The organism is Proteus penneri, from assembly GCF_003144535.1.
Classification (GTDB): domain Bacteria; phylum Pseudomonadota; class Gammaproteobacteria; order Enterobacterales; family Enterobacteriaceae; genus Proteus; species Proteus penneri.
The window spans coordinates 115,343-173,013 of the sequence record NZ_PHFJ01000009.1 but is presented as its reverse complement, the minus strand read 5'-3'; the positions used below and the strand labels follow the sequence as shown (position 1 = coordinate 173,013).

Annotated in this window: 43 protein-coding genes, 3 tRNA genes and 1 riboswitch (2 of these 47 running past the window's edge); of the genes, 21 read left to right on the top strand and 25 right to left on the bottom strand. The window is 38.7% G+C overall.

Annotated features, from left to right (window positions below):
- Both ppnN and xni read left to right on the top strand, forming a co-directional pair.
- A protein-coding gene (gene ppnN, locus CUB63_RS11920) for a nucleotide 5'-monophosphate nucleosidase PpnN (RefSeq protein ID WP_072064271.1) crosses the window boundary here: on the top strand, window positions 1-15 show its final stretch. 1,353 nt of this gene lie to the left of the window's left edge; the window shows 15 of its 1,368 coding nt (coding positions 1,354-1,368); its start codon lies off the left edge, out of view; it ends in the stop codon at window positions 13-15.
- Between the two features lie 6 nt (window positions 16-21).
- A complete protein-coding gene (xni, locus tag CUB63_RS11915) occupies window positions 22-771 on the top strand; it encodes a flap endonuclease Xni (protein ID WP_006535925.1) in 750 nt (249 codons plus the stop codon).
- A gap of 132 nt (window positions 772-903) precedes the next feature.
- Here xni and rlmM read toward each other — a convergent pair whose 3' ends face one another.
- From rlmM to CUB63_RS11900, 3 genes are read right to left on the bottom strand one after another with little or no spacing between them, the layout of a single operon-like run.
- Entirely contained in the window at window positions 904-2,001 is a 1,098-nt protein-coding gene (rlmM, locus tag CUB63_RS11910; RefSeq protein WP_109848112.1) for a 23S rRNA (cytidine(2498)-2'-O)-methyltransferase RlmM, read from the bottom strand.
- Window positions 1,994-2,389, bottom strand: coding sequence for a DUF423 domain-containing protein (locus tag CUB63_RS11905; RefSeq protein ID WP_036913817.1), 396 nt, complete (start codon window positions 2,387-2,389; stop codon window positions 1,994-1,996). The genes rlmM and CUB63_RS11905 overlap by 8 nt, the downstream gene beginning before the upstream one ends.
- A 43-nt stretch (window positions 2,390-2,432) precedes the next feature.
- Window positions 2,433-3,353 (bottom strand): transcriptional regulator GcvA, encoded by a 921-nt coding sequence (locus CUB63_RS11900; protein WP_109848111.1) that lies wholly within the window; start codon window positions 3,351-3,353, stop codon window positions 2,433-2,435.
- Window positions 3,354-4,014: 661 nt separating this feature from the next.
- Here CUB63_RS11900 and csdA point away from each other — a divergent pair.
- A complete protein-coding gene (gene csdA, locus CUB63_RS11895) occupies window positions 4,015-5,226 on the top strand; it encodes a cysteine desulfurase CsdA (RefSeq protein WP_109848110.1) in 1,212 nt (403 codons plus the stop codon).
- A gap of 5 nt (window positions 5,227-5,231) precedes the next feature.
- The gene (csdE, locus tag CUB63_RS11890; protein ID WP_109848109.1) at window positions 5,232-5,684 is read left to right on the top strand and encodes a cysteine desulfurase sulfur acceptor subunit CsdE; all 453 of its coding nucleotides are present in this window, start codon (window positions 5,232-5,234) and stop codon (window positions 5,682-5,684) included.
- Between the two features lie 109 nt (window positions 5,685-5,793).
- Here the strand turns inward: csdE and tcdA are convergent, their stop codons facing one another.
- Both tcdA and mltA read right to left on the bottom strand, forming a co-directional pair.
- On the bottom strand, window positions 5,794-6,606 hold the full coding sequence (gene tcdA / locus CUB63_RS11885; RefSeq protein ID WP_006535932.1) for a tRNA cyclic N6-threonylcarbamoyladenosine(37) synthase TcdA: 813 nt from the start codon (window positions 6,604-6,606) through the stop codon (window positions 5,794-5,796).
- 109 nt (window positions 6,607-6,715) lie between these two features.
- Window positions 6,716-7,810, bottom strand: coding sequence for a murein transglycosylase A (mltA, locus tag CUB63_RS11880; protein ID WP_006535933.1), 1,095 nt, complete (start codon window positions 7,808-7,810; stop codon window positions 6,716-6,718).
- A gap of 293 nt (window positions 7,811-8,103) precedes the next feature.
- Here mltA and CUB63_RS11875 point away from each other — a divergent pair.
- From CUB63_RS11875 to CUB63_RS11865, 3 genes are all read left to right on the top strand, one after another.
- Window positions 8,104-8,180, top strand: a tRNA-Met gene (locus CUB63_RS11875).
- A gap of 30 nt (window positions 8,181-8,210) precedes the next feature.
- A tRNA-Met gene (locus CUB63_RS11870) sits at window positions 8,211-8,287 on the top strand.
- Between the two features lie 22 nt (window positions 8,288-8,309).
- A tRNA-Met gene (locus tag CUB63_RS11865) sits at window positions 8,310-8,386 on the top strand.
- Window positions 8,387-8,599: 213 nt separating this feature from the next.
- Here the strand turns inward: CUB63_RS11865 and amiC are convergent.
- Window positions 8,600-9,862: an N-acetylmuramoyl-L-alanine amidase AmiC gene (amiC, locus tag CUB63_RS11860; protein ID WP_072064277.1), complete on the bottom strand. Its 1,263-nt coding sequence runs from the start codon at window positions 9,860-9,862 to the stop codon at window positions 8,600-8,602.
- Window positions 9,863-10,102: 240 nt separating this feature from the next.
- Here amiC and argA point away from each other — a divergent pair, with 240 nt between their 5' ends.
- Complete coding sequence (argA, locus tag CUB63_RS11855; RefSeq protein ID WP_109848108.1) at window positions 10,103-11,437, top strand: amino-acid N-acetyltransferase; 1,335 nt, start codon at window positions 10,103-10,105, stop codon at window positions 11,435-11,437.
- 69 nt (window positions 11,438-11,506) lie between these two features.
- On the opposite strand, the gene recD is transcribed toward argA, so the two are convergent.
- The 12 genes from recD to rppH all read right to left on the bottom strand — a co-directional run bounded on the left by recD (window position 11,507) and on the right by rppH (window position 30,150).
- A complete protein-coding gene (gene recD, locus CUB63_RS11850) occupies window positions 11,507-13,417 on the bottom strand; it encodes an exodeoxyribonuclease V subunit alpha (RefSeq protein WP_109848107.1) in 1,911 nt (636 codons plus the stop codon).
- A gap of 2 nt (window positions 13,418-13,419) precedes the next feature.
- Entirely contained in the window at window positions 13,420-17,031 is a 3,612-nt protein-coding gene (gene recB, locus CUB63_RS11845; protein ID WP_109848106.1) for an exodeoxyribonuclease V subunit beta, read from the bottom strand.
- Window positions 17,028-19,916: a pitrilysin gene (gene ptrA, locus CUB63_RS11840; RefSeq protein WP_109848105.1), complete on the bottom strand. Its 2,889-nt coding sequence runs from the start codon at window positions 19,914-19,916 to the stop codon at window positions 17,028-17,030. Before ptrA ends, recB begins: the two co-directional genes overlap by 4 nt.
- Window positions 19,917-19,931: 15 nt before the next feature.
- Window positions 19,932-23,315 (bottom strand): exodeoxyribonuclease V subunit gamma, encoded by a 3,384-nt coding sequence (gene recC, locus CUB63_RS11835; RefSeq protein ID WP_109848104.1) that lies wholly within the window; start codon window positions 23,313-23,315, stop codon window positions 19,932-19,934.
- A gap of 15 nt (window positions 23,316-23,330) precedes the next feature.
- Complete coding sequence (locus CUB63_RS11830; protein WP_232240015.1) at window positions 23,331-23,672, bottom strand: hypothetical protein; 342 nt, start codon at window positions 23,670-23,672, stop codon at window positions 23,331-23,333.
- Entirely contained in the window at window positions 23,660-24,121 is a 462-nt protein-coding gene (locus tag CUB63_RS11825; protein ID WP_109848103.1) for a DUF2509 family protein, read from the bottom strand. Before CUB63_RS11825 ends, CUB63_RS11830 begins: the two co-directional genes overlap by 13 nt.
- Window positions 24,118-24,762, bottom strand: coding sequence for a prepilin peptidase-dependent protein (locus tag CUB63_RS11820; protein ID WP_072064283.1), 645 nt, complete (start codon window positions 24,760-24,762; stop codon window positions 24,118-24,120). Before CUB63_RS11820 ends, CUB63_RS11825 begins: the two co-directional genes overlap by 4 nt.
- Window positions 24,756-25,265, bottom strand: coding sequence for a potassium:proton antiporter (locus CUB63_RS11815; protein ID WP_229096573.1), 510 nt, complete (start codon window positions 25,263-25,265; stop codon window positions 24,756-24,758). Before CUB63_RS11815 ends, CUB63_RS11820 begins: the two co-directional genes overlap by 7 nt.
- Before the next feature lie 232 nt (window positions 25,266-25,497).
- Entirely contained in the window at window positions 25,498-26,349 is an 852-nt protein-coding gene (locus CUB63_RS11810) for a thymidylate synthase (protein ID WP_006535953.1), read from the bottom strand.
- 45 nt (window positions 26,350-26,394) lie between these two features.
- On the bottom strand, window positions 26,395-27,285 hold the full coding sequence (gene lgt, locus CUB63_RS11805) for a prolipoprotein diacylglyceryl transferase (RefSeq protein ID WP_006535954.1): 891 nt from the start codon (window positions 27,283-27,285) through the stop codon (window positions 26,395-26,397).
- 79 nt (window positions 27,286-27,364) lie between these two features.
- Window positions 27,365-29,611, bottom strand: coding sequence for a phosphoenolpyruvate--protein phosphotransferase (gene ptsP, locus CUB63_RS11800; protein WP_072064285.1), 2,247 nt, complete (start codon window positions 29,609-29,611; stop codon window positions 27,365-27,367).
- A gap of 8 nt (window positions 29,612-29,619) precedes the next feature.
- Window positions 29,620-30,150: an RNA pyrophosphohydrolase gene (gene rppH / locus CUB63_RS11795; RefSeq protein ID WP_036934096.1), complete on the bottom strand. Its 531-nt coding sequence runs from the start codon at window positions 30,148-30,150 to the stop codon at window positions 29,620-29,622.
- A gap of 112 nt (window positions 30,151-30,262) precedes the next feature.
- A riboswitch (TPP riboswitch) is annotated at window positions 30,263-30,354 on the top strand.
- Window positions 30,355-30,418: 64 nt separating this feature from the next.
- On the opposite strand from rppH, the gene thiB reads away from it, so the two are divergent.
- From thiB to rluA, 6 genes are all read left to right on the top strand, one after another.
- Window positions 30,419-31,432: a thiamine ABC transporter substrate binding subunit gene (gene thiB, locus CUB63_RS11790; RefSeq protein WP_232240014.1), complete on the top strand. Its 1,014-nt coding sequence runs from the start codon at window positions 30,419-30,421 to the stop codon at window positions 31,430-31,432.
- Window positions 31,432-33,012 (top strand): thiamine/thiamine pyrophosphate ABC transporter permease ThiP, encoded by a 1,581-nt coding sequence (gene thiP / locus CUB63_RS11785; RefSeq protein WP_415752982.1) that lies wholly within the window; start codon window positions 31,432-31,434, stop codon window positions 33,010-33,012. Before thiB ends, thiP begins: the two co-directional genes overlap by 1 nt.
- Complete coding sequence (gene thiQ, locus CUB63_RS11780; RefSeq protein WP_006535962.1) at window positions 33,005-33,706, top strand: thiamine ABC transporter ATP-binding protein ThiQ; 702 nt, start codon at window positions 33,005-33,007, stop codon at window positions 33,704-33,706. The genes thiP and thiQ overlap by 8 nt, the downstream gene beginning before the upstream one ends.
- 88 nt (window positions 33,707-33,794) lie before the next feature.
- Entirely contained in the window at window positions 33,795-36,149 is a 2,355-nt protein-coding gene (locus CUB63_RS11775) for a DNA polymerase II (protein WP_109848101.1), read from the top strand.
- 183 nt (window positions 36,150-36,332) lie between these two features.
- On the top strand, window positions 36,333-39,236 hold the full coding sequence (gene rapA, locus CUB63_RS11770) for an RNA polymerase-associated protein RapA (RefSeq protein WP_006535966.1): 2,904 nt from the start codon (window positions 36,333-36,335) through the stop codon (window positions 39,234-39,236).
- Window positions 39,237-39,291: 55 nt separating this feature from the next.
- Complete coding sequence (rluA, locus tag CUB63_RS11765) at window positions 39,292-39,945, top strand: bifunctional tRNA pseudouridine(32) synthase/23S rRNA pseudouridine(746) synthase RluA (RefSeq protein WP_006535967.1); 654 nt, start codon at window positions 39,292-39,294, stop codon at window positions 39,943-39,945.
- Between the two features lie 243 nt (window positions 39,946-40,188).
- Here rluA and djlA read toward each other — a convergent pair whose 3' ends face one another.
- Window positions 40,189-40,989, bottom strand: a complete 801-nt coding sequence (gene djlA / locus CUB63_RS11760) for a co-chaperone DjlA (protein ID WP_072064291.1) — start codon at window positions 40,987-40,989, stop codon at window positions 40,189-40,191.
- Between the two features lie 430 nt (window positions 40,990-41,419).
- Here djlA and lptD point away from each other — a divergent pair, with 430 nt between their 5' ends.
- The 6 genes from lptD to apaH are packed head-to-tail and all read left to right on the top strand — an operon-like array spanning window position 41,420 to window position 48,203.
- Complete coding sequence (lptD, locus tag CUB63_RS11755; protein WP_109848100.1) at window positions 41,420-43,789, top strand: LPS assembly protein LptD; 2,370 nt, start codon at window positions 41,420-41,422, stop codon at window positions 43,787-43,789.
- A gap of 50 nt (window positions 43,790-43,839) precedes the next feature.
- Window positions 43,840-45,177 carry a peptidylprolyl isomerase SurA gene (gene surA, locus CUB63_RS11750; protein ID WP_072064292.1) on the top strand — a complete coding sequence of 446 codons (1,338 nt, stop codon included), beginning with the start codon at window positions 43,840-43,842 and terminating at the stop codon, window positions 45,175-45,177.
- Window positions 45,167-46,165 carry a 4-hydroxythreonine-4-phosphate dehydrogenase PdxA gene (gene pdxA / locus CUB63_RS11745; protein ID WP_006535976.1) on the top strand — a complete coding sequence of 333 codons (999 nt, stop codon included), beginning with the start codon at window positions 45,167-45,169 and terminating at the stop codon, window positions 46,163-46,165. The genes surA and pdxA overlap by 11 nt, the downstream gene beginning before the upstream one ends.
- On the top strand, window positions 46,158-46,976 hold the full coding sequence (gene rsmA / locus CUB63_RS11740; protein WP_109848099.1) for a 16S rRNA (adenine(1518)-N(6)/adenine(1519)-N(6))-dimethyltransferase RsmA: 819 nt from the start codon (window positions 46,158-46,160) through the stop codon (window positions 46,974-46,976). The genes pdxA and rsmA overlap by 8 nt, the downstream gene beginning before the upstream one ends.
- Window positions 46,977-47,001: 25 nt before the next feature.
- On the top strand, window positions 47,002-47,379 hold the full coding sequence (apaG, locus tag CUB63_RS11735) for a Co2+/Mg2+ efflux protein ApaG (protein WP_006535978.1): 378 nt from the start codon (window positions 47,002-47,004) through the stop codon (window positions 47,377-47,379).
- A 2-nt stretch (window positions 47,380-47,381) separates the two neighbouring features.
- Window positions 47,382-48,203, top strand: coding sequence for a bis(5'-nucleosyl)-tetraphosphatase (symmetrical) ApaH (gene apaH / locus CUB63_RS11730; RefSeq protein WP_006535979.1), 822 nt, complete (start codon window positions 47,382-47,384; stop codon window positions 48,201-48,203).
- Window positions 48,204-48,640: 437 nt separating this feature from the next.
- Here the strand turns inward: apaH and folA are convergent, their stop codons facing one another.
- Entirely contained in the window at window positions 48,641-49,126 is a 486-nt protein-coding gene (folA, locus tag CUB63_RS11725; RefSeq protein WP_006535980.1) for a type 3 dihydrofolate reductase, read from the bottom strand.
- 174 nt (window positions 49,127-49,300) lie between these two features.
- Here folA and CUB63_RS11720 point away from each other — a divergent pair, with 174 nt between their 5' ends.
- A complete protein-coding gene (locus CUB63_RS11720; RefSeq protein ID WP_006535981.1) occupies window positions 49,301-49,915 on the top strand; it encodes a LysE family translocator in 615 nt (204 codons plus the stop codon).
- 44 nt (window positions 49,916-49,959) lie between these two features.
- On the opposite strand, the gene CUB63_RS11715 is transcribed toward CUB63_RS11720, so the two are convergent.
- The 5 genes from CUB63_RS11715 to CUB63_RS17990 form a co-directional block, all read right to left on the bottom strand.
- On the bottom strand, window positions 49,960-51,102 hold the full coding sequence (locus CUB63_RS11715; RefSeq protein ID WP_109848098.1) for a hypothetical protein: 1,143 nt from the start codon (window positions 51,100-51,102) through the stop codon (window positions 49,960-49,962).
- A gap of 107 nt (window positions 51,103-51,209) precedes the next feature.
- A complete protein-coding gene (pta, locus tag CUB63_RS11710) occupies window positions 51,210-54,431 on the bottom strand; it encodes an autotransporter Pta (RefSeq protein WP_109848097.1) in 3,222 nt (1,073 codons plus the stop codon).
- A gap of 454 nt (window positions 54,432-54,885) precedes the next feature.
- Complete coding sequence (gene ftsP, locus CUB63_RS11705; RefSeq protein WP_109848096.1) at window positions 54,886-56,304, bottom strand: cell division protein FtsP; 1,419 nt, start codon at window positions 56,302-56,304, stop codon at window positions 54,886-54,888.
- A 329-nt stretch (window positions 56,305-56,633) separates the two neighbouring features.
- Window positions 56,634-57,383, bottom strand: coding sequence for a 1-acylglycerol-3-phosphate O-acyltransferase (locus CUB63_RS11700; protein WP_072064298.1), 750 nt, complete (start codon window positions 57,381-57,383; stop codon window positions 56,634-56,636).
- A 64-nt stretch (window positions 57,384-57,447) separates the two neighbouring features.
- On the bottom strand, window positions 57,448-57,671 hold the end of the coding sequence (locus CUB63_RS17990) for a DNA gyrase C-terminal beta-propeller domain-containing protein (protein ID WP_228766790.1). The gene runs 226 nt beyond the window's last position; only the last 224 of its 450 coding nucleotides appear in the window; its start codon lies off the right edge, out of view; its stop codon occupies window positions 57,448-57,450.

The following is a 57,671-nucleotide window of genomic DNA, read 5'->3' as shown; positions in this document are numbered from 1 at the left end:
GAAATTATCAGCTAATTTATTATGATACATTTGCTGATTATTGATGCTTTAAACCTGATCCGCCGCATTCATGCGGCATCAGGTTCTTCTTGCCAAACTGTGTGTGAACAGAGTGTCAATCAGCTGCTTGGTCACACACAACCTACCCATGCTGTAGCGGTCTTTGATGAAGATGATCGAGAGGGTAGTTGGCGACATCAACTCTTACCCGATTATAAAGCAGGCCGCACACCCATGCCTGATGACTTGCGACAACAATTACCTGAAATTAAAGCAATGTTACTTAATTTAGGAATACAAAGCTGGCACTCAGGTGGTGATGAAGCAGATGACGTTGCAGCAACACTGGCAACCAAAGTGGCAAGTGCAGGTTTTCGAGTCACGATCATTTCAACGGATAAAGGTTATTGCCAATTACTTTCTCCCTCTATTCGTATACGCGATTATTTTCAACGACGCTGGTTAGATTTAGAATTTATTAGATCTGAATTTGGTGTCGAACCATCTCAACTTACCGATTATTGGGGATTAACGGGCGTCAGTAGCAGTAAGGTTGTAGGAGTTCCTGGTATTGGCCCTAAAAGTGCTACCGAGCTTTTACAAGCTTATCCAGATCTAGAATCGCTCTATCAACATATTGATGATGTTCCTACTAAATGGCAAAACAAACTTACTACTCATAAAGAGTCTGCATTTATCAGTCGGAAAATCGCAACATTACGTACTGATATTCAATTAAACGGTAATCTACAACAGTTGCGTTTAAAATAGCCAAGTTCCCAGTCATTAAAAATACAACCAGCGAATATCTTTAAATAACTCGCTCTCATTAAAAAAGCTAAGCTTCCATTTATAAGCTTAGCCTTTTATCGTTATCAATAAATCGATGTAATTTGAACGTTTTTAGAATTCACGGTCGGGTCGATAAGCGGCCCAAATATTTTGTATATGAACTGTTATCTCTTCTCTATCATGATAAAGATGCTTAGCTTGGATCTTAACGTTAATCCCTTTTTCCGCTAATTCTGACTTTATTTTGTCAAGGATATGAGAGACTTCTTCATAACGCTTTTTCATTGGCAATTTTAAGTTAAAGATAGCTTCACGACACCATTCATTAGCAATCCAAGTTGTCATTAATGCAGCAACTTTAGCTGGTTTTTCAACCATATCGCAAACAAGCCATGTGATATTTTTAGAGGTAGGTTCAAATTTAAAACCATCAACTTGGTGATGACGAACTTGCCCTGTATCCATTAAAGATTGTGCCATTGGCCCATTATCAACAGCATGCACCATCATACTGCGTTTTACTAATTGATATGTCCAACCACCGGGGCATGCACCTAAATCGACCGCTTTCATTCCACTTGCTAAACGCTCTTCCCACTCCTCATAAGGAATGAAAATATGAAATGCTTCTTCAAGTTTTAATGTCGAACGACTTGGCGCATCTGATGGGAATTTTAATCGAGGAATACCCATATAAAATGGGGAATTATTAAAACTATAGGAATAGCCAACATAACAACATCCCGGCGCAATAAAAAACACATGAACAACAGGACGGCTAAAGTTCTCTACTTTCAACAATATTTTCTCATTACGTAAATGATTACGTAATGGCACCGTAAATTTACGGCAGAATTTTAATAATTCTTTGCTTTCGTTAGTGTCTGCAACTTCAACTCGAAGTTCACCTGCTTTTTCAACAGCACCTTTTAGCATTCCAACAATCGGTGTAATTCTATCTTCTGGTGGTAAATCTTTAAGTAATTCACCTGTCACAAACATCTGACGAGCAAAAATTAATTCACGGAAACTCACATCACGCGCAATCTTATCTGCATCACCTTCTTGGTAACATTCAAAGATCACATAACCACTTCCTTCTTTAACACGAGGAAAGCCATAAACGCCGATTTGACCTGCTTTATCCGTAATCTCAGCCGCGCACTCTTTTTCAAAACCTTGGCGACAATATAATGCAACTTTATTCATGGCGAGACGCCGGTGCCCTTAGACGCAAAGCGCCAATAAAAATTAATGCCCAACCAATAAGAAAACTAAATCCACCAATTGGCGTAAAATAAGATAACAATCTAACTTGTGTTAGCGCCATACAATAAAGGCTACCACTGAAAAGTAGAATACCAACACCAAAGAAAATACCCGCCCAATAAAACCATAAAATGGTTTTACGCATTAACATTGCCGCAATTCCGACAAGTAATAAGGTATGGACGATTTGGTAGCGCATCGCTAACTGAATGTATTCCCAATGTTGTGGCGATAAATGAGGTGCAAGCTTATGAGTTGCAAATGCACCAAAAGCAACATAAAAGAAGCCACTAATCGCGGAAAACATAAGCAATGTACGACTATTCACTGTTTATTCCTTCCTCTCTAGAAGATATTTGCCAATCGCAATATTAAGATGATGTTAGTAAACCCAGCTTTTCTTGCTCATTCGCTGCTTGAGATAAAATCCATTGGCGGAAAGCCGCAATCTTACCCAATTCAGCCTGACTATCTTGGCAAACTAAATAAAATGCATTTTTACTAACAAGGACATCTGGAAAAGGTCTTACTAATCGACCTGATTCTATTTCACTACGTGCCATGACATTATTAACCAATGCAACACCTTGTCCATGTACAGCAGCCTGTATCACCATTGAACTATGGCTAAAAATAGGGCCTTGCTGCACATTTATCTGATTTTGTATCTCTAATTGGCGTACATAAGATTGCCAATCTCGACGAGATGTATCATGTAGCAGTGTATGATAAATCAGATCGGATGGGGTTTTTAGTGGTTTTTCACCTGTAAGTAAAGATGGTGCACAAACAGGAATTAAATATTCTGCATAAAGGCGGTCTGTACGCAACCCAGTCCAATTACCTCGACCATAAAAAATGGCGACATCAACATCATCAGCCAATTTATCTTCTTCTCTATCAACAGCTTGAATTCGCACATCAATTCCCGGATAAGCTTGGTTAAAACCAGATAACCGAGGTACTAACCATTGAATCGCAAAACTTGGAGAAAGGCTAACGGTAAGTGCGCCTTTCGCGCTTCTAGCTAATAATTTGCGAGTTGCCTCGTTAATTGATGAAAAAATTTCCTTAATATCGAGGTAATAACTCTGCCCTTCTTCCGTTAATAAAAGAGAACGGTTACGCCTTCTAAATAATTTTAGCCCAAGGAATTCTTCTAATGTTTTAATTTGGTGGCTCACTGCTGCTTGTGTCACAAATAATTCTTCAGCGGCTTTAGTAAAACTTAAATGACGTGCCGCTGAATCAAAAACCCTAAGCGCATTTAATGGCGGTAAACGTTTAGACATATTCGGTTCTTAAACCCCTATTTTGGCTATTAGTAGACCCTAACTTTCATCATTAGTTTTTTTTATGCGAAGCATTATAAATTGTCCCTTGATGATTAGCCAGTAAATACCTATAGTAAGCGCACTTCCTAAGCCGGAACGAAAAGTTGTGTAGTAGTAATACTGCAAAACTTTTGGCTTTGTGGTTGTGATGTTGTGTTTGCAAGTTGTCTGGAAATTCCAGACTTAGTAGCTGATGCTACTGTTTTTTTTCACTTCCTGTACATTTACCCTGTCTGTCCATAGTGATTTTATAGTGCACCGCCAAGGCGGTGCTTTTTTTATTCCCTATTTTTATCTAACTTTTCATCTTCTACACACTCACTTTTGATGTTTTCATCTTTTCTTCACAATAAATTTATTGTCAATGTTCTGAAAAATGCATCATATTCTCTTTAACATGATTAAATTAAAGAAAAAACATATGATAAATCTACTATCTGTGATTTTTTATTGAGCGAATTTTCGCCATCTTTATCGTGTTATTATGGGCGCACTATCATGCTATAAACGGATGTTCTTAGTTTTTCATTATAAATAAATATAATTAACCGTATAATCTATACGCCCTATTTTTACTACAAATGACGAAACGTTATTCATCTACCAACACAGCATAATTATGAACGTATTTTCCCCTGAATTATTTCGACAACAATTTCCTGCTCTTGAAGCAAACACAGTGTATCTTGATAGCGCAGCTACGGCATTAAAGCCTCTTGCGATGATAGAAGCCTCCGATAATTTTTATCGCCACAATTTTGCAACGGTACACCGTAGCCAATATCAGCATGCTAGGGAAACAACGCAACAATATGAGGGGACGCGTCAACAAGTTGCCAAATTAATCAATAGTGCTGATAGTGATACGATTATTTGGACAAAAGGCACCACAGAATCACTCAACCTGATTGCTCAAGGCTATTTTCGTCCACGCTTACAAGCTGGTGATGAAATAATTGTTAGTGAGCAAGAACATCATGCAAACCTTATTCCTTGGTTGATACTGGCCGAACAAACGGGCGCACGAGTGATCCGCTGGGCAATTGAGGATCATTTTTTACCTTCAATTAATAGCTTAAATGCTTTAATCAATAAGCGGACACGAATTGTTGCTGTTAGCCAAATGTCGAATGTAACAGGTGCTCAAATTGCATTAGATAAGGTGTCTCAATGCGTTCATCAACATGATAATTGCTTATTGGTTGTCGATGGTGCGCAAGGTATTGCGCATCACCCAACGGATGTCACAGCACTTGATATCGATTTCTATGTTTTTTCCGCTCATAAACTCTATGGCCCTAATGGATTAGGTGTTTGTTATGGCAAACGAAAATATTTAGAAGATATGGCTCCTTGGCATGGTGGTGGAAAGATGCTAGCTCACGTCACATTTGATGGGTTTACTCCAGCCGCTATTCCTCAACGCTTTGAAGCGGGAACACCTAATGTTGCAGGTGTTATTGCATTTTCAGCCACATTAGCATGGTTAGAAAAACAAAATATGCATCAGGCTAATCAATATGCTCTTGAGCTTGCAAAAGAAGCAGAAAAACGTCTCAGTGAGTTAAATGGTTTTATTAGTTATCGAGCGGCCAATTCATCGGTTGTTTCCTTCAATTTCGAAGGTGTTCATCATAGTGATTTAGCAACATTAATCACAGAGAAAGGTATTGCATTACGCACAGGGCAACACTGCGCACAGCCTCTTATTGATTCATTAAACATTTCAGGCTGTTTACGCATTTCTTTTATGCCTTATAATCAACACGCTGATATTGATGTTTTTATTAATGCCGTTAAATTTGCTCTAACACTCTTAAAAGATGAATAATTGAAATGAATAACAACACACCTCTGCTTGCAACTCAGCACCCATTTGGTCATGAAATCACTTTAGAAGCATTACTTAATGATTTCCAAAAATTAAAAGCGTGGGAAGACAAATATCGTCAATTAATTCAACTCTCACGTAAATTACCCGCATTACCTGATGAATTAAAAACAACAGAAAAAGAGATCAAGGGATGTGAGAACAGAGTGTGGTTAGGTGTCGAATTAAATAATGACGGCAAATACCATATTTATGGTGATAGTGATGGTCGTATTGTAAAAGGCTTATTGACTATTATTTTAACCGCTGTTGAAAATAAAACAGCGCAAGAAATAGCTGATATCGATATGTTAGCTATTTTTGATCAATTAGGATTGGCTAATCAAATTAGCCAATCTCGCACGGACGGCGTGAATGCGATTATCAAACGATTAAAATCACTTACCTCACAGTATTAAGTTTTATACTCTAAATAATTCAATATGTAGCTAGGCGACAAGTAAATGAGTCACTAGGAGCATCAGTATGCGACTAGTGCGATGGAGCACCGTCAACAACACGACAACTTCAAATATGACGAGTACGTTGAGCCTTCGCTAGCATCTTCTTCAATGCATGAGACACCGCAATAAAACCAAATGACGCCGTTACCATCGTTACAGCACCAAAACCGGCTGAACAATCCATTCGTTTCACACCATCCGCCGTACTTTTTGCCGCACAAACCGTACCATCGCCTTGTGGATAAACTAACTGTTCTGTTGAGAAAACACAGTCGATCCCTAATTTCCCCTTACTATTTTTTACAACATTAAAATCAGATTTCAAACGCTCTCTTAATTTAGCCGCTAAAGGATCTTGAATTGTTTTTGCTAAATCAACCACTTGAATTTGGGTTGGATCAATTTGCCCACCAGCACCACCCGTGGTGATCACTGGAATTTTATAACGGCGACAATACGCTAATAATGCAGCTTTTGGCCTTACACTATCAATAGCATCAATGACATAATCGAAGTTGTTATTCATCATTTCAGCAACATTATCAACTGTGATAAAGTCATCAATACTGGTCACTTTGCATTCTGGGTTGATTTCTAAAATACGTTGTTTCATCACGTCGCATTTGGGCTGCCCCACGCTTTCTTTCAACGCATGTATTTGACGATTAGTGTTCGTCACACACACATCATCCATATCAATTAAGGTGATAGCACCAATACCACTGCGTGCTAATGCTTCAGCCGCCCAACTACCGACCCCACCTATACCCACGACACAGATATGGGCCTGAGCAAAATAAGACAATGCTTTTTGCCCATAGAGTCGCCCGATCCCAGAAAAGCGTTGTAAATATGAATCTGATAATGAATTTTGCATGGTGCGATAACAACCTAAATAACAGAAATAATCATGGCTATTCATATTAATAGCCATGTCGTGTGTATAATTTTACCGTTTATAACGAGCAGATAAAGAGTAAATCGTTTTATGATGAAGGATTTAGCAAGTTAAGCTGTGATTTTTTTAATACCCAAACACGCCCATAATGATTATAGAAACCTGCCATATGGCCAGCATCTTTACCAATTCCATGATAAATATCGAAATGATGGCCTTTAATTGCTCCGCCTACATCTAATGCCACCATTAAACGCATTTGATATTCACCTGTAAATTTACCCGTATTATCAAGTACAGGAATTTCAGCAAGTAACACCGTTCCGGCTGGAATAATACTTCTGTCAGAAGCCACAGAGGCAAGTGCAACAAGTGGGATAGCACTGGCACCTCTAACAGGGGTAAACGGTTCTGGTTTGAAAAAAACAAACGATGGGTTTTCTTCTAATAATTTTCTCACTTCAGCATCATTGTGCTTATCAGCCCAATCTCTAATAGCGAGCATCGACATATCTTTTTTTTCTACTTCGCCATTATCAATAAGTACTTTGCCAATACTACGATAAGGGTGTCCGTTTTTCCCTGCATAACCAAAGAACGTTAAAGGTTTACCATCACCGAAATCAACATAACCACTTCCCTGAACTTCCATCATAAAATTATCCATAATGGAGTTACTGTACGCTGCAATTAAAGATGGGCTTAATGCACCATTATAAATAGCAGCACGAGAAGGCAATTTTGAACGATTATTAGTAGGCATTCTATAAAGAGGATATTGGAATTCACCTTGTCGTGTTAAACGAGCTTCAAGGACTGGCGTATAATAACCAGTAAATTGAACATTACCGTAGTTATCAACCCCTTCCATTTGAAATGCAGAAAGATTAAATTGACGTAATTGACGAGTATCTGCACCAGAACGTAGCCAGTTTTCAACCGCCTGATAAGTCTCTTTGTTGCTATTATACAAACGAGATGATGTTTGGTTTATCTGACTTACTTGTTGTAAGTAATCAGGGCCATTAATCGGTGTACCTTGTGTGTTTGGCGAACTTACTTCAATGAGATCTTGCTTAAGCTTTCCATCTTTATACTGTTGCCCTTGCTCTGTTGGACGATGACATCCTGTCAAGGCAAGCGCTAACATACCTAAAATTAACGATTTTCGCCAAGTAACCATTTTTGACCCGCTTAATAACTAAATTTGAGTGTCGATTTTGAGTTAGAAAGATACCAAAGCAAAATCAATAAATATACGATTATACTAATTGTTAAGGCTTTCTATTATCACCCAATCAATATGACTTTTAAACATCAAGTATATACGCTAAATAATTTGAAGCATGACGAGTATAACTGCCTAAATTTGCATCTTGATGTGTTATTTCTGACCGTTTTTAAAAGAAAACTGTAAAAATTTCATAAAAAACTTGCAACTCGGCAGATCCTGAGTATAGTGCCCCTCTGTGGAGACGCGGGGTGGAGCAGCTTGGTAGCTCGTCGGGCTCATAACCCGAAGGTCGTCAGTTCAAATCTGGCCCCCGCAACCAATTCACAAAGCAGTAAGTTATAGTATCAGTCGCGGGATGGAGCAGCATGGTAGCTCGTCGGGCTCATAACCCGAAGGTCGTTGGTTCAAATCCAGCTCCCGCAACCAATTCTATAAACAACAATTCAGTCGCGGGATGGAGCAGCATGGTAGCTCGTCGGGCTCATAACCCGAAGGTCGTTGGTTCAAATCCAGCTCCCGCAACCAATTTCTTTTCAAAATTTCTTCTTATTTTACTTTTCCTCTTAATTTACAAATCTAATCTTCTCACTCATAAATTTACTACATTAAATTTCTTTTATCTCAATAACCCATTGTGTTAGATAGATTTATTACACTTAAAATACAATAAAAAACGCCAATAGAAAGCGCATGATATTGGCTTTCCACTGGAATATAAGAAAAGAATATAGAAAAAGATTAGCTACGATCAGCTAACGTTAATTCACCGCCATTAGCGAAATAAGCTTTGATCCCTTTGAAAATAGATTCTGCAATTTGTTGCTGGAATTTAGCCGTTTTCAGTTTCTTCTCTTCTTCGATATTACTGATAAAGGCAGTCTCTACTAAAATAGAGGGGATCTCAGGCGCTTTTAATACCGCAAAACCGGCCTGATCGACTTTATTTTTATGCAGTTTATTAATACCACCTAATAGCTTAAGCACTTCGCTACCAAATTTTAAGCTGTCATTAATAGTCGCAGTTTGTACGAGATCGAGCATTGCATGGTCTACATAGCGATCGCCACTTTTACTCACCCCACCAATTAAGTCAGACTCATTTTGTGTTTGAGCAAGATAACGTGCCGTATTACTGGTTGCGCCCGTTTTTGATAATGCAAAAACAGATGAACCTCTTGCTGAACGGTTTGTAAACGCATCCGCATGGATAGAAACAAATAAATCTGCCTGCATTTTTCGCGCTTTAGCAACACGCACTGTCAATGGAATAAACACATCTTCATTACGTGTCATATACGCCTTCATTTTGGCGTCTTTATCAATAAGCGTTCTTAAGCGACGAGCAATTTGTAAAACCACATCTTTTTCACGTGTTTTATATTTACCAATTGCCCCAGGATCTTCTCCACCATGGCCTGGGTCGATCATGATAATAATAGGTCTATCTCGCCCTGCTCTACCCGGTTTACGGGTATCAGTTTGTGCTGGCACTGCTTGTTGTAAATCACCGTCGTTATATTCACGCAATAGTGCTAAGAGAGGATCGTCTTCCGTGTCAGCACCATGGCTTGGATAGAAATCTAACACCAAACGGTTTTTAAATTCAGCCACAGGTTTAAGCGTAAACATTTGTGGTTGTACAGGCGTTTTTACTTCAAATACCAGTCGTACTGTTTTAGGTGTATTTTGACCAACGCGAATAAGCTTTAAATACGGATCGCTAGTCTGAACCTGATTAGCGACACCTTTCAGCACGCTATTAAGTTGAATACCTTCTAAATCCACCACAATACGTTCAGGATTTGATAATGCAAACTGACGATATTTCAGTGGGGTACTGGATTCTATAGTCACGCGAGTATAAGTCGAGGCAGGCCAAACCCTCACAGCAACAATAGATGCTGTGGCAGCAAAACCAACAGGACTAACACTTAACAATAATAACGCGCCAATTCCTTTAACAAGACGACGACGAGTTTGATTGTGCTCAGAATGACTCATGAAAATATTCCAAAAAAACGATTAACGCCAATAAACTCTAAAAAGAGATAAAAAAAGTTAAGAACAAAAAACTTTACCCAATCCACACTTCACTGTCACTTAAAAACAGCACAATTACTCACTTTTACACGAATATTCTGCCTTCAGGGAAAACAATAAGATAGGATTTTACTTGCCATTCCTCCCCAAAAAGAATAAAAATACATTAAATACGAATAAAAATTCACTTGAGAGGGTTTTATGAAAGAGCGTAGCACCGAATTGGTCGATGGATTCCGCCACTCGGTTCCGTATATTAATGCACATAGAGGCAAAACATTTGTCATTATGTTGGGTGGCGAAGCCATTGCTCACGAAAATTTCCCATCCATCATTAATGATATTGGGTTGTTACACAGCCTAGGTATTCGTTTAGTGGTGGTTTATGGTGCTCGCCCACAAATTGATGCGACTCTTGAAGTACAAAAAATACCTCCTATTTATCATAAGTATACACGTATCACAGATAGCAAAACCTTAGAAATCGTTAAACAAGCTGCGGGTACATTGCAACTCGATATTACGGCTCGCCTATCAATGAGTTTAAGCAATACTCCATTACAAGGTGCTCATATTAATGTTGTCAGTGGTAACTTTGTTATCGCGCAACCATTAGGGGTTGATGATGGCGTTGATTACTGTCATAGCGGGAAAATTCGTCGTATTGATGAAGAAGCTATTCATCGCCAGTTAGACAGTAATGCTATTGTATTAATTGGCCCTGTTGCAGTGTCTGTTACCGGTGAAAGTTTTAATCTCACCTCAGAAGAAGTGGCAACACAGCTTGCAATCAAACTTAAAGCACAAAAACTGATTGGTTTTTGCTCATTTCAAGGTGTTGCCGATGAAGAAGGCCACATTGTTTCTGAACTGCTACCTAATCAAGCTGAAGATAAAATTCTAGAGCTACAAACAGAAGGTGATTACCACTCAGGCACAGTAAGATTCTTGCGAGGTGCGGTTAAAGCCTGTCGTCGAGGTGTAGAACGTAGCCACTTACTAAGTTATCAATCTGATGGTGCGCTTATTCAAGAATTATTCTCTCGTGATGGTATTGGTACTCAAATCGTCATGGAAAGTGCAGAGAAAGTTCGTAGAGCAAATATTAATGATATTGGTGGCATACTCGAACTTATTCGCCCATTAGAACAGCAAGGTATTTTAGTCAGACGTTCAAGAGAACAATTAGAAATTGAAATTGACCAATTCACTATTATTGAACGCGATAATATGACTATAGCCTGTGCCGCACTGTACCCTTATCCATCAGAAAAAATTGGTGAAATGGCGTGTGTTGCAGTACATCCAGATTATCGAAGCTCTTGTCGTGGTGAGGTTTTACTACAACGTATCTCAGCACATGCTAAGCAATTAGGATTGGAAAAGCTGTTTGTTCTAACAACTCGTAGCATACACTGGTTTCAAGAAAAAGGATTTGAACCTGCCGAAATTGATAAGCTACCGATTGAAAAACAAGCACTTTATAATTACCAACGTCGTTCTAAAATTTTAATTTTAGACTTACGTAAAGAGTAATTAATAAGCATAAAAAAGACAGGAGCCCTCTCAATGCCTGTCTTTTTATTTTCTATCATTAACTAACAGCTAATAACGTAATTTATCAATTAATCCACTTCGACGTTGAATACGTGTTTGTATTGCCATTCTCACCATAGACTCTGAAGCATATAGAGAAAGCTTCTTTTTAGCGCGTGTTAATGCGGTATACAGCAATTCACGACTAACAACAGGTGAAAATTTATCGGGTAGTACTAACGCTGTATGGGTAAATTCAGAACCTTGTGATTTATGCACGGTCATTACATATGCGGTTTCATGTTGTGGTAATCGACTCGGTTGGATCGCTTTCAATTTTCCATCAGGTAGCTGAAAAAAAGCCTTCATTTCACCTTCATCATTATTGAGCATAATGCCAATATCACCATTAAACAGACCTAATGTACTGTCATTTCTTTGGATCATAATAGGTCGTCCAATATAATCACTTTGATAACTATTTGTAGGACGGCGGATCAATCGCTGGCGATGCAATAACATTTCAATTCTGTCATTTAACCCACTTACACCAAAAGGGCCTTCTCTTCGTGCACACAATAAACGGTATTGGTTAAATGCATTAAGAATAATATCAGGTGAGGCTTTTTGGGAAACTAATGTGAGATATTCTCGATAGGCATTAACGGCATCTTGAATCATCAGTAAATAACTTTCTTTTGATTCCAAAGCAATAAAGCTCACATCTTGATGCTCTAATACTATTTCAAGCTGTTGTGGGCTAATCTCTGCTTTTTTTAGCAATGTAATCGCTGTTTTGGTCTGCCCTTTATTAACCGCAAAAGCCAGTTGCCCTATGCCTGAATCTTCACCAAAACGATAGCTTTTACGTAATAGACACAGAGAATCACTGACGACAGATACTGGGGTTTGAGAAACTGGAATAGTATCCGTCGATTTAACCAATTCACCTTGGGTTAAGTGATTAATCTGATCAAATCTTTTTTGACTGAAGCCATCTTCAGAAAAACGACAAATATCACCTAATACAGCCCCCGCCTCAACAGAAGCAAGTTGGTCTTTATCTCCTAAGAAAATAACGTGACATTTTAATGGAAGTGCATCAATCAAACGCGCCATCATAGGTAAATCAACCATTGAGGCTTCATCAACAACTAAAATATCAAGCTGTAATGGGTTATCTTTATGGTAGCGCACTTGCTGACTTTCAGGCTGAGCACCTAATAAGCGATGAATAGTTTGCGCCTGCTTTGGCATCCATTTATTTTCTTCTTCACTTAAATTAAGTTGTGCTAAGGCGTTACCTAAAGATTCCGTTAATCTCGCTGCCGCTTTACCTGTAGGAGCGGCTAATTGAATAATCGGCTTTTCATTCGATGTGAGCATCACAAAAGCGGCTAAAATTTTAGCAACTGTTGTCGTTTTTCCCGTTCCTGGACCGCCAGAAATAATGGAAATGGGGCTAGTGATAGCAACGCTGGCAGCCACTTTTTGCCAATTTGTTTCTTGATTTTCTTTCGTTGCTGGAAAAAGTTGGTTGAGCACTTTAATTAATTCATTTTCATCAATATCAACAATAGCCTGCTCTCGCCTAAAAAACTGAGCAACTTTCTCTTCATAGCTCCACATTCTTTGTAGATAAAGATATTCATTATCTAAAATAATAGGAAAAGAGGGATCATCGCGACTTTGATTAACGCAATGACAATGAGTCAACTCTTCTACTATCTTTTTAGCAGAAGGCTTACCCATTTTTTGCCAAATCTCTAGTGCAAACTCTTTTTGTCTACCATCGAATAATTGATCTTTCTGAATAATATTCAATGGTAAACAAACATGACCCGCTCCAGTTTGAGCACTCAAATAAGCAAATACAAACAGTAAAATAGGGTTTTCATCTTCAACCAGCATTTGTGCAAATCGAAGATCTAAAGGTCGTAATAAATTTTGTGTAATCGCTTGTTCTAAGAGTTTGATCATTTTTATTTCTCACCGACTACATCGGGTTTGCTACTTTGCCCTGTAAATAGTGAATCTAATGCCAAAACAAAAGCTTCATCAGGTAAATAGACATAAACACCATTTCCAGGGTGCGCTTTGTCTATTCCACGTAAAAAGAGGTAATAAATTCCACCAAAGTGGCTTTTGTAATCATAATCAGGGATGCGCTGTTGTAAAAAACGATGTAACGCTAAGGTATAGAGTTGATATTGTAAATCGTAGCGATGATCCATCATTGCATTCATCATCGCTTCTTGTGTGTAATCCTCACTCGATTCACCTAACCAATTCGATTTATAATCCACAACATAGTATTTACCTTCCCAAGAAAAGACTAAGTCAATAAAGCCTTTAAGCATCCCTTCTACTTGTTGAAATTGCAGAGCCGGACAATGTCTTGATAGAGGATCAAACTGACTAATTAACTGGGTCAATTGGGTTGATGATAGTTCTTTTTCAATAGGTAAATAGAATTGTAATTCATCAAGTTGTTGTGATTTTGGGATATCAGCAAGACACAATCCTTGAGAATTAAGCGGTGTATGAAACAGTGTTTCCATCCAAGTAACTAAAAGGGGAGCCCACTTTTCATCAAAACCTTGAACGCTCAATTGTCCTTGCATCCACTGTTCATCAATAGGTTGCGAAAAATCTAATACTTCCAGCAAACTATGTAAGAACGTTCCTGCGACTGCACCACGCGGGAAATGATGAATAGAATTTTCATCAACCTCTCCTTGTCGTTTCTCACCTTTAGCATCTGTATCAAGTCCCGGTGCGATAGATTGCACCAAAGACTCAATATCACCTAAATCAAAATGATAATGACGATTTGAATGCTGATAGGTTAATCCTGAATAACTTGTTATACGCCAATTATCATGGATCTGACGTTTAAATATAGCAGCTTCAAGTTTGGTTTCAGGGGCTAATTGAGACTGGTAGCGATGCGCTGATATATTATCAAGCGTTGTAACACTGATATTATCATCTAATAAGGCATGAATTGCTTGATGTAATAATTCACTATTACCTTCTTCGCCTTGCTGTAATAAATACCCTAACGCATTTTTATGCAAATCAGTCAGCCCTGACTTACGTTTATTCCCTTTGACAAGAGGAGCGACACCAACATAACAGCAAAATTTAGATCGCGTTAAGGCCACATAAAGTAAGCGTAAATCTTCAGCTAAGCGTTCTTCATCCGCTAAGCGTAAACTTTCAGGTCGGCTAAAAATATCTAATTTTGCGTAAAATTTCTCTCTATCATGATAAAGCGCTCCTTTTTGCTCTTGGTAATTACAAGCAAAAGGTAAACAAACAATCGGATATTCAAGACCTTTAGATTTATGGATAGTACAAATTCGTACAAGATTTCGGTCACTTTCCAAACGCATTTGTTGGTTTTCAGATTGTGCATCAGGATGAGAAATCTGTTGTGCTAACCAACGAATAAGAGCATGTTCACTATCGAGTTGTAATGATGTTTCTTGTAATAGTTCACCAATATGCATGATATCTGTAAGCCGGCGTTCACCACCAATACTTGCGAGTAAATTTTCTGCAATTTGATTATCCATCATGATCTTGCGCAACATTGGTAAAACACCACGCTTTTGCCACAATACATAATAATCAGCAAACTTCTCCACGTAACTATTCCAGTGTGCCTCACTGCGGTTCAAATCATCAATTTGCTTTGCGCTAAACCCAAATAATCGGCTGGCTAAAGAAGCCCTTAAAACTCGCTCTTTTTCAGGTGTTACAACCGCTTGTAATAGCCAAAGTAGATCTTTGGCTTCGTTGGTTTCAAAAACACTTTCACGATTGGATAAGAATACTGACTGTATTGAAAGTAAATTCAATGCATCACTGATCAGTATCGCTTCTCTGCGGCTACGCACCAATACCATAATATCAGCAGATGTAACCGTTTTTTTTGTACCTTGTTCGATCAGCCAAGCCTGTTGCTGATCCCCTGCTGATAACCAATCACGAATTTGTGCAGCACATTGTGCTGCCATAATTTGCTCATAATTTCCCGTAGAAACACTTTCACCTTCAGCAAGCCAAAAATTAAAAGGTGAAATCGGTTTGTCATGGTAAACAAAGGCCATGTCTTGGTTTTTTTCAGCCGAGCTTACTTCAATAAAAGGGATATGCTCAAATAGAAATGGAGCATTGGAACGCATAAAAAGCTTGTTAACTGCATTCACCATACCCGGCGCAGAGCGCCAGTTAGTATTTAATGTGTAGTGATGAGATGTCTGCTTTCGGGCTTGAATATAAGTAAAAATATCCGCACCACGGAAAGCATAAATTGCCTGTTTAGGATCGCCGATAAACAACAACCCACTGTTTTCATACTCACCATAAATCGCATCAAAAATACGATATTGTTGGGGATCTGTATCTTGGAATTCATCAATCATTGCAACTGGATAGCGTTCACGAATAGCTTGTGCTAAAGCTTCACCACCTTCACGTTTCAATGCTCTATCTAAGCGTGTTAATAAATCATCAAACCCCATTTCACCGCGACGCATCTTTTCATTTTCAATGCCTCGACGTATTTCAGGGATCGCATTGAGCAGAATAACATCACGCAGAGTCAAGCTCTGCTTTGTTAATCGTTCAATTTCAACAAAAAGAATATGTTCTGGTGCTGGGCCTTTTGTGCTCTTCTCATTCAGCGTTTCTTGCGAAAAACGAACCAAACAATCTGGTAATTGATAGCTTTTCGTTTCTGCTGTTGACGCCCACAACGTTATTTCTTCAATCCATTTAGGTAAAAAACGACTGCTATAACTACGTTTATCAACACCCGAAGCTGTTATCCATGCTTCAATTTCATGTTGATGTGCATGCCAACGCGTTTTCACCTTGTTAATTGCTTCAATAACCGCTTGATGACGCTCTTTAACTGACTCATTTTCACTGTCTAATGCCACACCTTCGATTTCAGGCATTTCACCTTGTAAATAAGGCTGTATTTCATAAAGCAGTTGCTCAGGGCCAGACCAAATCTGGCTTACTGCATTAGCAACATCATAAGAAAGTGGATAACAATGGCGGCGCCAGAAGTCAGCACATACCCGCCTTTTGAGTTCATATTCATCTTGGATCAAGACTTGTTCAAACAAGACGCCTGATTCAAATGCATTGTTTGCCAACATACGCTGACAAAAACCATGAATCGTATAAATAGCCGCCTCATCCATTTGGCGCTCTGCTTCAAGCAACCATAATGCAGCCAGATCTTTATTAGGGATCTGTTTAAGTAATTCGTGGTAAGTATCATTGCAACTTTCAACATCATGGCGAATACAGGCAAGTCTTAGTTCATGAATATTTTTGCGAATACGTGCTCGTAATTCATCTGTCGCCGCATCCGTGAATGTCACAACTAAAATCTCTTCAACACTGAGAGGGCGGTAAAATGCAGACTCCCCGCCTAATCCAAGAAGCAACCGTAAATACAACAACCCTATTGTATAAGTTTTCCCTGTTCCTGCTGACGCCTCAATGAGGCGTCTTTGGTACAGCGGAAGTGTATACGGGTTTAGTGGCTGTGCCTGTATCACTTCACTCACTCTTTAATTTCCTCAATAGGTAAAGTTTTTTGTAATTCGCTTACTGTGGCGTAACGTTTCCACTGTTTATTTTCGGCGTAATCAGCATCTTTGCCATCTTTACCAATAACTTGAGAGACAAAAATAAATCCGTTCGGTTTTATAATTGCTTTTTCATAAAATTCAATAGCTTGTTTTAAAGTCACTTTATTAAGCTCAGCTAAGAATTTTTCACGTCCATCATATTTTAAGTTATTACGATGGAAGTCATTTCGATAAAGAGAAACTTCTTCATAGAACGTTTGAGGTGGTTGTTTAACTTCAGTAATAATTGCTTGCTTATACTGATTAAAATCTGCTTCACTCATTCTTTTCAAACGTTCATAGGCTTGCTGATAAAATGCGTTATAACGTTCATTTAAGTAAACTGGCGGTTTAGCATTACTTTGTAATAAGAAACCTAGACCAAACTGTTCACCCATAGTGCCTTGATAAGCAAATACTGCATAACCTAGCTGTTCTTCTGTTCTTAATTGATCATAAAACCAAGGTTTGATAACAGACGCTAACACTGAAGAAATTGCCTGACCTTCAAGACGGCTATAACCTATTGGGATATAAAGCTCACCTAATGCGTTATCTGTACTCTTCGATTTACTTTGGAAATCAACCGCATTTAATTTATTGAATACTAATGTTTCACCGATCCAGTATTCTGTACCTTGATTACCTAATAATTCGTGTGCAGATTTAGCGATATCGCGGCTTTGCTCTGGCGTTAAGTTACCAATAATTAGCGCTTGAAGTACTGCGTTTTTAATTACTTCACGGCGATTATCAATAATATCTTGCAGTGTAATTGACTCTAATGCTTTGAGTTTGTCAGCTTCTTCATAATACGGGATCGTATTTAATCGACGAGCCGGCAACATAGCTTCTTCAAATGCTTTTAAGTTATGAGTCACATCAAGTTGTTCACGATACCAAGATTTAGCTTGATCGAGCTCTTCTTGAGTTGATTCGAAACTCATATAGCTTTTCAGTGTAGCATTAACGAGTCCTGGTAAATGTTGTGTATAACCATTCATTGAAAAATCAATGCCTTGTCCTGATGAGGATGAGATATTCATTCCAGCAACAGAAGCTTGGTAAGATAATTCACTTAACGCTAAACCAGCAAGATAATCCGTTAAAGTTTGTGTCACTTGTTGCTTAACGGTAATGTCAGCTCCCTTATTCACTAAACTTAATGTCACACTGGCTTTAGGCTCATCAGAGAAATAGTGTGATGGCATATAAAACAAGCGAGCGCTTTTATCCTGCCACAACAATTCTGGTTTGGTGATTTTGCTATCCGCATCAATCAGAGAAAGGTTATCAGGGATATAAGGGTTAAGTGCTGGCAGAGATAATGAAATATCATCCGATAATGTCTGCCATGTTTTTAATTGCTTATCTGTGATTTTATCAACCTGATAAGGGGCATTAACAAAGTAGGCTTGTTTGTTAGACGGCTCATTAGGGCTTATTACCCAAATACGCGCTTTCTCTGGTGTAAGAGAATCAAGACGAGAAAGAATAGCTGAAGGCTCATACTTATCAGCAATATAACCCGCATTGAGGATATTTTTGATTGGATAACGCAACATCATATCCGAAATACCTTCTATGTAATTCATATCTCTTACAATAGAGCCATAACGGAATGAGAGATCTAATACATTCGCAATTTCATCAAAGTAACGTTGGCTAATACCTTCCGTCTTAATTAAACGAATGTATGAAAAGATAGCGGAAATCACTTTGTCTTTTTGCGCTAAACCTTTATCTGTCAACGCAACATAAATCGTAAATGAGCCTTGATTGCGATCGATATAAGGCTCTGAAGATGCACTAATACTTTCAGCTAAACCTTGATCTTGTAGCCATGTTGCCAATGTGCCTGCACTAAGATTACCGATTAAATAGCCAATATATTCATCAGATTTACTACGAAAATCAGCAATATTGTTATCTATACCAAACTCAATTTGTAAAGTCTTTTGCGGTTGAGCGGGTACTAAATGGATCATTAACCCTTTTTCTTTATCCGTCATAGCAGGTACTGTGGTGACTGGCACATCTGCCTTTTTATTCGGGATACGAGCGAAAGTGTTTGCGGCTAATTTAGATAATTCATCAAGTGATTTATTACTATAAATAACACCATTCATTAAGTTACCAGAATAGTGTTTTTGATAGAATTTAATCAATTCATCTTGAAGCTTACTATTTGGTTTATCACTTAATGTCTCTAGATTCCCCCCCATAAAGCGAGAACTTGGATGTAATGGATTTAAAGTTTCAGCCCTGACTTGCCAAAAACGCATACCATCACGCGCACGCGCCATTGTTAATTCAGCATTAACCGCATTACGCTCACGATCGGCATTTTTAGGATCAAGTAAGGGTTCAGCTAAAGCATCAGCAAGGCGATCAACTGCTTCATTAATAGCACTATTTTCCACTTCTAAATAGAATGCAGTACGATAGGTCGTTGTACTCGCATTATGAGAGCCACCATTCTTTTGTAAGAATTCAGACATACTGCCTGATTGGGGATATTTCGCCGATCCCATTAGCACCATATGTTCTAAATAGTGCGCAAGACCTTGCTGGCTATCCGGATCTTCTAATGCTCCAACAGGTAATGCAACTGCCGTTAATGATTTAACTGCCTTTTCATCAGAAACCAGTAATACGGTCATTTCATTAGGTAGTTTAATCGCTTGATATTGCCGTGGATCACTCTCACTTTTTTCAATACTATCAGGCAATACTTGCCAAAGTGGATCAGTAGCAAAACTGTTGATACTCAGTAGCATCAATAGCAACATGATCCCTAGTTGCGAGCAGTATTTTCTCATCTGATATGAGCTCCCTTATTTTTTCAGAAATGGAATTATTGGTTTAAATATTGTTAATGCCGTCTGCTTGACTGTTTGTAAAAAAGGCTCGTCTAATTGAGAGAAAGCACGCTGAACATACATGTCATTCATTTCACCATCTCGATTATAACTATCCGTTAAATGTTGCATTAGAACTAATTCTGCTTTTTCTAGTGTCTCTTCATCATCAAGTAAAAACGCTTGTGATTTTTTATCATAGCAAGCTTGTAACCAAGCCCAGCCACTTTTCGCAAATAGCGCTAATGGGCTGTTTAACCCTTGTTTATAATCACTAATTAAATTGTCTAATGTTGAATAGGCAAATTCAGGATCAACAGGTAATAAACACCATTGAGTCTCTTTTCTGCCGTAAAACCGGCTCTCGCCCGTCCCCTCTTTTAAACAATAAACTAAGTGCTCAATCCAAAGCTGTAATAAATCATTAGCTGTTAAGCTGGCAGGTCGCCAGCGTAATAAACCATCAGTTTGTACCTCATTTAAACGGCCAATCAGTGGCATTGCACTAAAGCTTTGCTCTAATGTGACAGAATGTGTGGCTGATCGTTCACTTCTTATCTTTTCCGCTAAAGGGAGTAACTCTTCTATTTGTTGCTCCCAATAAATTTGACCAAATGCGCTCGCCGGAAGTTGTCCCGCGGCTTTGATACGCTCAAACAAAGCTTCTGTTGAACTTTGATCAATCAATGCTTTTAATAACCATTGATTCAATAGATAACGTTGAAGCGCATTTATCACAAATGGCTCTTCTTCAGGTAATTCTGTTTCTTCAATAACAAAGTTTGTTTTTAATCTTTGTTGGAAAAAAGCACGAATAGGATGGCGATAAAAACGTGCAAGCTCGTCAATTGAGACTTTATCTATTGTGTCATCGTCATTAAGTGCTTCCGTAAAACATTGATGAACCTCCCCCTGCCCACTCGCAGCAGGTAGCCATTCGGAAGCATAAGAGCGAAAAGAAGCACCGATTCGGAAATTTTCTTGAGCAAAAGGAACACGGCTATGTTGTGTTAACAAATGCTGATTTATACGAATCGCACTTTCATCGACATTGCGTTCACCATCTTCCGGCAAACGGAAGTTTTGCCCAATATAATCTTGTAACTCTTTGATTAATACAGATGGGTTACATTCTCGATCGTCCCGTATCGATTTTCCGATATAACTAATATAAAGGTATTTTTCAGCTGAACTAAGCGCTTCAAGGAATAAATAGCGGTCATCATCACGACGTTTTCTATCACCACGACGGCGTTTTTCCGCCATTAAATCAAACCCTAACGGCTGAATATTACGAGGATAAATACCGTCGTTCATGCCTAATAAACACACCGCTTTAAAGGGAATAGAGCGCATAGGCATTAACGTACAGAAATTAATGCTACCCGCTAAAAAACGCTGACTGATTTTTTCATCATCAAACCGTACGGTTAATTCATCACGAATAAGGACTAGCGGGATTTCATTTTGATATTGCGCTTTCAGTCCATTTTCAATCACCTTTTGCCATTGCTGGATAATAAGCGCTAAAACTAATTCCGTTTCCTCATCAGATTCAAAAAAAGCATCAACTAATTGTTGTCCAACTTCTAGCCATGCTTCTAATGAGCGAGTTTCACTCAAACGTGTACGCCACTCACTTAATGTATAAATAAAATCAGCGAGATATCCTGCAAGCTCAGCAACTAAGCCACTTGATTCATCATAAGGAAGGACCCCTTTCCAAGGGCCATTTTCACTTTCCATCGCATAACCAAGCAACATGCGCAGTAAACCAAACTCCCACGTATTTTTACCCGTGATGGGTAATAAGAATGAAGCCACATTCTCATCATCCAATCCCCAACGTATGCCTGATTCATCGACCCAACGACGTAGTAGTTTTAGTTCATTTTCAAAAATAGAGAAATGCCCAGCTAAAGCAGGAACTTCAAGTAAAGCTAATACTTGTTCTGCGGTGAACCGACTTTGAGGAAGCTCTAACAACGTAATAAAAGCTTGTAATACAGGGTGTGCTTGACGAGCTTTTCTATCTGAAATTGCAAAAGGAAGATAACGTTCTGAAGGTGCATTACCAAACACCGCTTGAATATAAGGTGTATAGCTATCGATATCCGCAACCATCACAATAATATCACGTGGTAATAATTCGGGATCTTGCTCTAATAAATGCAGTAATTGATCTTGTAGTACTTCTACTTCACGCTGAGGGCTATGACTGGCATGAAAAGTCAATGAGTTATCATCTGGTAAAATTACACGTTTATTTTCACTACATTCATAAGTTTCAAGTGTTGTACCTAATTGCGAAAAATCTTCTAAATCAAGAATGTCAGCTTGCAATTGATGAAGTAAATTATCTCTTGGAATATCAACAAAAGCATCCAATACATCGGTATACTCAAGTTCAGAAAGAAAATAGAGATTATCTTTACCCAATTTTCCCCATGAGGCTAATAGCGGATTACCGATATTTTGCTCCCCCTCTTCATTAAATAATGATGAGGCATTTTTTTCATCTTTAAACCACGATAATTCATGTAATTGCTGATAATGACGAGGTTTTCTACTATTCAGCCGAGCAAGAAATTTAGGATCTTGAATATCGCCCCAATAGTAACGGCAAGGATTGGTAAAGAGTAAATAGATCTCTGTATGACGCCCAATAGCTTGCAGAGCCTGCAAATAAACTTGCGGTAATGCCGAAATACCACAAATAAAAATACGGGGTGGAAAACAGTGTTGAAGTTCTCCTTCTTTTGCACCATTTAATGTCGAAATAAATTGCTGATAAAGATTAGAACGATGCCATTGGGGCTGATTGAGATCTTTTGTGTATTGCTGTAACGCTACCCACAATATTTTCTGCCAACGCTGATTTTCACTCAGCCCTTCTATCAATTCATCTTTTTCCCACGAAGCTAACCAATCTGAACGATATACCAAATATTGGTCAAATAAGTCAGCAACACGCCCTGCTAATTGGTGTAATTTACGTTTATCCTCATCATCATCAAGATAATGAAGTAGCGGTTTAAATTCTTCATGAGATAAATATTCAGGTAATAATGCCATTAATTTCCATGTCATGGCATCTTTAGAAAAAGCACTTTCTTTAGGTATACCTGATAGCACCCGCGTAAACATTTCCCAAATAAAGGTTGCTGGTAATGGGTAACGGATATTAGCAGCAATACCCAAGCTTTCGGCAAGCTGGATTTGCAACCACTGAGACATTCCGGGGCTTTGTACAAGGATCACTTCTTGTTCAAAGGGAGAAGAGAGTGGTCTGGTCTGCATAAAGTGCACCATAAGTGACTTTAGTAATGACAACTGATTTGAGTGATATATATGAAACATCAGATCCTCATCTTATTAATAGCATGACCAGTAATACAGCTTTATTTCGGGTAATACATTATTGGCAACATAACCTTCTATTTCCTGACAACCTTCAGACTGTAATAGTGAGCGTGTCATTATTTTGGAATTGGCTACGAAATAGTCAGGTAATTTATCAGTCATTTGTTCAAATAAAACAAAAAGTTCCTGCCCTGCCTGCTGCATTTGAATTAACCGCTGAAAGTCAGCTTTTAATGATTGACTATACCCTATAATAGCGACAAAACTAATATTAAAAAACAGTAATATAAACATTGTATTAAGTAAAATAGAGCCACTTTCTGATTTATTTTGAATGTTATCTATAACACACACTCCTTATGCACTAATGGGCAATAATCTAGCCATCCATTTGGATGTGTCACCATGGATTTATTTTTATCCTTCAAAAAATCAACCCATTGATAATGATATATTTTATAACCATTTAAGCTTTCTGCTTGTCCTTGTAATAATCCTTTTTCTAAAGAAATCAAAAATAAACAACTCTTTATTTTAGGGTTTACATGAAAATGACGACACTGCCATTTATTTAACTGTGACGATAGAATTTCCCAATTCCGTTTTATTCCCCACGCTAATGCAGATTCAGCAAATAAAAAAGCCTGTCGTGCTTGCAACTCTTGCATTACTATTTGTTGAGATTGCCTGTAATGATAAGCAAAATTTCCTAGCGCTGATAAGCTCATAACAATAAACCCAATTACGACAAGTAAACTTGCAAATCCTTGCTCACTTTTATTATTAATAAAATCAATACTCATAACGTGGTCACATTCCTTAACCGAATTTCATTCTTATAATGTAGTTTCACAGTAGGCGATTGTTTTAAATGAAATTTCAAGGAAACAGAGAGATAAAAAAAGGGTTTCTTTTTGATAAGATGTTGCTTTGAGTAAGGACGTAAAATAAACTCCGTCACTTCTATTTCATGACTTTCAAAGAATCGTTGCCATCCTGAAGAAGTACAATCTTGTACTCCTCTTAATTGTTCTAGTTGCCCATTTCTAAGCCGATAACCAAAATAATCACTCTCTTTTGAGGAAGGCGCATCCCATCGACCATTGCCATTTACGTCATAAGCGAAAATAACGCAGGAGTTTTTTTCTTGATAAGAATACTGCCCTATTTTTAATGGTGAAGAGTGTAACCCCTTTGACTGCGATACATAAGCACACTCACCCTGACAATATCCAGTGCGCCTTAATTGTGTTTCTAGCACCAATAACCTTTCCCTTAAAAAAATATCTAACTGATATTTTTGGTAAGAATGGAGCAGTGTGTTCATTACTTGAGGATATGCCCGACTGATGCACAGAAATAGAACGCCACTAATTGCCATGGCAAAAAGGCATTCCATCAGCATCATGCCAGATGAAAATGAAAATATTGATCGCTTTAACATGGCGAAAATACCTTAATTTTCTGGCTACATGCTCTTATTCTCCCTAAAGATGAAATAACAATTTTTACTTCACCTTCTGAGCTTTGAAGTACAAAACTCATTGGTCTTAAAGTTTGACGAATATCCCCAAACGTAAAATTTGAGACCGTTGATTGTTTAAGTTGAATGCCAGTGGTTAATTGAAAAATCGTTTGTTTTTCAGTTAAATGCCGTTGAGAAAAAGGCGTAGCGACAACTTTATTGCTGGGTGATAAATGAAGTGATATTTTAATTTTTATATTAAACAGTAGCGCTTGTTGTCGTTGATATGAAAGAAATGCAATGGTTTCTCGTACACTATGTATCAATTGACGTTGGTGAGTAAATTGCTGATAGGTCGTAATTGATAAATAACTTAAAATCGAGGCAATCATCATGACAATAAGCATTTCGAGCAGGCTTATCCCCCATTCACTCTCTTGTTCAAGTTTACTATTTAGGCTTATTTCCATATTACTGTTCATTTTGTTCTCCTCTAGAGCCTGCGATGAGAATGCAGCTAAACCTTTGTAAGGTAAATAAAAGAGAGTGTTTTTTTCGAACGATGACGCAGTAACTATATTTTCAGAACAAACACAAAAAAATAGTTATCAACAAGGCTGGGGTTAATCTTAGTTTATTGAATTTAAATTTAATGGTAGGAATAAAAAGCCCCTGTTTATCACTAAACAGAGGCTTTAAAACATAAAGGAAAAATCAAACCGTAAATGGGTATTTTATTGCTTCATGGCATTGATAACCTTCAACAGTAAAATCATCCGTTGTTACCCATGTTTCGATATCTTCCAATGTTTTAATTTTTGGATTGATATGCAACGTTGGTAACGGTAAAGGCTCTCTTTTTAGCTGTACATCACGCATTAGAGGTAATTGATTTTCATAGATATGCGCATTGATTATCTTATGAAATGCTTTACCCGGCTTATGTCCTGTAATTTGAGCCACCAGCGCTAATAAAACAAAACACTGTATTTGGTTGAAATTTAACCCTAATGGTACATCACAGCTACGTTGATAAGAGGTTAAGTAAAGCGTATCACCCACCAATGAAAATGTGTGTGTATGCATACAAGGACGCAAACAACCTAACTCAGTTTCACCTGGGTTATAAAATGTTACGATCTCCCCACGATCATCTATCCCCTTAGTCAGGTTATCTATCACTTTGCGTAGTTGATCAAAATGGGAGCCATCAGGGCGTTGCCATTGACGTCCTTGAACACCATAAACACGCCCCATATCATCTTCACCTTTACGATGGGGGTTGTTTAACCATGCTCCATTTTCATTGGCGTTTGCATTCCATGTATTACAACCAATTTCACGAAATTGACCTGCATTGTCGTAACCACGTAAATACCCTAACAGCTCTGCAATTGCTGCTTTATAAAAGCTTTTACGTGTCGTTATCAGCGGAAATTGGTTATTCGCAACATCATATTCCAGATCGGCATTAATCACCGTTAAACAACGGGTTCCTGTTCGTTTATTATCAATCCATTGCCCTTCATCGATAATGCGTTGACACAATGCCAGATACTGCTTCATGTTGTCTCTCTTGTAATTAACTAATAATAAGAAATTTATCTCACACTATTTGTGAGTTGGTGTTGGGTTTTGTGGTGTCTTTTTATCTTGGCGATAAGCCCATACCATAAAAATAATACCCAATAAAATCATTGGAATTGAAAGTATTTGCCCCATACTCACACCACCAAATAATCCTAGTTGTGCGTCTGGTTGACGGAAGAATTCAACAATAATACGGAATGCACCATAACCAATTAGGAACAGACCTGACACACTACCTACAGGACGACTTTTGCGTACAAAGATATTCAGGATAATAAATAGCACCACACCTTCTAACAGCATTTCATAAAGTTGTGAGGGATGGCGAGGTAAAACCCCATATTCTTGAATAATCGGTAGTAGTGTTGTTGGATCTTGAGCAACAAGCTGGAGATCTTCAGAACGAGAGCTTGGAAATAAGAAAGCCCAAGGCGTATCTAATGTGACGCGTCCCCACAATTCACCATTAATAAAATTACCAATACGACCTAAACCTAAACCAAATGGAATTAAAGGTGCTACAAAATCAGCCACTTGGAAAAATTTACGTTTAGTACGTTTAGCAAACCAAATCATGGCACAAATGACCCCAATTAAACCACCATGGAATGACATACCGCCATCCCACACTTTAAAGAGGTAAAGAGGATCATTTAAAAAGACAGGTAAGTTATAGAATAAAACATAACCTAAACGACCACCGATAAATACACCGACAAAACCAACATAAAGTAATGTTTCAACTTCATTTTTATTCCAGCCACTATTCGGTTTTGCAGCTCGACGATTTGCAAGCCATAAGGCAAAGACAAATCCAACTAAATACATCATACCGTACCAGTGTAATGAAACAGGCCCGATAGAGAACATTACAGGATCAATCTCTGGAAATTTAAGGTAGCTTATACTCATTATTCCCTACTTCACTTAATCAATAATTTCTGTATTGGCTATTTAATACCAACATAGAAAAGGCTTATACGAAGGCAGACTAAATACCTCCGCGAATTAATCCACCTAATCCTTGCCGTTCCATAAATTCAGAAGACAATTTTTTGATTTCTGTTGCTGTTTCAGCTTGCAACACTTGTTGCATAAAAGACTGTAACACCACAGGATCAAGATGGCGTAATAAGTATTTTACCCTAGGTAAACTACGACCACTCATGCTTAACTGCCTAAAACCGAGCCCTATTAACAGCAATGCCCCGATAGGGGTTCCTGCCATTTCGCCACAAACACTAACTGGCAACTGATAATATTGGCATTGTGTTGCAATCAAATTCAGTGAACGCAATAACGCAGGATGCAAATTATCATAGAGTGATGCTACATGGGTATTATTACGATCGACTGCAAGCAAGTATTGAGTTAAATCGTTTGTTCCAACAGAGATAAAATCAACCCGATTCGCTAATTGTGACAACATAAACACCAATGAAGGCACTTCAAGCATAATACCCAGTGGAGGTGGAACACATTCACATTTTAGCTCTCGACTCACTTCATTACATGCGCGTAGCAGCAATGTTCTTGCTTCGTCAATTTCATCAATACTTGTCACCATCGGCAACAAAATTTTCAAATTTTTAAATTCGAGGTTTGCTTTTAGCATTGCTCGTAGCTGAATAAGAAAGATTTCAGGTTGATCAAGCAATATTCTTATGCCTCTCCAACCTAAGCAAGGATTTTCCTCATTAATGGGCATATAAGGAAGTTGTTTATCTGCACCAATATCTAAAGCACGCAATACAACAGGCTTATCAGGGAAAAAAGAGAGTATTTCGCGGTAGCGATTTTTCTGTTCATCCTCAGAAGGGAAACCGCTTTGTAGCATAAAAGGGATTTCTGTCCGATATAAACCAACGCCATCTATTCCCACGCTAATGCGTTGCTCGTATTTAATATTTAATCCCGCATTCAATTGAACGCTAACCGATTCACCATTTTTGAGAACAGCTTGCTGTTCGAGCTGATCTTCTGCTATTTGGCTTAATACACTTTCTTCATCAATAATCTGTTTATATTCTTGAGTAATAAAAGGCTCTGGTTCAATAAAAATCTCACCACGATAACCATCAAGAATAAGCATACGATTGTGTAAAAGCTCCGGTTGAATATCCGCGCCCATGATCGCGGGAATTCCCATTGCTCTAACAAGGATCGCAGAATGTGAGTGTGTTGCACCATCTCGCACAATCACACCTGCAAGCTGTTGCTCTGGTAACTCCGCCAATAAACTTGCGCTTAATTCATCAGCAACCAAAATAAAACGCTCTGGCCAAATATTAGTTGAACTTAGATCATCATCTAAATGAAATAATAAACGGCGCCCTAATGCTTTAAGATCAGAGGCTCTTTCTCTCATGTAGCCATCTTTCAGGCTAGAAAATTGTGACGAAACTTTCTCAACAACCACTTTTACAGCCCATTCTGCGACATATCCTTGAGTAATAATCGCTGTCATTTTATGTTTAAGCTGGGGATCATTAAGTAAATGAGAGTAGAGATCAAAAATAGCGGCACTCTCTTTTTGTGCATTCGCCATAAAGCGTTTACTAAAGCGACGACATTCTGCAGTGGCATCTTCTAAAGCCACAGTGAGTCGATTTAATTCCGCCTTAATATCAAGTGCGCTGGCTTTAAATACATTTTCCAGAACTGGCTGGGAAATTTCTTGCCAACCATAAGCCATAACAACGCCAGTCGAAACTGAAAGTGCTTTAATCCGACTTTGGCGATATTGCCCAAAAAGCCCTTTAGTTTGTACTTGCGATAATGTAGCCCCGAGCTGTGTCGCCAGCGTCACCATAAAAGACTCTTCGCTTTCATTGAATAAGCGACGCTCTTTTTGCTGAACAACTAATACACCAAGGAGTTGGCGACGGTAGACAATAGGAACACCAAGAAAAGCACGGAGATCGTCTTCTTTAACTTGAGGAAGGTACTTAAAACTAGGATGTTCGCGAATATCAGCGAGGTTGATAAGCTCTGAAAGACGCCCCACTTCACCAACCACGCCTTCATTAAATGAAAGACTAACCGCTCTCCCTCTAGGTTTTTTTAACCCTTTGGTCGCCATAAGATAAAAACAACTACGTTGTTTATCGGCAAGATAAATAGAACACACATCCGTGTGCATTGCCTGACACGTTTCCTTGACTAAGAGTTCAAGCGCTTCTGGAAGCCCAGCTGCCATAGCCACTTTTTCTACAATTTCTCGCAAACGTGTCAGCATAGTGTTATCTAATACCTTTTACGCCGATATCCATACGATGGACGCGGTAAAGACACTTGTTCTTGCAATGGCATGACTACTGGTGCGAACTCTTTCATTACACGTCGATAAACATCGCGTTTAAAAGAGACGACTTGTCGAACGGGGTACCAATAACTCACCCAACGCCAGCCATCAAATTCTGGCGTTTTGCTTTGTTGAACATTAATGTCTTTATCATTACTTGTTAACTGCAAAAGGAACCAACGCTGTTTTTGCCCAATACAAACAGGTTTTGTGTCCCAACGCACCAAACGCTTAGGTAACTTGTAACGTAACCAGTTACGTGTGGAGGCAAGAATTTTGACATCCTTGCGACTTAACCCAACTTCTTCGAACAACTCTCGGTACATTGCCTGCTCTGGCGATTCTCCAGGATTAATTCCCCCTTGAGGAAACTGCCATGAATGTTGCCCATAGCGACGAGCCCAAAGCACTTGCCCTTGCCGATTACAAATTACAATCCCTACATTCGGGCGGTAGCCATCATCATCAATCACTAGACTACCTCAATAACCAAATTTGAAAGATAACTCATTGTTTCATACTACCCACAAACGGTAAACCTCTATCAACAGACTTTGCATGGCGCGTGTATTTATCTACAATGGGAAAGTCTCAACGGGGTGCCTTTTTAGGCTGAGAAAAACTCGTGGAACCTGATCCAGCTAATACTGGCGTAGGGATTTGAGTCAGGATGTTGCAATATTCATTGGTTTGCTATCCTTACTCCTCAGATCCTACCTGACTTTTACTGAGGAACTAAACGTGTTAAATAAATCACTTCGCTTTACTTTCCTTCTGGGCGCACTGGGCATTATGGGCACCTTTTCAACTCAAGCCTTAGCACAAAAGCCCACACTCACTGTTTACACTTACGATTCATTTACCGCAGATTGGGGCCCAGGGCCTGCAATAAAAAAAGCGTTTGAACAACAATGTGATTGTGAGCTAAAACTGGTTGCTCTGTCTGATGGTGTATCACTCCTTAATCGCTTACGCATGGAAGGTGATAAAAGCAAAGCTGATATTATTTTAGGGTTAGATAACAATCTGATCCATGCAGCAAAAGAAACTGGACTTTTCGCACCAAGCAATATCGATACATCCAAACTCGCCTTACCTGAAAAATGGACTGACGATACCTTTGTGCCTTATGACTACGGTTACTTTGCTTTTATTTATGATAAAAACCGCGTCCAGAATCCGCCCAAAAGCATGGCTGAACTGTTAAATAGCAAAGAAAAGTGGAAGATTTTATATCAAGATCCTCGCACCAGCACACCGGGTTTAGGTTTAATGCTATGGATGCAGTCACTTTATCCTGAAAACACGGCTACTGAATGGAAAAAATTGTCAGAGAAAACGCTGACAGTCACTAAAGGTTGGAGTGAGTCTTACGGCTTATTCTTAAAAGGTGAAGGTGATTTTGTGCTTAGCTACACATCATCCCCCGGTTATCATATTTTAGCGGATAAAAAAGATAACTATGCTGCTGCGATTTTTGATGAAGGGCATTACTTGCAAGTCGAAGTTGCTGCAAAACTCAAATCAAGTAAACAACCTGAATTAGCGCAGCAATTTATGCAATTTATGCTCACCCCGGCTTTCCAAGAAACGATACCTACAACCAATTGGATGTATCCTGTTATAGATATGCCATTACCGGATGTCTATTCCGTGATGCCTAAACCCGAAAAATCATTGCAATTCGATGCAGATATTGTCGCCAAAGAGCGCCAAACGTGGACGCGTAATTGGCAATCTGCGGTGAGTCGCTAATGGGAAGATGGCTTATCCCGGGGCTATGTGCCTCGGGTTTACTGCTTATTGTGGCATTATTGTCATTTGGTGCATTATGGATTAATGCGCCAAGTGGCGAATTATCCTCTATTTTTGCTGATGACTATTTATGGCATGTCGTGCGCTTTACTTTCTGGCAAGCCTTTTTATCTGCCTTATTTTCAATATTACCTGCCATTTGGCTCGCTAAAGCACTTTATCGACGCCAATTTAAAGGTAGAACACTTTTCTTACGTTTATGTGCCATGAGCCTTGTGTTACCCGTTTTAGTGGCACTTTTTGGTATTTTAACGGTTTATGGACGAGTCGGTTGGATTGCTCAAATCTGTGAATGGCTGGGGATTAATTACCAATTTACCCCTTATGGCTTACAAGGCATTTTATTAGCACACATTTTTTTCAATATGCCATTAGCAACCCGAATGCTGTTACAAGCTCTCGAAAGTATCTCGCCAGAACAACGCCAGTTAGCCTCACAATTAGGCATGAATGGTTGGCAGCGTTTTCGCTTTCTGGAATTTCCTTATTTATGGCGACAAATACTTCCCACAGCGTCACTGATTTTTATGCTCTGTTTTGCCAGCTTTGCTACTGTACTGGCGTTAGGTGGAGGCCCTGCGGCAACAACCGTTGAGCTAGCAATTTATCAAGCATTAAGTTATGACTACGATTTACATCGTGCTGCACTTTTAGCACTAATCCAGCTCTTTTGCTGTTTAGGCTTAGTACTTATCAGCCAAAAACTCAAAGGTACACTCTTTATCGGAGATAGCCAAAAACAGCATTGGCGTGATCCCGATGATCCTATCTTTAGTAAAATAGCAGATGGTCTCATTATCACACTTGCACTCCTCTTTTTAGTGCCCCCCATTTTGGCCGTACTCACTGATGGTCTTAATAGCCAATTTCTACGTGTCATACAACAACCTGTACTTTGGCAAGCTTTTACAACCTCACTGATTATTGCTGTTGGTGCGGGTATTGTTTGCGTTGTATTAACGATGATGTTGCTATGGAGTAGCCGAGAACTTCGCCTACGCCACTTTAAAAAAGCGGGACAGGCTATGGAAATGAGTGGTTTGATCATTCTAGCGATGCCGGGTATTGTGTTAGCGACAGGCTTTTTTTTGTTATTAAACAATACGATTGGATTACCTGAATCGCCTTATATTTTAGTGATTTTGACCAACGCTTTAATTGCCATTCCTTATGCTTTAAAAGTGCTCGAAAATCCAATGAATGATATTGCTTCACGTTATGGTCTTTTATGTCAATCGCTTAACATTCAGGGTATCAACCGACTTCGTTGGATCGAATTACGAGCATTAAGAAAACCGATTTCACAAGCACTTGCTTTTGCTTGTGTTATTTCTATTGGTGATTTTGGTATTGTTGCCCTATTTGGTAATGAAACATTTAGGACATTGCCTTTCTATCTTTATCAGCAAATTGGTGCTTATCACACACAAGATGGGGCTGTAACAGCCATGATTTTATTACTACTTTGCTTCTCTCTTTTTAGCCTAATAGAACGATTAGCTGGAAAATCTCATGATTAAATTAGAGCACCTAACTTATACTTATGAACACCAACACCTCTTATTTAATCTAACGGTTAATGCAGGAGAACGCATTGCTGTATTAGGGCCAAGTGGTGCAGGTAAAAGTACATTGCTCAGTTTAATCGCTGGTTTTTTACCATCAGAAAAGGGAAGCCTGTTTCTTAATGGCCAAGATCATACCAAAACAGTACCGGCCAAACGCCCTATTTCCATGTTATTTCAAGATAATAATCTATTCCCACATTTAACTGTAAGGCAAAATATTAGCTTGGGGTTAAATCCAAGTTTAAAACTGACTAGAGAGCAAAAAGCACTATTAGAGAGTCGAGCTGAACAAGTAGCGCTCAGTGAATATCTTGAACGTTTACCTTCCCAGTTATCAGGCGGTCAACGCCAACGTGTTGCCATTGCTCGTTGCCTTGTACGTGAACAGCCTATCTTATTGCTCGATGAGCCTTTTTCTGCACTCGACCCCGCTTTACGCATTGAGATGTTGGCACTACTTGAGCAACTTTGCCATGAAAAAGCGTTAACCTTATTGATGGTTTCTCATAGCTTAGAAGATGCAGCAAAAATTGCCTCAAGAGCGATTGTGATAGATAACGGTATAATTGTTTACGATGGAAATACACAATCACTAATAAATGGTGAAGTGGATCAATCACTTATTTTAGGTATTCCATTTAATTAATCTTAGCTTAAATTAACTGTATAAATAACCACTACATTAACTATAATAAACTCATCTTTAGTGAATAATTTGTGTTTATTAGGTGCTCATGATTGGTCATACGGAACAAGGCTTTATTCTTACCCGCCACTGGAGCGACACGCCAAAAGGTATTGTCGTCTCTTATTGGCTGGCGACAAATAACGGCCCACGTAAAGTTACAGTTCCTATGCAACGCGCTATCGGTTTTGTTGCCCGCCAACATGAAGCTGTTTTACGTTCACTCGTTAATAAAAACCCTGATATAGAAATTCGCCCTCTCGATTTAAAAGACTTTGAAAGGCAGCCTGTTTTTGGCGTCTACTGCAAACAATACCGCCAACTCGTTCAACTAGAACAGCAACTCAAAGAGCATCACATTCGTCTTTATGAAGCGGATATTCGCCCACACGAACGTTACATGATGGAGCGCTTTATTACCGCACCTGTCTGGTTTCGTTACCAACAAAATAATATTACGACATTAAAACCCGCACCTGATTATCGCCCTACACTGCGAACTGTTTCTTTAGATATTGAAACCAGTGAATTCGGTGAACTTTACTCTATTGGGCTTGCAGGTTGTGGCGATAATGTCGTGTTTATGCTTACTGATGCGTTACCCGTAGAGTGTGAAAGCGAGCAATTTCAAGGCTATCGCTTATGTTATGTCAGTAGCCGATTGCGTTTAATTGAAAAACTGAATGAGTGGATACAACATTACGATCCTGATGCGATTATCGGTTGGAATTTAATTCAATTCGATCTGCGTATTTTGTACACACATGCCCAACGGTATGGTGTCAGTTTATTATTAGGCCGCCAAAATAGCCCGTTAGAATGGCGAGAGCATGGATTTAAAAAAGGTCATTTTTTTGCTTCGGCTCAAGGTCGTTTAATTATCGATGGAATCGAGGCTTTGAAAATGGCGACATGGAACTTTCCCTCTTTTAGTCTTGAATCCGTTGCTCAAACACTGTTAGGCGAAGGTAAAGCCATCGATACCCCTTACGCCAGAATGGATGAAATTAATCGACGCTTTAAAGAAGATAAGCCCGCACTAGCTTATTATAATTGGCAAGATTGTGTCTTAGTAAACCGTATCTTTGATGCAACCTCTCTTATGGCATTCTTATTAGAGAGAGCTTGTGTTACAGGGCTTTCCGTTGATAGAAGCGGCGGATCTGTGGCTGCATTTACGCATCTCTATCTCCCTTCAATGCATCGCATTGGATATGTTGCGCCTAACCAAGGTGAAAAACCTGAAGAGCATAGTCCCGGTGGCTTTGTGATGGACTCTACTCCCGGTTTATATGATTCAGTCGTTGTGCTTGATTACAAAAGCCTTTATCCCTCTATTATTCGTACTTTTTTAATCGATCCTGTCGGAATGATTGAAGGAACACATCAACCCGATGAAAAACTGGCTATTCCAGGTTTTCGCCAAGCGTGGTTTTCGCGGGAAAAGCATTGTTTACCCACTATTGTGTCGCAAATTTGGCATGAAAGAGATAACGCAAAGTTACATAAAAATGCCCCGCTCTCTCAAGCTCTCAAAATTATTATGAACGCTTTTTATGGTGTTTTAGGCTCTGTGGGCTGTCGTTTTTTTGATCCTCGTTTAGCGTCATCTATTACACTACGAGGTCATGAAATTATGAAAAAAACGCGAGAATTAATAGAAGCTAAAGGTTATCAAGTTATTTATGGTGATACGGACTCTACTTTTGTTTGGCTTAAATCGCCACATACTGAGCAACAAGCCCAACAAATAGGGCATCAGTTAGTACAAGAGGTTAACCAATGGTGGAAGACACACCTTTTTGAAACCTATCAACTTGATTGCAAATTAGAGCTGGAGTATGAAACACACTATCGCCGTTTTTTAATGCCCACTATTCGAGGGATGGAAACAGGTAGTAAAAAGCGTTATGCGGGATTAAGCAATGATAAAATGGTATTTAAAGGATTAGAAACTGTCAGAACGGATTGGACTCCACTCGCTCAAAAATTTCAACAAGAGCTTTATACACGCATTTTTCATCAGCAACCTTATCAGCAGTTTATTCGTGATTATGTCGCGGATACGCTTGCGGGAAAATATGATGATAGATTAGTGTATCGTAAACGGTTACGTCGAAAATTATCAGAATATCAACATCACGTTCCCCCTCATGTCAAAGCGGCACGTAAAGCGGATGAATATAATTTATCCAAAAATAGACCTCAACAATATCAGCAAGGCGGTTGGATTAGTTATATAATTACCCCCTTGGGGCCAGAACCGTTAGAGCACATTACCACTGCACCAGATTATGAGCACTATATCAATAAGCAGTTAATGTCGATTGCAGATGCTATCCTGCCTTTTATACAAGATGATTTTTCAACCTTGTTAAATGGGCAAATGACACTCTCATTTTAAGTTGTGTCATTTTGCAGGTGACGGTTTGCTTTGCATCTATTAACATAACGCCCCTTTGGTGATAATTAGCTTTTCTTTGTTCTAGGAATGCACTTTTTATCCCGCAGATTTTAATGACAACACCGCAATACTGCATTCATTAATAATTCCTAAATTATATATTTGAGAGCTGAGTTTATATATATGCCTTTTACTCTTGGTCAACGTTGGATTAGCGATACTGAAAGCGAGCTTGGACTGGGTACTGTTGTGGCAGTTGATGCCCGCATGGTTACCTTACTTTTCCCCGCCTGTGGCGAAAACCGCCTTTACTCCCGTCATGATGCACCAATAACGCGGGTGATGTTCAATGCAGGGGATACCGTCACCAGTCACGAAGGCTGGAAACTCGCCATCGATAACGTTGTAGAAGATAATGGCCTTCTTATCTATCAAGGTGTACGTTTAGACACCGAAGAGCCCGCGCAATTACGTGAAGTGTTCTTAGATAACAAACTCACTTTTAATAAACCTCAAGATCGCCTTTTTGCAGGCCAAATCGACCGTATGGATCGCTTTGCCTTACGCTACCGCGCTCGTAAATTTATGAGCGAGCAGTTTAAGCAAGCTCAAAGTGGTTTACGTGGCATTCGTGCAAGCCTTATTCCTCATCAGCTTTATATCGCCAATGAAGTGGGTAAACGTCATAACCCTCGCGTATTATTAGCTGATGAAGTGGGTTTAGGTAAAACAATTGAAGCCGGTATGATTATCCACCAGCAATTAATGGATGGTCGTGCAGAGCGAGTGTTGATTATTGTGCCTGAAAGCTTACAACATCAGTGGTTAGTTGAAATGTTACGCCGTTTCAACCTACGTTTCTCTCTGTTTGATGATAGCCGTTATAGTGAATCTTTATTAGATAGCGATAACCCATTTGAAACAGAACAGATGATCATCTGCTCTTTAGATTTTGTGCGTAAAAATAAGCAACGTTTTGAACACTTGGTTGAAGCAACATGGGATATGCTGGTTGTCGATGAAGCCCATCACCTTGTTTGGAGTGAAGATGCACCAAGCCGTGAATATCAAGTAATTGAAGAGTTAGCTGAATCTATTCCTTCAGTGTTGCTATTAACCGCAACGCCTGAGCAGTTAGGCCAAGAAAGCCACTTCGCTCGTTTACGTCTGCTTGATCCAAACCGTTTCCATGACTACAACGAATTTATTAATGAGCAACAAAAATATCGCCCTGTTGCCGATGCTGTTACTATTTTGCTATCAGAAGATGATTTAAATACCGACCAACAAAATATCATCAGTGAAATGATCAGCGAGCAAGATGTTGAACCATTGCTGAAAGCGGCAAATACCCAAGGCGAAGAACGCACCAAGTCTCGCCAAGAACTTATCCATATGTTAATGGACAGACACGGAACGGGCCGTCTGTTATTCCGTAATACACGCTCTGGTGTGAAAGGTTTCCCAAATCGCGTACTTCACGCGATAAAAATGCCACTGCCAACACAATATCAAACAGCGATTAAAGTTGCTGAAATTATGGCAGCGAAAAAGAGCCTCGAAGTTCGTGCGAAAGAGATGCTCTATCCTGAACGTATTTACCAAGAATTCGAAGGTGAAAACGCAACATGGTGGAACTTTGACCCCCGTGTTGAATGGCTACTGGGTTTCTTAACGGCAAATCGCAATGAAAAAGTTCTAGTTATTTGTGCGCAAGCAGCAACTGCATTGCAGTTAGAGCAAGTTTTACGCGAGCGTGAAGGTATTCGTGCTGCCGTCTTCCATGAAGGTATGTCTTTACTTGAACGCGATCGCGCTGCAGCCTATTTCGCGTCCGAAGAAGAAGGTGCTCAAGTTCTGCTATGTTCAGAAATCGGCTCTGAAGGACGTAACTTCCAGTTTGCTAATCAACTGGTTATGTTTGATCTGCCGTTTAACCCTGATTTATTAGAACAACGTATTGGTCGTCTTGATCGTATTGGCCAAAATCGAGACATTGATATCAGCATTCCTTATCTGGAAGGTACGGCTCAATCTGTATTGTTGCGTTGGTATCACGAAGGCTTAGATGCCTTTGAACATACTTGCCCAACTGGTCGTACTATTTACGACAGTAAATATGATGCTCTCATCTCTTATCTTGCACAACCTAATGAATTAGCTGATTTTGATGAGTTTATTGCTGCTTGTCGTAAACAACATGATGAAATGAAGCTCAAACTTGAACAAGGTCGCGACCGCCTATTAGAGATGCATTCTAACGGTGGTGAAGTGGGTGTTGAATTAGCCGGTGAAATAGCAGCTCAAGATAACGATCCTGAGTTAGTGAACTTTGCACTGAATTTGTTTGATATCGTCGGTATTAATCAAGAAGATCGCAGTGATAGCTTAATTATTTTAACACCATCCGATCATATGTTAGTACCTGATTTCCCTGGCTTACCACAAGATGGTTGCACTATCACATTTGATAGAGAGCAAGCGCTATCTCGTGAAGATACCCAATTTATCAGTTGGGAACACCCCATTATCCGTAATGGCTTAGATTTAATTTTATCTGGTGATACAGGAAGTTGTGCCGTTTCTTTATTAAAAAATAAAGCCTTACCAGTGGGAACGCTGTTAGTTGAACTGATCTATGTCGTAGAAGCACAAGCACCTAAACATCTGCACTTAAGTCGTTTCTTACCGGCAACACCCGTTCGCTTATTACTTGATCTAAAAGGTAATAACCTAGCCTCTCAAGTTGAGTTTGAAAGTTTTAACCGCCAATTAAATGCGGTTAATCGTCATACTTCTAGCAAACTGGTCAATGCGGTACAGAGCGAAGTACACCATGTACTCAAAGCTTCTGAACCGTTAATGGAAATCGAAGCGAAAGGACTGATTCAAAAAGCGAAAGAAGAAGCTGATCGCGTACTAACTCATGAATTATCGCGCTTAGAAGCTTTACGTGCGGTAAACCCAAATATTCGTGATGATGAAGTCGAAGCCATTGAAAATGAACGAGCTCATATTCTTAACCATTTAGATGAAGCAACGTGGCGTTTAGATTCAATTCGCCTCATTGTTGTTACCCACCAATAATCACCGTTAAAGCGGGGAGTATTCTACTCCCCGTTGTTTTGATGAGATATCCACCATGATGGAAGTGTATAACCCGCCGACAGATCCTTGGTTACATGTTTTATATCAAGATGAGCATATTATTGCCGTCAATAAACCCAGCGGATTACTGTCAGTGCCGGGCAAAGCGCCCGAGCATAACGACAGTATTATGTCGCGCATTAAAGCTGAGTTTCCTAATGCTGAATGTGTACATCGCCTTGATATGGCAACCAGTGGCGTTATCGTTGTGGCACTAAATAAAGAAGCAGAGCGTGAGCTAAAGCGTCAGTTTCGTGAACGTGAACCCAAAAAAACCTATATTGCACGCGTTTGGGGACATGTCGAAAAAGAAGAAGGATTGGTTGATTTACCTTTGATTTGCGATTGGCCTAATCGACCAAAACAAAAAGTCTGTCATGAAACAGGAAAAGCGGCGCAAACTTTTTATGAAGTGCTGGAATATGAAGAGAATGCAACAAGAGTGAAACTCTCACCAATTACGGGGCGTTCACATCAATTGCGGGTACATATGTTAGCGTTGGGGCATCCTATTTTAGGGGATCGCTTTTATGCACATCCGCAGGCAAGAGCGATGGCACCTCGCCTGCAATTACATGCTCAGGAATTATTTATTACGCATCCTGCTTTTCGATCCCCGATACATTTTGAATGCCTTGCCGATTTTTAATGTCTTATGACACTAAAACAGTCACTGAACTCAATGAAGCAAGGAGCAAGCAAAGCGCTAATCCCATAACCCCAACAAGAACACGGACGTTTGACATGGATATAGTTCCTTTTTTAAGAGAAGAGAGAATGAAATAATTAAATTTCACTTATATTTTACCGTGATAAATAATAAACTCAACTCAGTCTAAGTTATCTCTATCACGAAATAATTCTCTCTTTTCTCATCTTCTTTTACAAGATGTTAACGAAATCCTTTTTCTTTTTTTATCAAATCGTAAGCAACTTGTATAGACTGTGCTTTTTGTTTTGCTATTTCCATCATTTCTGGTGGCAAACCTTTCGCTACAAGTTTATCTGGATGATGTTCTCCCATTAATTTTCTATAAGCTCTCTTTATAGTTTTAACATCATCATTTTCATCGACGCCGAGTACCTTACATGCATCCGAGAGCGTAGGGCCTTGAGGGTGAGGCTGATAGCCCTGTCCATTTTGATAATGAAAATTCTGACCAGCCTGCATCATTGCTAATATATGCTCAAAATGCGCACGAGAAAAACCAAGCTCATCAATGATGATAAACAGCATTTTTCTTTCATTTGGATGCAGTTGGCCATCCGCAAAAGCAGCTTGTAATTGGATTTCCAGAAACATCTGAAGTAAGTCACGGCGCCCAACACAAATTTGTCTAACACGTTGCAATGTGGCTCTTAATGGAAAATCAGGTGATTTACCTTCTCTAAAAGCTTGTTGTGCAGCTTGGCGACCGACACCATGCAGATTCATGCGATCCATCAATTCACTGGCAAGTGAGATATCAGTTTGAGTCACTCGCCCTTTTGATTTTGTTAAATGCCCTAAAACTTGGAAGGTTGCAGCAAAGAAAAAAGCTTGTCTATCACGCGTATAGCGACCACCACTTCCTAATTTACTTCGTTGCATGTCATAGAGATGCCCAAGAAAAACACCAATAACAATGCCCCAAAAGCCTATTCCAGCAAAACTACCGATGGTAAGGCCTAATAATTTTCCCCAATAGCGCATAGACTCCTCAAATCTTCGATGCTCTGCCTGCAATTTTGCATTATCATACTATTCATTTGCTTGCACACCTAACACCAAGCAACCTCTAAATAAACTTTTTCTTAAAATAAAGAGATTTGCTGTGTCTCTTTGGACAGAGGTAATGCTGTTTTCGTTTAAATTGTGTTAAAGTAAAATGAGTGACCAAACAAATAATTTTAGCGTTGTTATACAGCACGAAATACCGCATCAGCGCGGTGTTTTTTTGTTTCTAATAAGGCTATAACACTATTTCAACACAGAAACATCGAAAAAATGGGAATTAGACCTATTTTTCGGTTACCGTTAGAACAATGTTCAGAACGTTGGGCTGGTGTCGCATAACTCCCTGCGTTAGTTTCTAGCTGTTTATCAGCACGAAGCCACTGATGACGGAAGCACATAAATACTTATGAAAAAAAGTTATCCCACACTGCTGGCCACCCTAGTTTGGGCCACAATATATGGTCAGCCTGCTTATGCTGATCTTGCCTCCCAATGTTTACTGGGAGTTCCTGTTTATAATAAACCGTTAGTACAAGGCGATCCCAACAGCTTGCCAGTCACTATCACTGCAAATGATATGCAAGGTGAATATCCTCGCATGATCAAATATAAAGGTGATGTTGATATTAAACAGGGCAACCAAACCTTAAGTGCAGACAGTGTTGAACTAACACAAACTGAGGGAGAAACACCATTAAGAATGGTCACAGCAACGGGAAATGTCTCTTATGATGATCCTCAAATCATCTTAAAAGGGCCTCGCGCTTGGTCTAATCTTAATAATAAAGATACGGATATCGAACAAGGTAATTACCAAATGGTTGGCCGCCAAGGCCGTGGTTACGCAAATAAAATGCAAATGCGTGGCGAAAATCGCTATACCATTATGGATAAAGGTATGTTCACTTCTTGTTTACCGGGAGATGATAGCTGGAGCGTTGTCGGCTCAGAGGTTATTTTAGACCGTGAAGAGCAAGTTGCTGAAATCTGGAATGCACGATTTCGCGTCGCTAATGTGCCTATCTTTTATAGTCCTTACCTTCAATTACCGATTGGCGACAAACGTCGCTCTGGCTTCTTAATTCCTAACGGAAGCTATTCTCGTAGCTCAGGCTTTGATTTCCAATTACCTTATTATTGGAATATTGCCCCTAATTATGATGCCACCATTACAACCAACTATATCAGTCGTCGTGGTTTAAAATTAGATAACGAATTCCGTTATTTAACAACCCCAGGACGCGGTACCATCGCGGTAGATTGGATCAATCACGATAGCCAATACAATAAAGACAAAGAAGAAAATAAAGCAGGCTATCTTCCTCGTGACACCGCTACACGTTGGTTATTCTACTGGGGCCACAGTGGTGTTATGAACAATGTGTGGCGATTTAATATCGATTATACAAAAGTAAGTGATAATAAATACTTCACTGATTTCACCTCTCAATACGGTAATACGACTGATGGTTATGCGACTCAGAAATTTAGTACGGGTTATGCACAACAGAACTGGAATGCCACATTAACCACTAAACAGTTCCAAATTTTCTCTGATAATAAAGATGCAAAAGCTTATCGTGCCGAACCCCAGCTTGATCTGAATTATTATAAGAATGATATCGGGCCATTTGATTTCCGAACTTATGCTCAATTTGCGCGTTTCACCAGCGTGGGTGATAACACGCCTGAAGCAAATCGTTTCCATATTGAGCCAACAATATCCTTACCTTTATCAACTGGTTGGGCTAGCTTTAATAATGAATTAAAAGTAATGGCAACTCATTACGATCAAGATATTCCTGATGCGTATAAGCAAAAGAACCCTAATCAATTAGACGATAATGTAAACCGTGTACTACCACAGTTTAAATCTGATATGAAAGTGGTTTTCGAACGCCAATATCAAACCAATAATATTACACAGACCCTCGAACCTCGCGTGCAATATCTTTATGTCCCTTATAAAGACCAATCTAACATCAACAACTTTGACTCTGCATTATTACAGTCAAACTATGGCGGATTATTCCGCGACAGAATGTACGGTGGTCTAGACCGTGTTGCCTCTGCAAACCAATTCACCACAGGGGTAACTTCGCGTTTTTATGATAGCGAATTAGTTGAACGTTTTAACGTTTCTATAGGTCAAATCTACTTCTTTGAACGTCCAAGAACCGGTCCATCATCTATTGGTGAAATAATTAACAGTAAAGATGAAAGTGGCTCTATGGTCTGGGCGGGTGATGCTTATTGGCGTATCACTGATACCGTAGGTATGCGCGGAGGTTTACAGTATGACCGTCGTTTAGGTAGCGTCTCAATGGGTGATGCTATAATGGAATATCGTGCCGATAGTGATCATCTTTTACAGTTGAGCTATCGCTATGTGGATCGCGATTATATTCAAGCAACACGTGTTCGCCCTTATGATGGAAAAATGCAACCACTACCTGAATACCAAAAAGGTATTTCTCAAGTCGGCGTGGTCGGTAGTTGGCCATTAGCCGAACGTTGGGGCCTTGTGGGATCATATTACTTTGATACCAAAGAATCAGAGCCTGTTAGCCAAATGGTTGGTCTACAATACAACACGTGTTGCTGGGCTGTGAATGTGGGTTATGAACGAAAAATTGTTGGTTGGAAAGTTGACCACAGCGATATTGATAATAAATGGTCTGTCAATGTGGAACTCAGAGGCCTAAGTAACAATCATAGTTTGGGTAGCCAGAAAATGCTTGAACGCGGTATCTTACCTTATCAAAGAGCATTCTGATTTAATCAGACTACGGAATTGGCTGAATAAATATGTCATCCCGCAACAAGATGCGGAAAACACATAATGGGAAACTTATGAAAAATTGGAAAACGCTGTTTATCGGCTTAATGATCACGGTCGGTGCAGCTACCAGCTCAACAACATTTGCTGCACAAGAATTAAACCGTGTATCGGCTATCGTCAATAACGGTGTCGTTCTAGAAAGTGACGTTAATAGAATGCTACAGACTGTCAAAATGAACGCAAAAAATGCGGGTCAAGAAATGCCAGATGAGCAAGTTCTTCGCCAACAAATTCTAGAGCGTTTGGTGATGGATAACATCATTTTGCAAATGGCACAACAAATGCAAATTGATATTCCTGATGCCGCAGTAGAATCGACAATTCAGGGTATTGCTGCTGAAAATAAACTTTCACTAGATCAATTGAAAAAACGTCTCGCAGCGGATGGTATTTCTTACAACGATTATCGCCAAGATATTCGTAAAGAGATGATGCTAGCCGAAGTTCGTAACAATGAAGTGCGTCGCCGTATTACTATTTTACCTCAAGAAGTTGATTCTCTTGCTAAACAAATTGAAGGCCAAGCAAGCCAACGTGTTGATCTCAACCTAAGCCACATCTTAATTCCATTATCAGAAAATCCTGCACCAGCTGAAATAGAAAAAGCCCAGCAAGTCATTACTCGCATTATGAATCAGCTAAAAAATGGTACAGATTTTGGTAAATTAGCTGCAACTTATTCTGCTGATCCACAAGCTTTAAATGGCGGTAATATGGGCTGGGCATCTATTGATGAATTACCAACGCTATTTGCGAAAGAGTTGACAAATGCGCAAAAAGGCCAAATCGTAGGACCTATTCACTCTGGTGTTGGCTTACACATTATCAAAGTAAACGATATTCGTGGTGGCTCTAATACCCTCTCTGTTACGGAAGTTAAAAGCCGTCATATTCTGCTAAAAAGCTCACCAATCATGAGTGATGAGCAAGCCTATGCCAAGTTACAGCAAATCTCTGCCGATATTCGCAGTGGTAAAATAACTTTTGCTGATGCTGCAAGAGAGTACTCTGAAGATCCAGGTTCAGCATTGCGTGGCGGTGAGTTAGGATGGTCAATGCCTGATGTTTACGATCCTGCATTCCGTGATGCGTTAATGCGCTTAAATAAAAACGAATTAAGCCAACCTGTTCGCTCAAATTTTGGCTGGCATTTAATTGAATTAGAAGACACTCGTAGTGTTGATAAAACAGATGCCGCTAATAAAGAACAAGCATACCGTTTACTCTTCAACCGTAAATTTAATGAAGAAGTACAAAACTGGATGCAAGAGCTACGAGTAGGGGCTTATGTGAAAATAATGAACGAGAATAATGCAAACTAAGCAAATAAAACCACTTGTTATCACCCCCGGCGAACCAGCTGGGGTTGGTCCTGACCTAATTATCTCATTAGCACAAATGAGTTGGGATTTACCTTGGGTTGTTTGTGCTGATCCTCAGTTACTTAAGACAAGAGCAGAATTGTTAAACCTGCCTCTTTCATTAGTTGAATACGATCCTGCCACACCACCTCAAACACACACACCAAGCCAAATTTGTGTACTCCCAATCACACTTCACACCAATGTCATTCCAAGTACATTAGATGCGCGCAATGGATTATACGTTGTAGAAACATTAGCTCGTGCTTGTGATGGTTGCCTAAACGGTGAATTTGCAGCACTCGTGACGGGGCCGGTTCATAAAGGCATAATCAATGATGCAGGTGTGCATTTTACTGGACACACCGAGTTTTTTGCTGATCGTAGCCACTGTGAACGTGTTGTCATGATGCTAGCAACAGATACATTAAGAGTTGCATTAGCAACCACACATTTGCCTCTGCGGGATGTCGCTGATGCAATTACAGGCGAGCTTCTGCATGAAATTATCACTATTTTAAACCACGATTTAAAAACCAAATTTGGCATAGCAGAACCTCAAATTTACGTTTGTGGCCTTAATCCTCATGCGGGAGAAAGCGGTCATATGGGACGTGAAGAAATTGATATTATTGAGCCTGCATTAGCACAATTACGTCAGCAAGGCGTTCATCTTCATGGACCTTATCCTGCTGATACTTTATTTCAACCAAAATATTTAACACATGCTGATGCGGTACTTGCGATGTATCACGATCAGGGATTACCTGTGCTAAAATATGAAGGTTTCGGTCGTGCCGTGAATATCACTCTCGGTCTTCCTTTTATCCGTACTTCTGTTGATCATGGCACCGCCCTTGAGCTTGCAGGTACGAAAAGCGCAGATGCTGGCAGTTTTTGCACCGCATTAAATTTAGCCATTAATATGATACAAAATTGTAATGAATAATAGAGTCCATCAGGGGCACTTTGCCCGCAAACGCTTCGGGCAGAACTTTTTAACAGACAGCTATATTATTGAAAGTATTGTTGAATCCATTTACCCTCAACCTGGTCAAGCTATTGTTGAAATTGGCCCTGGTTTAGGAGCAATTACAGAACCAGTAGGCGCAAGAATGGATAAAATGACGGTTGTAGAAATTGACCGTGATTTAGCCGCTCGTTTAGAAGTTCATCCTACATTAAAAGACAAGCTGACCATTATTCAGCAAGATGCAATGACGATCGATTTTGCACAATTAGCAAAAGAGCGTCAGCAGCCTCTGCGTGTTTTTGGTAACTTGCCTTATAACATTTCTACACCACTCATGTTCCACTTATTCAGTTTTGCCGACGCAATTTCTGATATGACATTTATGTTGCAAAAAGAGGTGGTTAATCGCCTTGTTGCGGGTCACGGTAGCAAAACTTATGGTCGCTTAAGTGTGATGGCGCAATATTATTGCCAAATCATCCCTGTACTTGAAGTTCCACCAACTTCATTTAAACCTGCACCTAAAGTTGATTCAGCGGTTGTTCGTTTGATCCCTTATAAAGAAAAGCCATACCCAGTAACGGATATTGCAATGCTTAGCCGTATTACCGCTCAAGCATTCAATCAACGCCGTAAAGCACTACGCAATAGCTTAGGTGGATTACTCACAGCAGAAGATATGATAGCACTTGATATCGATCCAACAGCAAGAGCTGAAAATATCTCTGTTGAGCAATATTGCAAAGTGGCAAACTGGTTATCGCAAAAGCAAGACTCACAAGCATAAGATAAAGCCAGAGACAGGAGGCACTATGTTCACCTCATCAAAAGTGGCGATACAGGTACAAAGCGTTTACATTGAAAGCCAATCATCTCCTGAAGATGAACGATATGTTTTTGCTTATACCATATCAATTCATAATTTGAATAAATGTGCAATTCGCCTCCTGCGCCGCTATTGGTTAATCACCAATGCACAAGGTAATACCACTGAAGTTCGAGGTGAAGGTGTTGTCGGCGAACAGCCCCTTATCGAGCCAGGCACACAATACCGCTATACCAGTGGAGCCGTTCTTGAAACACCAATGGGAACAATGGAAGGTCATTATGAAATGATTGACACTGATGGTCGATTATTTCAAATCGAGATCCCTGTTTTCCGCCTTGCACTCCCAACATTGATAAACTAACTATGGCAACTTATTTAATTGGTGACATTCATGGTTGTTACCGTGAATTGCGCCACCTTCTTGATAAAGTCAGTTTCGAGCCAGCACAAGATACATTATGGTTAACGGGAGATCTTGTTGCACGAGGCCCTGACTCACTTGAAGTACTGCGCTTTGTAAAAAGTTTAGGCAATTCACTAAAGCTCGTCTTGGGCAATCATGACCTTCATCTTTTAGGTGTATTTGCAAAAATTAGTCGCAATAAACCAAGAGATAAGCTGAATGACTTACTTAATGCACCTGATGCAGATGAATTAATTAATTGGTTAAGACGTCAACCTGTATTGCAAATTGATGAAGACAAGAAAATCATCATGGCTCATGCTGGGATCACGCCACAATGGGATTTAGAAACAGCCAAAATGTGTGCGCGTGAAGTTGAAGCTATTTTAAGTAGTGATAGCTACCCTTTATTTATTAACTCAATGTATGGCGATTTACCAAACAATTGGTCACCAGAACTTTCGGGACTAGCACGATTACGCTTCAGTACTAATGCACTCACTCGTATGCGTTACTGCTTTCCCAATGGTCAGCTCGATATGATTTGTAAAGATAAACCACAAGACGCACCAGCACCATTAAAGCCTTGGTTCGATTTACCAAGCCAGTTACCTGAAGGTTATAGTATTGTATTTGGGCATTGGGCCTCTCTTGAAGGAAAAGGCACTCCTGATAATGTTTATGCATTAGATACGGGATGTTGCTGGGGTGGTAATCTCACTTGTTTACGTTGGGAAGACAAACAATATTTCACTCAATCTAGCCTATCAGCCCCCAAATAACGCACTTATTATCCCTTTACTTCTTCTTGCGCAAAATGGCGACATTGCCTTTTGCGCTATGTCGATTTTATCCTCACATATGACTTAATGACTCTTTTTTTTATTCTAAAGAGAACGTTTTATACACAAAAACGAACACCTTAAAATACCCATAAATTTAATCATTAATAATCAATGAGTTATTTTTTTTCATAGTAAAATAAGTATCAAAAAATACGATATTGGGAATAAAAAACCTCTATATTGATTAATATCTCATATATTATTCTTATAAAATGAATTTATTAAAATATAAATAATGATTAGCTTAAAATAAATCTCTGTTTATAAAAAACATTTAAGTAGAATAATAAATCTTGCTTCTTATTATTTTTATATGAATAAAATAGGAATAATAAAAAGGGAGATATTTAATCTCCCTTTTTATTTAATTCTTGTTATTTTCTTCTTTTTAATATTTCGAAGCAGTAGTTATGAGAGTTATTTTCATCTGCTTCATGATATTCCATAAAAGTAGAATCCCACTCATCAGGCTCATAATCTGGGAATGTTGTATCACCGATGACTTCAGCATCGATGTGAGTTAGATAAAGTGTATTTGCCATAGGCAGAAATTGCTCATACACTTTACCGCCTCCTATAACCATGATTTCATCATGATTTTCAGCAGCTTGCAAAGCTTCTTCTACAGACTTCACCCAAACAACTTCACTATCTGTTCCTGGTTGGCTACTTAACACAATATTGAGACGATTCGGTAAAGGACGACCAATAGATTCATAAGTCACCCGGCCCATAATAACGGGTTTATTTAGCGTATTCTTTTTAAACCACGCGAGGTCACCCGGTAATGTCCAAGGCATTGCCTTTTCCATACCAATAATGCGATCCATCGCTAATGCTGCGATTAAACTAATATTCATTTACACACCTACGGGTAAAGATGGGAAAAAACTGCTCACACTATACGTAAAGCTAAAACCTGAGTCGATACAAATTATGCTTCCTTGATAATAAATAATTGCTTTATACTCGAAGTGTTAACTTAATCATATAAGATTCAATCATTATAATATTGTTATATACAAGGCGCTATTATGCTTGAAACTTCTTTAGTTGTTTTTACAATTGCTTTACTCGGTATGATCTCACCAGGTCCTGACTTTTTTCTCGTTGTAAAAAATGCGGCGCGTTATCAACGATCTGCAGCAATGATGACTGCAATGGGGATTGTGGCAGCATTACTTGTGCATATGTCATATTGTGTTGCCGGTATTGCTGTACTTATCACCACAACACCTTGGCTCTTTTCCATTTTAAAATATGCCGGAGCCGCGTATTTATTCTGGATTGGTTTTCATAGCTTACTCTCAAAATCTAATCATTCGATTGATGATAAAGCAACACAACATTCACAAATCAGCTTTAAGAAAGCTTTTATGCAAGGTTTTTTCTGTAATTTACTCAACCCAAAAGCCACTTTGTTCTTTCTTGCCGTTTTCACTCAGGTATTAAGTATCGATTCAAGCATCGGTGAAAAATTATGGTATGCCTTTATTATTTGGGGATTAGCTGTCGTTTATTGGCCCTTGCTCGTCTTATTAATTCAAAGTGCACCAGTAAGAAAAGTACTCAATAAAATCCAAAAAAGTATTGATAAAGTGCTAGGTGTGGTACTGATTGGATTAGGCATTAAAGTGGCACTAAGTTAAATAAAAACCTCTTTAATAAGATTTATTAAAGAGGAATAACTCATTTATAATAAATTTAAACTCCAATCATTATCACTCTTTAAACAATCAATAATATCTAGTAAAACCCTTTCGTTCTCAAGATAATTAGAGTTATTTTTCATTTTAATTAAAATAAAGTCATAGTTATCCCTAATAACACTCGCTATATTGTTTTTCATTTCATCACTGCTTATATTTTTACTAAAAAAATTCTTTATTTTTCGATTATAATCAGATATAAAGCATTCATCCCCTGCTGTTTTTTCTTTTTCTTTAATAATGTCCTCGTATTCTAACACGCCAGACCCAAGCATATTGTCCACAAATTCCTTGACACCTTCATTATTTTTTAATTTATTTATTAAGAGATTTATTATCAACTTTCTAAAACTATCATTATTATAATTTCCAACATTATATTTCACTACTTTATCCATAAAACATTTAGCAATATTTATAATGAAATTTTTCTCCATTTCTATCGAGTAAATATCATGCATTGTATTAACTAAATACATTATTGAATTACCTAATTTATTAGATCCTTTTCCATCAATCTCTTTACAAGCATAATTCAATGCCATATCAATACGTTGTATATAGTTAAAATTAATATAATCTAGCATACTAGTGTATTCTAAATTATGTTTATTAAATGGCTCAAATTTTTCTTTTTGATAATTATTAATCACATCTAGAGAGATCCTCATTATAGTAATAAAGTCGCCTTTTGTTTTAGATTTTTCATAAAGGTAATTTTGTATTATCTTTTTTGCACTATCATTATAGCCATTTTCTATTGCAATATTTAAACTTAAAAAAAACGAATCCAAATATTTATTATTAATGCTAACGAAGTCTGAATTTATTAAATTATTATTTTTGAATTCTATTTTTTCACACCCCACCAAAAGAGTAGATAAATTATTTAATCTATCATGTTGATCTAAATTTAATAAATAAGTCAAACTAGTCTTAATATTAAATATTTTCTTTATAAAAAAAGATATTTTAGATGAAAAACTTTTATTCTCCTCCCTTACATAAAAGCTGCTGAAACTATTTGAAATACTATTAATTGCATTTTTTATTTTCTTTTTTTCTTTTCTATCTATATTGAAATCTGTTATTGCTGTAGCTTGAGTACAATAATTCATTATCTTCATAATAACTCCTTATTTCATAGTAGAATAATCCTCTTTTTATCTATATATTCATACCGAAAAAAGCCCTTATTACTAAGGGCCTTTTATAGAAAAAAACCTAAATATAATTAGAAATTAATTTTCAATGTTGCATTGATACCACTTGTACTTACATCACTATTATATTGGCCTTGGTAATACAGCCCGAAGGTAGTTGATTTACTTAATTGCGCATCAACACCTAAGCCAACACCAAACAAATTATCCAGCTTACCACCGCGTAATGTTGCATCACCGGAATTTGATAAGAACAGACGTGATTCAGGACGATTGTCACCAAACAGATGGCTTGCAGAAATATCGCCTTTTAATGCCATATTTATATTGCCAGCCATAAATGGATAACCACCACGTAAACCGATAGTACCGACTTGAATATCTTGTGAATCAGTCTTAGTGGTAAATTTCATATTACCGACATTTTCATTGATATCATCTGTTGATACGCGTAACCAGCTAAATCCTGCGTATGGCTCAATCGAGTAATGATTAGTATTAAATTGAGTATAAGCACCTTCTAAGAAAATTTGAGTAATTTTTGCATCATAACTGGTTGAGTTATAACCTGCATTTTGTCCCACCCAAAGTGTTCTTTTTGCATCTCTATCTTGATTAGTATGGGTGAAACCATAGTTTAATGAAGCCACATCATACAAATTAGACACACCATAAGCACCAATATGGATATCGTTGCTATCTATTTTACCGTGTTCATTACCTTTATATTTGGTTGAGCCGGCACCAAAGAAGAGACCTACTTTCGTATTTTCAGTCACATCAATTTCTGCACCTAATAACCCCGCATAGAAATCAACATCCATATTGCTATGACCATAATCAGCATTACCCCATTGACCAATGCCGGTCATCCAAATACGGGCGTTACTATTATCTAATGTAGCATAGCGGCCTTGACCAATACCCATAGCTTGATCTTTCACTGTACGAGTTAACCCTAAAATATTTACGACACTCGCACTGTTAGCATTTAAATACATATCACTACCTAATGATCCATAGGTCTTATTCAGATCTCTTTCATTCATAGGAAGTACAGCATTAAATAAATCGCCACTGCTAGTGATATCTAATGTATTAGCAATAGAACGGCCATTTTCATTATTTGCAAAAGTGGCTAAAGAGGTATTTTCTTTCTTACTTAATGTGCCTGTAATGGTGTTATCTTTTACAGAAACATTTTTATCAAATAATGCATAATCACTATTTGAAGCCACGTTGTTATTCGCTAACATTTTTGTTTTGGTGCGATTATCAACTAAATTGTCTGCACTAACGGAGCCTACCGCAACAGTATTGTTCAGATAAATATCTTTTAACTGACCTTCATTATCTGCACCGATATCTAAATTTGCCCCTTTATTTAAGGACATATCGCCGACATTCACATCGTGCCCGACGGTCACTAAATATGTCCCTTTATCATTGATATTAATATTGGCTTTATGACTCTCATTTGATGCTAATTGACCTTGTTGTGTGAAAGTATCGTTATAGCGATCAATAACACTTAATTTACCGCCATTCACATTAACCGCTTCTGTACCAAACGATTCTGTAAAGCCATATAAAGTACCTTGTTCGACTGTTGTACCACCACGATAAGTATTATCGCCAGTCATCACCAACGTACCTTCACCTTTCTTGACTAAAGCGCCATCATATAACCCAGCGTCAATTTTCGCTTGAATAGCATCAGCACGTTTTTGGTAATACGCTTTACGCCATTTTTCAGCATCTTCTTTGCTGGCAATGTGTGAAGTTGGATCTGGGTTACCGTCGTTGATAACAAAATCCGTTCCTAGATTGTAATCACCACCCGCCGAAATGCCTTTCTCTTGGTACTCTTTCAGCCATGCTAAATCTTCTTGTTCTCGCAGATCTAACGCAGTTTGTGAAATATCATTTGTCCAAACATCAAGCGGTGTCATGCTTAAGTTATATTCAAACTTACCTAAGAATTGACCAGGGCCATACATTCCTTTATCTAAATCAGGAGTCCCCCAACCATAACGTACATCAGGCGTACCTTCAGCTGCCGTCCAACTATCATATAAAGAGCCATCTGGATTATGGTGATTGGCAGTTGTGAACATCACATCACGTACTTGCATCGCATTCATTGATTGATAACGCGACATTAAGACGCCCATAGCACCTGTAACATGAGGTGCAGCCATAGATGTACCACTAAAGGTATCCCAACCTGCATTTCCCTCTTCATCAACAACTGACGAATAAATGTAACGACCCGGAGCAACCACCGTCCACCATTTCGCATTCCCTGCTTCATTAAAGATTTTTTCTAATTCATAACCCGACTTGTCTGCATTCTGTTTAAGACCTGCAACTGCAATCCAATGTTTTTCTGCTTCAGGATTAAAGTAAGGATAAAGGGGGCGATAATAAGGCTGGGCAAAATCGCGGTTACCGGTTGTAAAGACTTGCACAACATTCGTGCCTTTTACTGCATCATAAGCAGCATCAACAAAGGAAGGTTTATCACCATAGACTTTTTTGAAATAAAAATATTCGTATTCAGTTTGTGCTGTGGTATCAACCGGCATGTGCTCAGTTGTCTTACCACCATCAGGCCCCAAGGTTTCATTTGCATTAATAATACGAGAGTTAGTTCCCCAGCTATTATTAATCACCTGAGCGCCTGCATCGACCATGGCTTTCCAGCCAGTGTAGAAGTAGGTGTAATCTTGGTAAGGACCGTAGTTATTGCTATCTGTTGCCCCCGTATTTCCTAAATAAACATCAGCACCCCATGCAACCCCATGCATGCCATTACCGTCACGGCTTGCGCCTACTGTGCCTGTAACGTGTGTTCCGTGTGTATCATTCACATCTTTGATCCAGCTTCCATCAACATCAAAGTCTTGACCTTTTTCATAATGTCCCCCCATTTCTTGGGGGTAACGCATGCCTGTTGAACCGTATTGACCTTTGGCTTTAACGGCATGGAAACGTACATCATTTAATTCAGGATGTGATAATAATGCACCTGAATCCATCACACCTATTTTGGCACCTTGCCCATGAAAACCAAGTGCATAAGCACTAGAGGCATTCATTGCAGCTAGTCCCCAGTCTTTTTGATATTCTTGGCTTTCCCAGCTTTTTGTATCACCTAATTGCCCCGCTTCTAAATATGCCACTGAATATCCAGAAAAAAGCAATGCAGATGCAACAAGGGAAAGTTGAAATATATTTTTGTTTATTTTATTCATTTTATGATGATGACTTAAAGCTATTTCTTTGTTCATTCTGTACCTTCAATTATATTAAAATTTAATAACATTAATTAAGGATCAAAAATAAAAGACGCGGAGATTCTCTAGTTTCTAGAGAAATAATTACTTGAAGAGCATCCCAAAAATATGACTTAAAACCATCAAAATAGATAAAACGACTAACCAATCACAAATAAATAGAGAAATTAAACAAAATTAGATCGTTTGTTATTATATTTAAAATAACCAAAATTAACCTATTTCAATATTAATCTCATTAATGACAATATTTAAATCAACTTAATAAAGAGAACTTAAATAAACAAACAAAAATATTAAATTAATTAACAATTTTTTTTGGAAATATTTTCTCTATTTAAACTTTAGTCTAAAAAATATAATTCACATTATTTTTAACATGAAAAAAAACAGTATTTTTATTTGAAAAATACTGTTTTTATTTTAATTTAGTATTACTACTGAATTTTTATTCCGAAGGCGTGACTTCCATTTGTCCTACCATACCTTTATCTGCATTTTCTAATACTTGGCTGTAATATAAGAAAGGGAAATGCGAATAAGAAGGCTGTTTTAATTCCACCAGCAATTCACTTTGATCCTCAATCCAAACAGTATCTTTCCAACCAAAATCGGCGGGTGCAGGTTTCTGTCCATTATGATTAATCACTTTAAAACGGGCACCTTCAATATGGAATGGTTGCGGTGTCGATACTGTTACAAGCCAACGCTCCCAGCCATTTTGCTTACCGACTAAATCAATTCTTGAAAGTTCCCAACGAGCATTATTTATTCCCGGAGGACTGTTATGCAGTTGAATAGTTCTAGGCTGAATAGAGGTAGTGATTTGTGTGTCATCTACCGCTAATTGCGCAGGGACTTTGTCTGTCATTAATGACATTAATCCGGTTGGTTTAATCGTTATTATATTGGTATTACGTAATAAATCTGAAGATTCAAAAATACCACGGAGCCTATCCATAAAGCCGGCACTTTGCCCTGCGGTAATGGTGACGTCACCACCTTCAGACATATCAACCAATATTTCACGTCGCTCCCCTGGAGCCATTGGAATTGACTTCAATTCTACAGGAGATGTTAATAACCCCTGATCAGAAGCGATAAGGTAAAGCGATCGACCATCATTTGCAGTTAATTCATAACGACGAGCATTAGATGCATTCACTAAACGTAAGCGGATCCAACCTCTAGAGACTTCAATGTAAGGATCTTCACGTCCATTAACTAACAATGTATCACCATAGAAGCCATCACTAGCAGCTTCTTTGTCGTATTGTGGCGTACCAAAGTTATCAATCCGTTTATCTTGAATGATGATCGGAAAATCATTCACTCCATAATGTTTTGGTAGCGGTAGGGATTTGCTCTCTTCATCTTCCACAATCCACATTCCTACCAATCCATTATAAACATGAGGTGCCATTTTAAACGGTGTATTGGCGTGATACCAACATGTTGTTGCTTTCTGACGAATAGGCAATACCGGCGACCAATAAGCTCCGGGTGACATTAGTCTTGCGGCTCCACCGACTTGAGTGCCCGGAACTAATAAGCCACTTACCGTCATTGATACCGCTTCATTAAGGCGGTTACTATAAATCAGTTTTATATCATCGCCACTTTTGACTTTGATTGTCGGTCCCGGAGTTGAGCCATTGATCCCCCAAACCTGTGCTTTTTGAGTACCATTAAACGCCCAATGCACGTTTTGCAAAGTTAAGAACAGTGGCTGACCACGACGCGATTCCAACAAAGGCGGTATAGGTAATTTTTTATCATTAACTGATTCAGCACGAACAGAAGATATAGAGCCCAGACATACCGCTAAGCCTGTAGCCTGAATAAACTGGCGACGACTAAATGACATACTTTCTCCGCAACAAAATACAAATATTCCTATTGCATAATCAAAATGCTGTGACAGGAAAAAAGCTGCTGTGATTTAAAGACAAAAGGACTTAAATGAAATTACGGGAGCATAATAGCGCGGATGTGACATAAATCCTAAAAATAGTTGATAACCAGCACTCTAAATAATTCAAGGTGCAACTAGGCGACTAATGAATGAGTCGCTAGTCACACAGATAAGTATGTGACTAGTGCAAATGAGTGGAGTCAACAACGTTGCACCTTGAAGTATGACGAGTATATGAAGATCAGGCTTATATTTGTACAAACAAAGCAACGAAAAAAGTATTAATTTAACTTACCGGGAAAATCACGTTTATTCATTTCTTCAACTTCTCTATCTAGCTCTTCGATTTTCGCTTTCATAATTTGACGACAATCTTCTGCTAATTCTCGAACTTGATCTTTGGTGTATTTTGAAACGTCAATTGGAGGTAACATTTCAACAATAACGTACCCATTATTCCAACGGTTTAGCTTAATCTTACCCTGTGTTGTTGAAACACAAACAGGAATAATCGGTACGCCCGCTTGAATGGCGGCATGGAATGCCCCCGTTTTAAACGGTAATAGTCCACGGCCACGGCTACGTGTTCCTTCTGGGAACATCCAAACAGAAATCTTCTTCGATTTAATTTGATCAGCAACTTGTGAAATGGTGCCATGTGCTTTAGAGCGGTTTGCTCTATCAATTAAAATATTCCCTGTGATCCAATACAATTGACCAAAAAAAGGAATAAAAATTAAGCTTTTTTTACCTACTGTCACGGTATTAGGTTGAACCGCATTTGACATCGTTACCATATCGAAATTATTTTGATGGTTTCCGATATAAATACTTGGACCATAACTTTTTGCTTCTTTTGGAAAGCGCTCAACGAGTTTGATACCAAAAACAGTAGATAACTTGCCGAATAAGCGTCCATAAGTCATTACATGTTTAGGATTTCTTGGTGAAAACATGCAATAAATCATTCCAAACGTCACCACAATAATGGTGTAAAGAATGACAATGATGCCTCGAATAATGGCTAACATAAGTTTTAGCGTCCTAAATAGAAGTGGGTCAACAGACCCACTCAATATCAATTAAGTATTAGATTTAATTTGTTTCAATATCAATATGATCGATAACTTGAGCACCACGAGGTAAAGAGGTTCCTCGACGTCCACGTTTTGCTTTAAAGCTAACTAACTCATTCATCGACATTGTCATCTTACGTTTACCGAAATGCAATGTAACAGAGGCATTCTCAGGTAATACACGTAACCAAGCGACGTTATCTTCACCACTTGCGGCTTGTGACGCCGGAATAGAAACCATCT

Coding starts and splice junctions, on each gene's coding strand:
- surA (WP_072064292.1), top strand. CDS start 43,840: ATGCGGAAAACACATAATGGGAAACTTATGAAAAATTGGAAAACGCTG.
- xni (WP_006535925.1), top strand. CDS start 22: ATGATACATTTGCTGATTATTGATGCTTTAAACCTGATCCGCCGCATT.
- CUB63_RS11775 (WP_109848101.1), top strand. CDS start 33,795: ATGATTGGTCATACGGAACAAGGCTTTATTCTTACCCGCCACTGGAGC.
- recD (WP_109848107.1), bottom strand. CDS start 13,417: ATGATCAAACTCTTAGAACAAGCGATTACACAAAATTTATTACGACCT.
- tcdA (WP_006535932.1), bottom strand. CDS start 6,606: ATGCAAAATTCATTATCAGATTCATATTTACAACGCTTTTCTGGGATC.
- lgt (WP_006535954.1), bottom strand. CDS start 27,285: ATGAGTATAAGCTACCTTAAATTTCCAGAGATTGATCCTGTAATGTTC.
- CUB63_RS11825 (WP_109848103.1), bottom strand. CDS start 24,121: ATGAGTATTGATTTTATTAATAATAAAAGTGAGCAAGGATTTGCAAGT.
- thiQ (WP_006535962.1), top strand. CDS start 33,005: ATGATTAAATTAGAGCACCTAACTTATACTTATGAACACCAACACCTC.
- pdxA (WP_006535976.1), top strand. CDS start 45,167: ATGCAAACTAAGCAAATAAAACCACTTGTTATCACCCCCGGCGAACCA.
- csdA (WP_109848110.1), top strand. CDS start 4,015: ATGAACGTATTTTCCCCTGAATTATTTCGACAACAATTTCCTGCTCTT.
- rapA (WP_006535966.1), top strand. CDS start 36,333: ATGCCTTTTACTCTTGGTCAACGTTGGATTAGCGATACTGAAAGCGAG.
- pta (WP_109848097.1), bottom strand. CDS start 54,431: ATGAACAAAGAAATAGCTTTAAGTCATCATCATAAAATGAATAAAATA.
- lptD (WP_109848100.1), top strand. CDS start 41,420: ATGAAAAAAAGTTATCCCACACTGCTGGCCACCCTAGTTTGGGCCACA.
- recC (WP_109848104.1), bottom strand. CDS start 23,315: ATGTTTCATATATATCACTCAAATCAGTTGTCATTACTAAAGTCACTT.
- rsmA (WP_109848099.1), top strand. CDS start 46,158: ATGAATAATAGAGTCCATCAGGGGCACTTTGCCCGCAAACGCTTCGGG.
- CUB63_RS11810 (WP_006535953.1), bottom strand. CDS start 26,349: ATGAAGCAGTATCTGGCATTGTGTCAACGCATTATCGATGAAGGGCAA.
- ptsP (WP_072064285.1), bottom strand. CDS start 29,611: ATGCTGACACGTTTGCGAGAAATTGTAGAAAAAGTGGCTATGGCAGCT.
- thiP (WP_415752982.1), top strand. CDS start 31,432: ATGGGAAGATGGCTTATCCCGGGGCTATGTGCCTCGGGTTTACTGCTT.
- amiC (WP_072064277.1), bottom strand. CDS start 9,862: ATGAGTCATTCTGAGCACAATCAAACTCGTCGTCGTCTTGTTAAAGGA.
- CUB63_RS11900 (WP_109848111.1), bottom strand. CDS start 3,353: ATGTCTAAACGTTTACCGCCATTAAATGCGCTTAGGGTTTTTGATTCA.
- CUB63_RS11700 (WP_072064298.1), bottom strand. CDS start 57,383: ATGTTAGCCATTATTCGAGGCATCATTGTCATTCTTTACACCATTATT.
- folA (WP_006535980.1), bottom strand. CDS start 49,126: ATGAATATTAGTTTAATCGCAGCATTAGCGATGGATCGCATTATTGGT.
- rluA (WP_006535967.1), top strand. CDS start 39,292: ATGATGGAAGTGTATAACCCGCCGACAGATCCTTGGTTACATGTTTTA.
- ptrA (WP_109848105.1), bottom strand. CDS start 19,916: ATGAGAAAATACTGCTCGCAACTAGGGATCATGTTGCTATTGATGCTA.
- CUB63_RS11715 (WP_109848098.1), bottom strand. CDS start 51,102: ATGAAGATAATGAATTATTGTACTCAAGCTACAGCAATAACAGATTTC.
- djlA (WP_072064291.1), bottom strand. CDS start 40,989: ATGCGCTATTGGGGAAAATTATTAGGCCTTACCATCGGTAGTTTTGCT.
- CUB63_RS11815 (WP_229096573.1), bottom strand. CDS start 25,265: ATGAACAGTAATATGGAAATAAGCCTAAATAGTAAACTTGAACAAGAG.
- argA (WP_109848108.1), top strand. CDS start 10,103: ATGAAAGAGCGTAGCACCGAATTGGTCGATGGATTCCGCCACTCGGTT.
- rlmM (WP_109848112.1), bottom strand. CDS start 2,001: ATGAATAAAGTTGCATTATATTGTCGCCAAGGTTTTGAAAAAGAGTGC.
- mltA (WP_006535933.1), bottom strand. CDS start 7,810: ATGGTTACTTGGCGAAAATCGTTAATTTTAGGTATGTTAGCGCTTGCC.
- CUB63_RS11820 (WP_072064283.1), bottom strand. CDS start 24,762: ATGTTAAAGCGATCAATATTTTCATTTTCATCTGGCATGATGCTGATG.
- apaG (WP_006535978.1), top strand. CDS start 47,002: ATGTTCACCTCATCAAAAGTGGCGATACAGGTACAAAGCGTTTACATT.
- csdE (WP_109848109.1), top strand. CDS start 5,232: ATGAATAACAACACACCTCTGCTTGCAACTCAGCACCCATTTGGTCAT.
- apaH (WP_006535979.1), top strand. CDS start 47,382: ATGGCAACTTATTTAATTGGTGACATTCATGGTTGTTACCGTGAATTG.
- CUB63_RS11720 (WP_006535981.1), top strand. CDS start 49,301: ATGCTTGAAACTTCTTTAGTTGTTTTTACAATTGCTTTACTCGGTATG.
- ftsP (WP_109848096.1), bottom strand. CDS start 56,304: ATGTCATTTAGTCGTCGCCAGTTTATTCAGGCTACAGGCTTAGCGGTA.